The sequence below is a fragment of the Saccharicrinis sp. GN24d3 genome, assembly GCF_052400645.1.
Lineage (GTDB): Bacteria > Bacteroidota > Bacteroidia > Bacteroidales > Marinilabiliaceae > Saccharicrinis.
The window spans coordinates 115343-173013 of record NZ_JBQTGI010000004.1 but is presented as its reverse complement, the minus strand read 5'-3'; the positions used below and the strand labels follow the sequence as shown (position 1 = coordinate 173013).

Below are 57671 nucleotides of genomic sequence, written 5' to 3'. Positions count from 1 at the left end.
CCTGGTTAAATGGACTGGAGTTTAAGCGAATTAAGTGAACGCTATGAATAAACGAATCTACAGTTTGTTATGGTTAGTATTGTCTTTGCTATGGGTAACATGCACTTCAACAAACAATGAAGTTAAAACAAAAGAGAAATTAACTGCTCCATACGAAGCTAACTGGGAGTCATTACGTAAGCACCAAACCCCGGAATGGGCACTCGATGCTAAATTTGGAATTTATGCCAGTTGGGGAGCTTATACTCAAGTAGGGGCATGGAAAGATGTTAACAATATCAATTGGGGTAATTATTATATTACACCCTACCACGGTTTCTATCACTCTGATCCCGATGAGCCTCGTCGCAAGGCATTTGAAAAACGTTATGGTTCAGTTTTAGAAGGCAATGGTTATAAACGATTGTGTGAGGACTTTTCAGTAGAAGGTTTCGATCCTGTTGCTTGGGCAGCTTTGGTGAAAAAGTCGGGAGCTAAATATGCCGGTATTTGTACTATTCATCATGATGGTTATGCCATGTGGGATTCCGAAGTCACACCTCACTGCGCTGGTAAAACAGGTCCTAAACGCGATATTTTAGGTGAAATACTTGGTGAAATTAAAAAGCAAGGATTAAAGACTATTGCCACTTTTCATCATGCACGTACTTATCACCAGTTTACTAAACATCAAAACAATTTAAGAAAAGAAGGAATGAATGGTGCGGATCTATTAGATCCTAACATGGAAGATTATTATTGGTTTTTAGGAGGTAAAGAGCGTTTTATTAAAAATAGAAAGGCTCTTACAACCGAAGTAATTGATAAATATAAACCTGATATTTTATGGTTTGATGGATTTTCGGGTGGTGGAGATGACTTTGGTACAGAGGAGATTTTGGCGCATTATTTTAATATGGGTTTGAAAGAGCACAAAGATGTCTGCGTTCATAATAAAGGAAACTTCGGAACCAACTTTGGTATTTATTCCTACGAAAACGGTGCACATCGTCCAGGTTTTGTGGATTGGCCTTGGGAAGATGATACTCCAGCGGCTGTAGTGTGGTGCGATTGGCCTTGGTGGTATGGTATTGAGTATAAAAAGCCTCGTGATATTGTGGTGCGTTTGGCCGATTTGGTGGCGCGTAATGGAGGTTTGTTGTTGTCTTTGAACCCTCGTCCTGATGGTTCTTTTGATCAGGCTCAGATTGATTTATTAGAAGGAATTGGAAGCTGGCTAAACGTTAATGGTGAAGCTATTTATGGAACCCGACCTTGGGTCGTTTACGCTGAGGGGCATGTGGAACCTTTGTTTTATCAGGATGCAAACTGTCCTATCAAGCATCATACTGCATATGGCAAAGAGGCTCGACCAATTCAGCCCGATACTAAAAAGTTTGATGCTTCTGATATTCGATTTACAGCCAGAGAGAATACTTTATGTACCATTCAATTGGATATACCTAGAGGTGGCAAAACAGTCGTTAAATCTTTAGGTACTGCAACGGCTGTTTCCGATAAAAATGAAATTAAGTCTATTGAGTTAATGGGCTATGGGAGAGTTGACTTTACCAGAGAAAATAGCCAATTGGTGATTGAATTACCAAAGCAACTGCCAAACAATTGGGCTTTAGCTTTTAAAATAGAAGTAAAAGGAAAATGGAAACAGCGTGTGTTAGAGGGAAAGAATAAAATAATTCCAATGCAATCGTAAGTAACTAGAAATACAAAATTATGGAACTGGCTAAATATATATTAATTACTTTTTTGACAATTTTATTATATGGTTGCCAAACAAAAAGTGATGTTGCAGAAGAAACCAGCACTCGTTATCCCATCCTTTTTAACATGGTTCACCATAATCCCGGAGAACCAAGGTTCAATACAAAATATACCGAGCCTGCTTATATTATGGAATTAGGCTACAACGGACAAGTTCCCAAGTTTGAAATTCAGTGTGCTGTAACATACGACGGCTATGAAGACAACCTTGTTACTGATAACACGCCCGAAAAAATGTGGATTGAGCGTAAAGCTGCCGACATTAGAATTATGCTCGAAAATGCAAAACGTGCCGGAATGCCTATGTACCCATTTATGGATGTATGTGTTGTCCCTCACTCGGTAATGGAGAAGTATGGTGATGAAATGAAAAAAAATGGCCACCTGTCCATTCAAAAAGCCAAAACAAAAGAGATTTTAAAGGCACAGATAGCTGAAATATTCGCGAAGTTCCCGGAATTAGGTGGGTTAACTATACGATTTGGAGAAACCTACTTACATGATACGCCTTTCCATGTAGGTGATAGACCTGTTCGTTCTCCTGAAGACCATGTTACTATTCTAAACTTATTAAGAGAAGAAGTATGTGTGAAAAGAAACAAGAAACTGTTTTACAGAACATGGGACTGGGGAAAAATTAAAAGGAAGTTTCATCTTGATCCTGAGATATATTTACAAATAACAAACGCCATAGCGCCACATGAGAACTTGTATTTTTCTGTCAAACATGTTCACGGCGACTTCTTAAGAGGACTACCTTTTAATAAAACCTTAGGTATTGGCAAACATCAACAAATTGTAGAGGTATCCATGAACCAGGCAGGAATGTACGGTAGAAATGCACATCCATACTACATTGGTCAAGGAATAATAGAAGGCTGGCCTGAAATGGAACAGAAAAAAGGCTTACGTGATTTGTATGGTGACCTACAGGTTAAAGGTGTTTGGACATGGACATGGGGCGATGGTTGGTTTGGACCTTACTTTGGAAATGAATTCTGGATGGATCTAAACGAATATGTTATTCGCCAATATACTTTAAATCCTCAAATAACAGAAGAAGAGCTTTTTAATGAGTATGCTACTAATACCTTAAAAATGTCGTCTGAAAACATCACCAAATTACGTGAGTTATGCTTGTTGTCGGTAGATGCTGTGTTTAAAGGACAAGCAACAGCTTTGCAGCACATGGCACCCTGGTGGATTCGCGACCATTTTTTCTCGGCGCAAGATATGTCCATTTATGTAAAGAAAGGTTTAGCCGAGAAAGTATTGGCCGAGAAAAAGGAAAATCTGCTTACCTGGTATAAAATGGAGAAAATTGCGCAAAGTATTTCTCTACCAAACAAAGACGACGAAGAGTTTTTAAAGGTTTCCACTACTTATGGTCGCATAAAATACGAATTAATAGAATTGATTTTTCGCACGCAAATCATGTTTGCTCAAATGGAGTTAGAAGGTAAAGCCTTCGATAGACAGGAAGCAAAAAATATATTGGAAACTTACAGCAATAAATGGGAAGAATGGATGATGCTTAAGAAGGAAAATTCTTGCTGCCCGACACTTTATGTCGATTATGAATCAGATCATTGTCAGGGTAATGAACCGTTTAATGTTTCTATTAAGAAATTGGAGAGCTTGCTAAAAGCAAATAAAAATTAGATAATTATGAAAAGCATTATTTTGTTATGTCTTTTGATTTGCTCGGCACTTCTCTTTGCACACGAAGACAATAAAAAGCCGAATATTATTTTTATTATGTCTGATGACCATGCTGCCCATGCCATTGGTGCATATGGCGGTCGGTTTGCCAATTTAAACGTAACGCCTAATCTCGATAAGTTAGCCTCGGAAGGTATGCTTTTCGAAAATGTATTTTGTAACAATTCTATTTGTACACCAAGCCGGGCGTCAATTATCACAGGACAGTACCCGCAAACCAATGGTGTTTTAGATTTAGACCACAAGCTCGACACCGATAAGCAATACCTTCCCATGGAACTAAAAAAGTTGGGCTATAGCACTGCCATATTCGGGAAGTGGCACTTAAAAAACGAACCCCTTAATTTTGATTTTTACAAAGTTTTACCCAGTCAGGGACGCTATACCAATCCTATTTTTAATGAAAAAGGCAAAGGCAATTGGCCCCAAAATAAAGTTGAAAACGAGGGGCATTCCAGCGATATTATTACCAATTCGGTTATTGAACACATAAAAAACAGGGACAAATCGAAGCCATTTTTTGTAATGCATCATTTTAAAGCGCCACATGGTCTTTTCGAATATGCCCCACGCTACAGCAATTTTTTGGCAAATACTGAAATACCGGAACCGGCAAGCATGTATTATCAACCCAACTGGGGCTCGGAAGGCACACGTGGCATAAACGATTCATTACGAAATTATATTGGTTCTTCTGTTTCGACTAGGAACAAGTATATTAGTTACTACAATATTATTTTCGACGATGAAACTTCGTTAAATGAGTCGGCACACAAAGCCTACCAACACTACCTAAAAGGTTATTTGCGCCTGGTAAAAGGGATTGACGATAATGTGGGGCGTTTAATTGATTTCCTGAAAAAAGAAGGTTTGTACGAGAACACTATTATCGTTTATACCAGCGATCAGGGTATGATGCTTGGCGAACATGACTTTCAAGACAAAAGATGGATGTACGAAGAGTCGATGCGTATGCCGTTTATTATGTATTACCCCAAAAAGATAAAAGCGGGCGGAAAAACGGATTTGTTAGTTAACAATACCGATTTTGCTCCAACTTTAATAGACTTGGTTGGCGGGAAAGTTCCCAAATATATGCAAGGACATAACTTCGTAAAAACCCTGGAAGGTAAAGAAGAACCAAATTGGCGAACAGCAACTTATTACCGTTACTGGATGCACATTATTCACCATTATGTTCCGGCACATTTTGGTATTCGCACCACAAGTTACAAGCTAATGTTTTTTTACGGTAAGCACTATTTACCCGAATCAGAACACGAGGGGCATTATTGGAAGAAGAATTATCAAGGCGAAGAGCTTGAAACACCCCACACCTGGGAGTTTTACGATTTAAAAAACGACCCACAGGAATTACATAATCGCTACAACGACCCTGCTTGTAAAGAATTAATTGCCGAGCTGAAGATAGAACTCAAAAGGCAAAGAAAGGAACTGAATGAGACGGATGAGAACTATCCTGAGATTCAGACTATAATTGAAAAGCATTGGAATGATTAAACACTCATAGTCGGGGCGCGACATAGCGTTGCACCCCGACTGAGAAATTATAGAAATTATGAAAACTAAAATACTTTTATTAACACTGGGATTATTGTCAAACCTGATAATATACGCCCAAATAGAATACCACGTATCGCCAGATGCAGGTAAAAACGGGAAAGGTACACTCGAAGCTCCTTTTAATTCAATAGAGGCAGCTAAGCAAAAAGTTGCAAAGGTGAATAAGAATATGCAGCAGGATATTGTGGTGTATTTGCATGGTGGCACATACCAGTTAACCAGCCCAATTATGTTTAAAGAGAAAGATTCGGGAACAAATGGGCATTCAATAATGTATAAAGCTTATAAAAATGAAGTTCCCCTTATTAGTGGCGGTGAAAAAGTTACAGGCTGGGAACAGGTAAGTGGTAACATTTATAAGGCTAAGCTGAACAGGGAAAGTAAACTGCGAACCTTATTCGTTAACGGGCAACGAATGCGTATGGCTGGTACCGAAGAACCAATAAAAGGATTTGGTCAGTGGGGAAATTTTGAAGTTAAAGGAACTGAAAGCTGGGCTTTTGATGGACGCTCTTCAATGGATGGAGTTAAATTTAAAACAGAGGATGTTGCTGCATTTAAGAATGCTGAGGATGTAGAACTGGTACAGTGTAATGTTTGGACAGAGAAGATATACTGCATTAGGGAGGCACAACAGATTGGAGATACCACAATTTTAAAATTACAGCAACCCTATGGAGCAATTGCCACCACAATGGGATGGGCTGCGAAAATCAAGCCTGCTAGTAAGTTTGTGGTCAGGAATGCGCAAGAGTTACTAAACACGCCTGGTGAATTTTATTTTAATAGAAAAACCCAAACCCTTTATTTTTATAGCAATGGCGAAGACATGTCTACAGCCCAAGTAATTGCTCCCTTATCTGATGGTTTAATCCGTATTGAAGGAACATCAACCGAGTCGAGGGTAAGAAGTATTCGATTTGAAGGCATTGATTTTTCTTACGACCATTGGAACTTAATGGAGATAGAAGGCTCGCACGCATTTGCCGGTGTTCAAAGTAGTGGATTGGCTATACAATATATTTCTGATGGGAATTGGCATCGTACAGAATACAACTGTACAAGTGTACCTCGTGGAACCGTCGAAATTAAAAATGCTGAAAACATTACCTTCGATAAGAATAGTTTTGAGCGATTAAGTTCGGCCATCGCTATTAATTTGGTAAATGATGTAAAAAACTGCAAAGTCAATGGTAATTATTTTTACGACTTATTGGGGAATTCTGTCAATGTAGGTCATCCGCAGCATTATAAAATTGGCGATGGTCATTTATTTTCCCCTGATGTTGAAGGGATTTGCGAAAATATACATATCACAAATAATTACATTCGAAATGTATGTCTTGATTTCCGTCAACTTGAAGGTATAACAGCCTTTTTTGTAGCCAATGTAAAGATTGATCATAATGATATTGCAGGTATGCCTTATGGTGCTATCACGATGGGTTGGTGGTGGGGTAACTCAGGCCTTCCGCCTTCAAAAGTAGCCAAAAACAATTCTATGAGTTTTAACAAGGCTGGCGATACGCACCGTGTACTTAAGGATGGCGGTATTATCTATACATTGGGTGAACAACCTGGTAGCGTAATTGAAGGGAATTACCTTTACAAGGGGCGCCGTTGTATATACCCTGACGATGGTTCGGCGTATTGGACAATTAAACGCAATGTAATCGATAACCGTATTCCCGGTGAAAAGAACATCATTTGGTTACATATTTGGCGCGATAACTGCCACGACTTAGTGGTGCAAGACAATTTCGTAAAAAGCAATAACATAAAGGATAACGGAAAGAATACGACGATTGAAAATACGCATCATTTTATGACATCGGATTTTTCAGAAGAGGCTAAAGAAATCATGAAGTTGGCTGGAATTCAGGACGAGTACAAGAATATTGTGCCTAAAAAGGAACCTAAAAGAATTGAGCTTTATCCCAATGATTTTAAAGATACTGACCATTAAAGTAGTGAATCAATTAAAGAAACGAAATAAACCACAACACATGAAAACGATAAAAATATTATTTTTTATTCTAAGTTTTTCTTTCGCAGGAAAAGCTTTGGCACAGCAACCCAATGTACTATATATCCTTACCGACGATCACCGTTACGATGCGGTTCGCGCTTTTAACAAAATGCTCACAGGTAATGAAATGAGTGAATTAGGTTATGTAGAGTCCCCACAAATCGACAAGCTGACCGAAATGGGAACGACCTTTATCAATACCTATTGTCAAGCCCAAGGTTGCGCTCCATCTCGTGCATCCATGCACTATGGACGTTATCCTTTCCGTTCGGGGATTTACGAGTTTGAGTACCATAATAATACACTGAAACATTCCCGTCCTACCTTGCCAGAGCAAATGGTAAATTTAGGGTATCAAACCTTTCATGTAGGTAAATTGGGTGTGCGTATCAAAACGTTGGAGAATGGTAAAACAAAGTCATATCCAATTTATCAAACCGATATTGATTTTAGAACCCTGGCACGCGAAAATTTAACGGCCTGGGGCAAAGACTGGATAAGTGAAATTGACGGTAAAAAGCTGGAGAAACCACTTCAAAACGTAAATTTCTTCGTGAATGCTGAGGGTAAGCGAGAATACCTGGCTACCGAAATTGAAGATTTGGGATTCCAGGAGAAAGGAATAGCAGAAGGTGCTGTAAAAAAATATGATTTGTTGCGTAAGATTAAAGGTAAGAAAAAAGCCACCTTCGACATAGGAATGATCATTGGTGGTGTAAGTTCTCGTGAAGCGGGTAAAACCCGCGATGGTTATTATACATCGGTTTTTCAGGATTACCTGAAAAATGCAAATAAGCCATTTGAAGTTGGTTCACTAAGCTACGATGGCGTTAACTCTTCAAAACCTGTTTTTATTCATCTGGGATATGATTTTCCACATACACCAGTACTTCCTCCTGCCGATTACCGTGAGCGTTTTAAAAAGCACAGTTATAAAGTTCCTGAACTTAGTGATACAGAATATGCAGAAATGGCCAGGCAAATGAAAACAGTCGTTGACAGGAATTTTACAGATAATTATTCCGATGAGGATAAACAAACTATGATTCAGGACTACTTTGCTTTTTGTGCCTATGGCGATAAGTTAGTGGGAGATGCGGTAGATGAATTTATTAAATATAGTGAAGCGCAGAAACAAGAATGGATGGTGATTTATGTGCATGGCGACCATGGATGGAAGTTGAATGAACATGGAGCTATTTCAAAATTTACACCTTGGGATATTGATAGTCATAATCCCATTGTTGTGGTGTCATCGGATAAAAAGCTATTCCCTGCAGGCAAGGTGGTGCGCGAGTTTACTGAGTTTGTGGATGTGGCTCCAACCGCATTGGCAGCAGCTGGAGCTAAGTTAAAAAGTGACGAATACAGTTATTTGGATGGCCTGGATTTGGCAAAGGTTGTTAATGGAAAAGCACCAGTTAGAGATTATGTAATTGGCGAAAGCCACGCTGTTACTGGCCCGCGTGCTTTTATTCGTACCAAAGACTACGTTTTTTCTATACAAACCCGTCCCAACACCAAGCATGGTGGAGATATGAAGTGGGCTTTAAATGCGGATTACAAAGACCTGGATCCTGCCTTGTATGATATGAGCAAAGATCCTCAAGAAGTGAATAATGTGGCTTTTGACAAGAAATACAAGGCTATTGCCGAAGCCATAAAAAACAAACTTCTCAACATTGTTCTTGGAGATAATCGGGTAGAGGTAAACTGGGAAAAATGGGGAAGTGGAACAGAAGTTTTCTATAGCAATTTTGCTCCTGGAGCTCACGATTATAAATTGAAATTACCTAAAAAATAAAAATCACATCATGATAAAGAACTTTACAAAAGCAATTCTGGCAAGCTTAATATTAACAAGCAGTCTTGCAATTGCGCAGAAACCTGAAATTAAGGTATACGCTGTACAACTTGAAAATGGGAAAGCTAATCCATTGGTAGAAGTAGCACAAGAGAATATTGACCCTAAAATCGGGTGGAAAAACTTGATTTATCTTCAACCGGAAATGACTTTTCAGACCATTGAAGGGATTGGGGGAGCATTTAATGAAATAGGTGGAGAAGCGCTATTGAGCCTGAGCAAAAAGAAGCAAAAAGAAGTAATGGAAAACATGTTTGCTGGCGAAAAAGCAGGTTTTACTTTTTGTCGTACCGCTATTGGTGCCAGTGATTTTGGTATTGATGCTTATAGTTTTTCAGAAGTCGCTGATGATTATGAAATGAAGCATTTTTCTATAGATCGTGATAAAAAATATGTGTTGCCCTACATTAAAAGTGCATTTGCCATTAACCCGGAACTTACTTTGTTTGGTTCTCCATGGAGCCCTCCGGGATGGATGAAAGAAAGCGGTCATATGGTAGGTTTAAAAGAACCTAATAATAATTTAAAACTAGATGATAAAACCTTAAGCGCTTATGCAAAATACTTTGTAAAATATCTTCAAGCGTATGAAAAAGAAGGCGTAAGAGTTGACCGTATCTGCATCCAAAATGAAAATGATGCCAATACGAAATATCCAAGTTGTACTTTCCCTGCTAAGGACATGGTATCATTTGCAAACAAATATTTGATTCCAGCATTTGAAAAAAACAACATTAAAGCAGAGGTTTACGCCGGAACATTACGTACAGCAGAAAAAATGGATTTAATGGACTTTATGATGGCTGAAGGAAAAGAAAACCTGGCTGGTGTAGGTATTCAATACACAGATACGCGTTTCCTTGGAGATGCAAGAGCTATGATGCCTGAATTGAAACTCTTCCATACCGAAGGACATTGTTATAACGGTAAAAACTCCGTTGAGCAGGCTGAAGATAGGTTAGAAGAAATAGCAGGTTACATTAATGCTGGATGTACAGCATTCACCTATTGGAACATGATATTGAACGAAACCACTGAAAGTGGTTGGGAATGGACTCAGAACTCGTTGATTAATATCGATCGAAAAACAGGTGAAATTACCTACAATCCAGACTACAATGCCTTGTATATCATCAGTAAGTTTGTAAAACCGGGTGATGTTAGAATTGCTTGTGTACAAAGAGGTAAAGAACCTCTAATTGCCGTAAAATCTCCGGATGGCAGCATCAAAGTTATTTTCCAAAACACCCATGCGCAAGACAAAAGTTTTGAAGTGGTGCTGGGCGAAAAGAAATTAAAGGTTAAAGCTTTGGCAAAATCGATTTGTGCTTTAGTGTTAGAATAAAAAGATGGGTATATTCCTTAACCGTTAACAATCGGTTATTTAAGCAAGTTGTATTTCAAGCTTTTAAATAAAAAATATGTTACATAATATAAAAAAATACCTCTTAGTTCTTCTGCTTATTTTGCCAATATTTGCTAATGCTGAGGACTACAACATTACAGGTTACTTTACGCATGTTTATGCCCGCGAACATGTCACCGATATGCCACGTGCCTTTTTCATGCTCATTGAGGCCGATGGAACAATTACACCGATGTACTTCCATCGTTATTCGAGTAAAAACACAGGCGATTTAGGCAAGTGGAAGTTTGACCCGCGCGATTACCTGGGTAAAACGGTTAGCATGGATTTTGAGGGAACGCCAGAGAATAATAATAACGAGTACCCAATTTATGAGGGTGAAAATTTGGTTTTGATACCCAAAGTAAGTGTGGAAATTATTAACAGTTTAACGGTTGTAGCTTCAGATATTACAGTAGATGAACAATACCAATATCCGCAAACGGATACTTTATTGATTCCACACGATGTATTGATTGCTGAAGAACACTATTCTGATAAAAATCCAACAGAAGTGGTAAAGCTTACCGATTATGTTCAAGGAAACGGAACCGAAGCTTCTCCTTATACTTCTCCCGATGGATTTGCAGGTTTAAAAGCTGCTATTGCCGATTTGCCAAATGGAGGAACCATAGAAGCAGTCTCCGGAGTGTACAAGGCTACTTCCAAAAATTTAACTATCCCACGTTTCGTCTCTATTAAAGGAGTAGGCGAAACCAAGCCTTACTTTATTTTGGCAAATGAGCGGATGTGGTATTTAAAAGGCAGCAACACCCTTGATTTTATTGATGTGGATGTAACGCAAATTAATCGTACATATACCCACGAGGTAATCTCTATCCATAACAATGCACGTGATGTAACCATTAAAAACTCAAAGTTTATTGGCAATTATGCTGTTGACCCAGTCACTTATAAGGAATCGGGTAATGTAGTGATGTTTAGAATGTATAGCCACCTTAATAATATTACATTCGAGGCGGATACAATCATCGCACCTTTAAGAGGAATTGTATGTAAAGGTCAGCGTAATCAGCATAACATTACGATTAAGGATTGTGTTTTTAAAGACCAAGCCCAAATGAGTATAAGTTTCGATCAGAGTTCGAATATTAGCAATGTAGTGCTTGAAAACAACAAATTTCTTGAATTCAGCCATTTTGGGGTAGCCTTTGCCAGGATAAATGATGTGACCATTCGAAATAACACATTTTATAGCCAAAATAAACTCGCTTTTAATACTTATAACCAGGCTTTGCACATCGAAGAGCATTGCCAGAACTTTGTCATCGAAAACAACGACATTGATGTTGAATTGCGCACAGCAGGATATGACAATGACCCAAATACCAAAGAGCGTAGCCCTGGTATTCTTGTTACCGATAGCCGCCAATTTACAGTAAATAATAACCGTCTGAAAAATGCGGATATCGTGTTTATTGGTGTTCAAAGTCGACTTATCGGACACTCAAATATATTTGATAATACAGTGGACAACGGTGGATTTAAATTACGTGAATCCGTAAGTAACATGACGATTAGCAATAATGAAATTAGCAATTCTCCGGAATATGCGTTTTACCTCTATAGCACTATTCCTATGGCCTACCCTTTTGGCGAGCATAAAATTGAATCAAATACGATTACTGCTTTGGAAGATGCGCAGGCTTTTTATTTAAACGGCCAAATTAAAGGATTAAGTGTTACAAATAATACTTTTCGCGGCTGCTCGCAAAATTCAAGTTCCCTCAATATTTCCGATAACTCTCAAAATATAAGTTTTGAAGGTAATACCTTTTTCGGCCGAACCGCGTCTAATACCTTTAGTGTGAATGGTGTTTTGCCTTCCGGAATATCTCTGTCAACAATAAAAAGTGGAAATAAGTACTTTGCTGACTGTACAGACACGAGTATTGGTTTGGGAAATAGACATGACTATGCAGGTATCTTTCCTAATCCAATTAAAGCAGGGGAATTACTTTCTTTTAACAATTCAGCTCAAATCACGCAATATGAAATTTTTCGTTTAAACGGAACTTCAATCGCAAAAGGGGAAGGTGTCAACTTGGATACATCGAATTTGAAACCTAGTGTTTATTTAATACAACTGAAAAATGGAAATTCGATTTCTGCATATAAATTGGTGGTGCAGTAATTTAAGATCTAATCAGTTTCAACTATTCTAATCGCCTCAACTTTTCAAATAAAACAAAAACAATATGCCCAATTATAAGAATTACATACTGTCTCTTCTCCTTTTATTTATTACTCAGCTAATACATGCCCAAGAATTTTGGAAAGATAAACAGGTGTACACCGTGGGAACAGAGCCACATGCCTGTACGCATCATATTTATTCAGACGTTGCATCTGCCATTAAAGGAGATTATGAAGCATCTCCTTATTATAAAAGCCTGGCAGGCGATTGGAAATTTAATTGGGCCGAAACGGTAGCAGATAAACCCGAAGGTTTTCAACTGCCTACCTTTAATGTTGATGATTGGAAGACAATACCTGTTCCGGCTTGTTGGGAGCGGCATGGTTATGGGGTTCCCTCGCATCGTGGACTTGGAATGTTGGTACGAGATGAAAAAATTAAAATCCCTGCAGTACCTGAAAACGATAACCATGTGGGAAGTTACCGTACCACTTTTGAGATTCCTGGGACTTGGAAAGGCCGTCAAACTTTGCTTCATTTTAATGGTGTTTCAAGTGCTTTTTATCTTTGGATAAATGGAGCTTTGGTGGGCTACGATGAAGATGCCATGACCAGCTCAGTTTTTGATATTACACCATTTTTAAAGGAAGGTGAAAACACTATGGCTGTACAAGTCTATCGCTGGACAACGGGTAGCTATCTGGAATCGGGAGATACATGGACTTTTAGCGGAATCTTTAGAGATGTATTTTTACAAAGCCGCCCGAATGTACAAATCAAAGACTTTTTCCTGACTTCAGATTTGGATGAGAGCTACACCGATGCGGAATTTAATGCGAAGATTAAATTAAACAACTTTAGCGAGTCCGTTCCTAAGAATTACTCGGTAGCGGTTGATATATTTGATGCTTCAGGAAAGCTGGTTTCGGAATCGGGTGCTAAAAGTCCGAAAGTGGGATGGCGTATGGGTAACCTAGGTGCAGAAACCATTCTGGAATATTCTACTACATTGAAAAGTCCAAAACTCTGGTCGGCTGAGTTCCCTAACCTGTATACTGTAGTAATGACACTTAAAAATGCAAAGGGAGAAACGATAGAGGTAACTCAAAGTAAATTTGGTTTCCGCGAAATTGAAATGAAGGATTTACAAGTTCACATCAATGGAAAACCGATAAAAATCAAAGGCGCTAACCGTGGTGAATCGCATCCTGAAACAGGAAAAACCTTAAGTGAGGAATCCATGATTCAGGATATCCTCTTGATGAAGCAAAACAATTTCAATGCGGTACGTTCCAGTCATCACCCCAACGACCCAAGATGGTATGCATTATGCGACAAATACGGATTGTATGTGATGGACGAAGCATTGGAATCTCCTGATTATTTTATACGAGGAAACGGCTTGCCGGGGAGTGATATTAGTTGGATGGGAGCTGCATTGGATCGAGCTGTTGCCATGGTTGAACGTTCCAAAAATCACCCTTCCATTATTTTTTGGTCGCTCGGAAATGAATCGGGCTTTGGGCAAAATTTTGCCTTAATGAGCGATTACATCCGTCGATTCGACCCAACGCGTTTAATTTCGTACGATGGCAGAGAGACGGATTGTTGGGATGTGAAGGATTATTTTGATATGAACAGCTCGATGTATCCGTTTATTGAAGACGATCCCGAACAAAAGCATTGGAAATTGCTCAGCTTTTGGGCAGACCCCAAATACAACAAACCCTACATCATGATTGAGTATGCCCATGCCCAGGGGAATTCATTGGGTAACTTTGCCGAATACTGGAGAGTGGTGGATAGGAACCCTTCGTTTGTAGGTGGTTACATATGGGATTGGGTAAATCAAACCTACAATACCAAAATGCCCGACGGTAGGATACGTCAAAGTCATAAGTTAGATTACCATAAAGTAGATACAATGCCTGTTAACAAGAACTTTTCGAAGTTCGATTATACAGGTAACGAGTGCGCAAAGGGGGCGATATTTGCCGATCGCTCAGAGAAACCATTCATGCCTGAGATTAAGAAAGCACAGCAGTATATCTCGATTACTGCCGATGAAAGCAGGAATAGCGTTTTTCATGTGAAAAACAAATACTACTTCACAAATCTAAATGACTTTGAAGGAACCTGGGTATTGCTTAAAAACGGAAAGAATGTAAAGAATGGAATCATCCCTGTTCTAAACTTAAAACCTGATGAAACCGGTAGTTTTGAAGTCTCAATTCCCAAGATGGAAAAAGGAGCCGAATATGCCATTGATTTTAGCTATCGTTTGAAAGAAGCAAAACTCTGGGCGGAAACTGGTCATGAAGTTGCGAAAGAACAAATCGTTCTTCAAAACTGGACGCCTTCAGAAATGCAAAACAAAGGGAAAGTTACGCTGACCGATAACACAAATACCATGAAGGTGGAAGGAAAAGGATTTGTTGTAAGTTTTAACAAATCAACCGGAACAATACAATCTATTTTGGTTGCTAAAAAAGAACTGATTGCTCAAACCGGTGAAGTAACTGGACCAAGACTAAATGTCTATCGTTCACCCGTTGAGAACGACAATAAACATTACAAGATGAGCTGGCTTAAAGCTTCATTAAATGACTTAAAGGAGAAAACCAATTCGGTTAAAGCTTCGCAACTAGACGAGTCAACAGTTAGTATTACCATTATTAAGGAATTGGCTTCGGATTCGGGTAGTTTCAAACATGAATGTATATACGAGATAAGTGGCAATGGAAACATCAAAATCGACAATAAAGTAAAAACATCAGGCTTTTCTGACCTGCATGCTTTACCAAGAGTCGGTTTGAAATTAGGTTTAGCGGAAGGTTTGGAGAATGTAGAATGGTACGGACGTGGTCCTCAAGAAAACTATCCTGACAGAAACGAATCGGCTCATTTAGGAATCTATCAATCCACCGCCACCGATTTATTTGTACCTTATGTGGTACCTCAGGAATGCGGTGGACGTTCGGATACACGTTGGTTGAATCTTCGATTTAAAGACAGTAAAAAAACAGCGCTCACCATCGAATCAGACAAACCATTCCAATTTTCGGCATTGCATTACGATGCGAAGGATATGGATAATGCCAGTCGACCTGAATTCATGACTAGTCGAAAAGAAACTGTTTTAAGTATCGACTCGGAAATGTTAGGGCTTGGAAATGCAAGTTGCGGCCCACCACCCTTAAATAAGTATTTACTTCCTGTAAAAGATTATGCGTTTAGCTTTACTATAAATGTAATGGGAAAGTAGTGAGTTTAGTAAAATTATAACCTCTCATTAAATGGCTCTTCCCTTTGCTCCTGAGAGCAAGGGGAAGTACGCTGCCAAAGGCAGTGGGATGGGGATTTATAAGTTCTGCATTTTAAATGAAGGTTTTCTAATAATAATATCAATGTCTATAAAAGTTAATGTATTACTGCTTTTTCTGTTTTTGGCAAATAGCATTTTTGCACAAGATGTTGGGATATTTTACAACCATAAAATACCCCAGTTCGACTTTGCTGCTTCCGATATAAAAAAAGCGCTTAACAAACATGGACTAGCGGTCTTGTTAAAACCAATAACGGATTTATCCGAAAGCAAGCTGAGGTGCAATATCATAATTGCCCTTAAGTCAAATACCGAAGTAGTTGAATTATTGGCAGAAATAGGCGGTAGAACATCTAATATCATCAATCTTGGAGAACATGCCTACGCATTGCGAACTACTACTAAGGATTGTACCAACTATTGGGCAATTGGAGGAGATGTTTCAGGGGCTTTGTACGGTGGACTTCAAATGGCAGAAAACATTACTTTTAATGCTTTAAACGGAGTTTATAACCAAGATGATAAACCTTACCTGAAGAAAAGAGGCATCAAATTTAATATAGCTCTTGACCAAAAATCGGATAGTTTTGATAGCGACGGCGATCAGGACAAGAGTAATATTAAAGATGTGTGGGATATGAGTTTTTGGAAATCGTATCTCGATGACCTGGCACGCTATCGTTATAACACTTTATCTTTTTGGACAAAGCATCCTTTTACCTGCATGATAAAGCTGGAAGAATATCCTGATGTTGTCATAAACGATGTAACCGATGGATATGACAACTTGGTTATGAAAATGACCATTGAAGAAAAAATTGCCTTTTGGCAAGAGGTAATGACATATGCGAATGACCGCAGTATTGACATATTTTACTTCACATGGAATATTTTTCTGAGCACTGCCGAGGGAAAGTACGGTATTACGCATAAAGGAACCAATGAAAAAACAAAAGAATATTTGAGAAAAAGTGTGAAGGAGTTTTTGTTAACCTACCCACATGTGGATGGCATAGGTGTTACCGCCGGAGAACGTATGCGTGATTTGAGCTTTGGAGAGCGCGAGAAATGGCTTTGGGACACCTATGTAATGGGAATTTTAGATGCCAAAAAGGAACAAGGCAATCGGGAGATCCGTTTTATTCATAGGCATTGGAATACAGCGGTCAGCGATATTATGGGGCATTTTGAAGCGTATGAAGATCCTTTCGAATTCAGCTTTAAATATGCCAGAGCACACATGTATTCCAGTCCCAAAATTACGTTTGAGGACTTTTTACTCGAAGAAATGCCTGAAGGAACCAAATGTTGGTGGAACGTGCGTAACGATGATATTTTCCAATTACGTTGGGGCGATCCGGAATTTGCAAGAGATTTTTTATTGGGTTTCGATAAGCAAAAAACTGCCGGTTACCTTATGGGATCAGATGGTTATACCTGGGGCAGAGTTTATTCAGACAAGGACCCAAGCATTAGAGGTAAAAATGAAATAAGTAAGCATTGGTACAACTTTATGCTTTGGGGGCGTTTGGGATATAATCCTGATTTGTCGGAGGATGTTTTTAAAAATCATTTAAAACAACATTTCCCTGAAGCGCCAACTGACACCTTGTATTTGGCCTGGAAAACCGCTTCCAAAATTATACCCCAAACAACTCGCTTTGCTTGGAAAGATTGGGACGGAAACTGGTATCCTGAAGGTTGTAAAAGCGGGAGCTTTATTAATGTAAAGGGTTTTATGGTTGGTCAAACCATGGATGGAATTGGTATTATAAACATTGCCGACTATTGTGATAAAATCATCAACAAAGAAGATATTTCTGAAATCACACCATTGGATGTAGCTAATAAACTGGAAAGCTATGCCAACCAATCCTTGTTTTTGCTTACGTGCATTAAACACTCAGACAATACAGCGTTAAATCTTACCATTAATGATATATCCGCCTTTGCTCATTTGGGGAATTACTACAGCGAAAAGATAAGAGGAGCAACAGAGCTGGCCTTATTTATGAATACATCAAACATAACTCATCAAAATAAAGCAGTAAAACATCTGGAAAAAGCCTTATCGCATTGGAAAAAATACGCCAAATGTCTAGATGCTCAATATATTCCAAAAGTTCTGGCCAGAACTGGTTTATTCGATTGGAATAAGCTAATTAAAGATGTTGAAGGCGATATTGAAATGGCTAAGAACTTTGTTAAAACTGAAATAGACATAAAGTTTGAGGGAGTTACTGATGGGGCTGTTTATCCGGTAGGAACCAACTTATCAGTTAAGCTCTCCATTAAATCAACCCTTCCTCTCACAATAGTAGGCTTGGTACCAAACGGTGAATTTCTTGGATTAAAGAAAAATCCTCCCTATTTGTGGGAATCAGAAACAACTCCGTCTTTTCAAAATATGAATACCGGAATATATGAAATTAAGGCTCACGCTACAGATATTCATGGAGTTAGAGTTGAAAAGATTATAACGATTACAATAAAATAAGAACCTTATGAAATATTTAATACTTCTACTATCGATTCTGATTTGCTCTTGTAGTTCAAAACAAAGTAAAGTTGGTGTTTTTATTGAATCAACATACCCACAAACAGAATTTGCCCTCTCTAATGCCTCGGAGTTGTTTGGTACAGATTTATTGCAACGTATCCACAATAAAGCCGAAGCTGATATAATCGTTTCTGTTGTTGAAGACAATGAGTTTCCCGATCTTAAAAAGGAAGGATTTGCGTTAAAGAAAACAGCCAAAGATAAATGGGAAATACAAGCCAAAGATCCCATTGGCGCTATGTACGGCATTTTCGAAGTGGCTGAACTCTTATCTTTTGGTAAAGATATCAGCGATATTAAAGAAAAAACCATTAATCCATCTTTAAGAAACAGGTTTGTAAAGTTTAATTTGCCCTGGAGCTCCTACAGAACGGGTGAAGCATTATTGCTTCATGAAGAGACCTGTAGAGACACTGTTTATTGGAAGTCGTTTTTGGATATGATGGCCGTGAATAGGCTTAATGTTTTGTCCCTGTGGAATATGCATCCTTTTATGGATATGATTAAACCGGTAAAATATCCAGAAGCATCTTCTCTTAGCAATGAGGAATTATCGGAACGCAAGAAGTTTTGGAAAACTCTTTTTACGATGGCCAAAGAGAGGGGTATTCAGACCTATATTGTCAATTGGAATATCTTTGTTTCCAAGGAATTTGCAACAGCACATAAATTACCGGGTTATAATAAAACAGGCTCTTTTTGGGGGGATGGTTATAATTCTGAATTGATTGAGGATTATACCCGGGAATGTGTGAAACAAGTCATTAATGAATATCCCAATTTAACAGGTATTGGCCTTACGCTTGGAGAACGAATGGGAGGAATGACGAATGTGGAACGAAGAGACTGGGCTGATCGTACCATCATTGAAGGTATGCGAATGGCCAATCGAAAAGCTAAATTATTGTATCGGGCGCCATTATCGGCAGGTTTAACCAGTCACGGTACAGCGGATAAAATAACGGAGGTAATTACACGTGAGACTTTAGATACCCTAAAAACACCACTTGAAACGGTTATCAGTTTTAAATACAACTGGTCGCATGGTCATTCGTCTGATAAACTATTTATTGTACATGGCGGTAAGTTGACCGATACCTATTGGAATCCAATTCCAGACAATTATTCTATTCTTTGGACGGTAAGGAACGAAGACTTTTTTATCCACCGATGGGCAGAACCCGATTTTGTAAGGCGTTTTATTAAAAACAACCTTTCACAATCTTATATGTCAGGATGCATCATAGGTTCGGAGTGTTATATTCCGGCAAAAGATTATTTCTCGAATGATGCAGGGAAGGAACACTTTGATTATGCTTTTGAGCGTCAGTGGTTGTGGTATTCTATTTGGGGGCGGCTACTTTATGATTCCCAAACAGACGATCAATTATTTGCTCAGCAACTCAATAAAAAATTTGGTATTGATTATGGCAATAATTTGTTGAAAACCTGGAAAACAGCCAGCAGTTATTACCACCTTTTATCATCCTTTTACAAAGGTACATGGGATGCTACACTTTATTCCGAAGCTTTTACTTCTATAATGCGTGGGTCTAATATCGAAAAAAACAAAATCGATATAATTACCATGCAAGCGCTAGGCAATCGTCCTGTGCTTGATACAACCCGGTATATAAACATCACAGATTATGTCCTGAATAAAAACGCAATATCTGATAAGTTAATTACGCCAGTGAAGCTGGTTGATATTTTAAATGAAAATGCAGATACGATTTTTAGTGATCTGGAAAATTATCGAAAAGAAACACCTGGTAATGAATTAGAAGTAGAACTATGCGATTTGGAAGTATTGGCTTATTTACAGCGTTTCTTTGCAGAACGAATCAATGCAACAGTCTTTCTCGCCGAACATATTTTATTGGATAAAGAACTTGAAGAAGACAATATAAAAAGGCATCTGGGTTTATCCATTCAATATTGGGAAAAGATTATTGAACTCAAAGAACGATATAATAAACAGCAGATACCTTATGTTTTTAAAGAAAACCTGGATTATCATCAGTACTTAAAAACTTTAACAGAAGAACGAGAGAATTTTCAGAATATCGAAGAGTTCTGGATTCATGATATAAAATAAATTGAAAATAAGATGATGTTAAAAAGAATGATTATTGGTTCTCTTATTCTGGCAGCATGCCTGGTTAAGATGAACGCACAGGTTTGGAAAGACCCCAACGCTTCCTTAGACGAACGTGTTGAAGATTTATTGTCAAAAATGACATTAGATGAAAAGATAAGCTATTGTGGTTCCAGAATACCGGGCATCGAACGTCTGGGTATTCCTTCTTTTGAGTGGTACGGTGAAGCGCTTCATGGACTAAAAGCATGGAATTGTACGCAGTTTCCGCAAAATATTGCGATGGGTTCAACCTGGAACCCTGATTTAATGTTTGATGTAGCTACAGCCATTTCAAATGAATCAAGAGCTTTAAAAAATTTAGGTCAAAAAGAGGTGATGATGTTTGCTCCGACTGTAAATATGGCTCGTGATCCTCGTTGGGGAAGAAATGAAGAGTGCTACAGCGAAGACCCGCATTTGATGTCGGAAATAGCACGTATGTATGTACGTGGTATGCAAGGTAACCACCCCAAATACACCAAAACGGTAACTACCGTTAAGCATTATGTAGCAAATAATGTTGAAAAGCGCAGGGAGTTTAGTCATTCCCTGGTACGTGATGTCGACTTGTACGAATATTACTTTCCTGCCTACAAAACTTGTATTGTGGATGAAGAAGCAACAGGTATCATGACAGGTTTAAATGGTTTAAATGGAACGCCATGTTCTGCCAATAATTGGTTAGTGAACAATGTTCTTCGTAAAGATTGGGGTTTTAAAGGTTATGTAATTGCAGATTGGGCTGCTGTTCAAGGACTGGAAAAACGTATGCGCTTTACTAAGTCACAAGAGGAAGCCGCTGCTATGGCCATAAAAGCGGGTGTTGATCAGGAATGTTTTCGTCATAAAACAAAACCAGCTCCTTTTGTAACAGCACTTAAACCTGCCATTGAACAAGGGCTTCTGACCGAGGCTGAGTTAGATGTATCGGTTCGAAGATTATTGCGTCTTCGCTTTATGACGGGGGATTTTGATGATTCATCGCTCAATCCTTATTCAAAAATTCCTAAGGAAGTGCTTGAATGCGAAACCCACAAACAATTGGCACTAAAAGCAGCAGAACAAAGTATCGTTCTATTGAAAAATGATGGTGTTCTTCCGTTAAAAAAGAACATAGACAAGCTGGCAGTCATGGGGCCATTTGCCAATCGCTGTTGGTTGGGTATTTATTCGGGTAATCCTAAAAGCAAAATAACGCCATTGGCTGGGATTCAAAACAGTGCGAAAGGAAAGGTTAGTTTTGCTGAAGGTTGCTCGGTTACTGGAGCAGAAGATGATCAAAAAAAGATTGATGAGGCCGTTGAGCTTGCAAAAAAATCAGACACAGTAATTCTTATTGTTGGAAATGATGAAACTACCGCTACTGAAACACGCGATCGACTGTCGTTAAGTTTGCCAGGTAATCAACACAAACTCATCAAAGCGGTTAAAGCAGTGAATGAGAATGTGATTTTAGTATTGGTGCCAAGTGGTTCAACTTCTATTGGTTGGGAACAGACAAATATTCCAGGAATTGTTTGTGCATGGCCCAATGGTCAGGAACAAGGCACAGCGTTAGCAAATGTTCTTTTTGGAGATATAAATCCTGGTGGTAAATTAAGTACAACTTGGGTGAAATCTGAAAATGATTTACCGCACCTACACGATTACAATGTTATAACCTGGAAAGATGATTACGGACCAGAAGTAGGCAGAACGTATATGTATTCTCAGGTAGAACCTTTATATCCTTTTGGTTTTGGATTAAGTTATACGCAATTCGAAATTACAGACACAAAATTGAGCACTAAAAAGCTTAAGTGCATGAAAGACCTTGTTGTAACTACTAAAGTAACAAATGTCGGGGAAATGGATGGAGATGAAATTGTACAAGTTTATGTACGTGATTTAACATCTAAACGTGTGACTCCGGTAAAAGCATTAAAAGGTTTTAAACGTATTCATATTCCTGCGGGCGAAAGCAGAACTGTTTCCATTAGCTTGCCTTACGAAGCATTTTCTCATTATGATGTTGATGCGAAAGATTTTGTAGTAGAGGAGGGTGATTTTGAAATTATGCTTGGGCAATCGAGCGAAAGAATCGTCACTTCCAATACCTTAATGGTAAATGGTGGTTCTATACCTAAAATTAGCGTGGGGCAAAAGAGTGGATACTTTAATGCTGATGATGAAAATCGCACCAAGAAATGGGATTATTTGTATGACGGTGATGCTTTTAAAAGTACTAAGAAAGAACAGGCTGAGGATGCAGTATTTGATTGGGTAGAGTATGAAATTGTATTTGTCGATCCTGGAGTTTATGTGAGTACCTGGGATGCAGAATTGAATTTTTCTCATGCAAGTAAAGAAGCTATTGTTGTGACTTCTATGTCCGGTGTGGAAATTAAGTCTTATACTATTTTAAAAAATCAGCGTAAGCTTCCGATTAAAATTCCTATTCCACCAGAATATGGTAAGCCAGTTCGTTTGCGTATAAAAACTATACATGGAGAGGTGAAGCATGAATCAATTAAAATAATTCCTCCAGGAAATAAGCAACCATTTGTAATTCATAAAGTGGCTGCAAAGTCTAAGTAAAAGAATGAATAGGCCTAACAGGTTTTAAAAGCTGGTTAGGTTTTCTATAAAATAAAATCGAATGAAATTGAATAAAAATTTATTACTGACATTATTCTTTACTTTAGCTTTTGGAAATATAAATGCCCAAAGCTGGAACTACAACAATAACCGTATAGCTATCAGTTTTGATGGTAACAGTGCGCCCGACCATCAATATAAATGGCCTATTGGCGATCCTGATGATTGGGGGGCAACAGCAGCAAGTATGGCTATTATTGCCAGGCTCGGGCTGCAAGACAAGTTGGTGCATTGTTCTTACAATAACTTTATTGATGCCCCGGCAGGACCGGATAGTGAAAATCAAAACAAATTAAGTTGCGATGGAGCTATCATTAGGTGGCATTTTGATGCATCAAAATTTTATGATGTTACCACACAGCTCGAAGAGGCTAAAACAAACCTGGCTTCAGAAATGCTTAAGTCAACTGCCGATGACCCGCTATACTTTATACATGCCGGATTATCGGAGTTTGTTTATCAAGCCGTTAAAAAAGCTATTGATATGGGCGGACTGGAAGCGCTCTCACATGTAAAGTTGGTTTCGCACAGCGGTTTTAACGAAAACGAAACCCGCAGGGATTGGCACCACACATGGAGCGATATTCAGGAGTTGTGCGGAAACCGTATTCAATACCATAAAATAAAAGACCAGAATGCATGTACCAAACCTAATGTATTGTGGTGTTCAGGTAAGGATTTCTCGCCTTGGTACTGGATGCGCGACCATCAGGACGAAAGCATCCGCTGGTTATACAGAAGAGCACAAGCGCACGATACTGGCAAAGCAGATATCTCAGATGCCGGCATGCTGTTTTGGTTGCTAACAGGCGATGAGAACGGAAGCCCTGATAAATTCAGGAATTTTATCGGTGACGGAATTCCCGATGCAGTACAGGGAATAAGCGTGATTAAAGGATTGGACGAAAACAACAAATTCACACTTTCGGCAATGGATGATTTTCCAATACTGACTATTCCTGGTTATGCACCACCTTATAAGGATAAATACCGCAAAGCCATGGCTATTGATGCCGTGCATTACAAAAATGTATTTGCAGCAAGTAAAGTACAGCTGACAGCGCCTAAAGGTTTGTATAATATCACTATTTCAACTTTAGGCGAAATAGATGGAGAATCAACTTATCGACTAAAGGTAAATGGAGTAGAGCTAGGGCAAACGCAAAATAAGGAAACAGAGAAAGATTATAAAATCGATAACTTTACTTTTAAAAACGTTAGGCTTGAAGAGGTTAATGATATTCAAGTGGAATTTAATTCGCACTCTAACGGTAAAATTCCTGAAGATGATGCTTTTGCTTTTTCAAGGGGTAGATGGGCCCAATTGAAGTTTCACTGTGTTGAAAAAGAGGTAGAACAGGAAATAAAAGGAACCATAATTAGCATTGAAGGTGAACATTTTGATTTGCACGGTCATTGGAAATTTGCCGATGATAAAAAGGCCAGTGGTGGAAGATATATTCAATACATCGGTAAAAACCATTATCAGGAAGTGGTCAATAAAGAAATTTGTGATGCCTATTTTATGGTGGAAGAACCAGGAAGGTATACCGTAAAATGGATGATGCGTCAGCCTGATAATGCCGAAGGTGATAAATCGAATGATGCCTGGATTGATTTTCCGGGAGCTAAATGTTATGGAAACAAAGAGGAGCTATCGGGATATGTGAAGTTTCATGGCAGGGGTAAAGGCGAGTTTACCTTAAATGGTCAGCTCGATTTACACGATAAAGGTCAACCCTGGATGGCAGTGGATTTCCCGGCTGCAGGTCAGTATATGATAAAAATAGGAGGCAGGTCAGAATTCCTTCAAATTGATAAAGTGGTCTTGTATAAAGACATCACATTTGATCAATTGAAGACCTTGATGGAATAAATCAAGGAACAGGAATCGCCTGGTCGGTAAAAAAAGTACACAACTCTATTACATAGCATTATTATAACAAATTAAGTCAGTTCATCAGTTTTCCTACATACAAAGGAGGAAAACTGATTACCCTTATGTAAAATTTAATTCAGCACTAATATAATGAGTATTCAAATGCTCGACAATAATATTCTGTCCAGTAAATTATGGTTTAATCCATTTGTTGACGGTGGCTCTGCTAGTCAACTATTGTGCTCGAATTCGAATCTGGATAACAGCTGTATTTTTAAAAATCCTTTTGCTAAAAAAAAATTAAACATATTACATTGCGATTAAAAGAAATATTATGAAAATCAGAAAATTTATTTTTGTAGCCATCATTCTAAATCTTGCAGTAGCAAATAGCTTTGCACGTCCAATTTTCGATAAAAAAAAGGATATTTTAATTGCACAATTTGATAGTAAACCAGATACCGATGACATTCATGCCTAGGCAGCTTTGGGATGCATGTTGTTGCATAAAGACCTAAAAGGAGTAAATTATTATGCAGTTGCCGGGGCTATTGGAATTCAGAATGGAAAATATATTGATTCGGGCGAGTTATTTAATATGATTTTTGGCAAAAAATGGACAGATGCGCATTATAATTGGCAAGGTTCAGTGCAAAACATTGCAGATAAGGTTATGCCTATTTTACAAAAAGGTGGAAAAGTTTGGGTTTAAGAGGCAGGACAATCTAATACAACCGCCGATTGGATTGATGAAATTTTAAAGACTGTTTCTGCAGAAGTGGTGAAAACAAATGTATTGGTGGTTCAGCATAGTAATTGGAACGAAAAAAAAACAACGCAGACCGAATTAAGCTGGTTAAAAGCCAATACCGATTATATTGTAATAGAGGACGGCAATAAAAGCAATGGGACGCCTGGTTTTAAAGATGACAATACAATTTGGCTGCAAAAGGCTAAAGCATCCGATAACTCCAATGTATATGCCAGAAAAGCCTGGATGGAAGCTTCCCGCATATGTGATGAGTGGACAGCTTCCTGGGATAATGAAGTCATTACAGCCGGTGGTGTTGATTTTTCTGATGTGGTTGAGTTTTGGTGGATTTTTGAACTTGGCAAAAAAGCCAATACAATCTCGAGTTTTTGGGATAGATATGTTGTTAATCTAGACAGTTAGATTATACAAAAGACCTGAGATTGGTTTACGATATGCTTAAATTATATGGCTTGAATAGTGTTAGCTGTAGGAAACCAAATGTTTTGGAGCTGTAAATCAAAGCGGGTAAGACAGTCGAGGAGTAGAAGGCCGAAGTGGGGTTTAACCTTGTGTTTGATAAAACACCTACTTCTGTAGATATTATAAACAATTGGGAAGAGAGCGAGGGCATTCTTCTCGACTAGAGTTTTTTGCCTGTTTTTTGGGGCGATGCCAAAATGAAGTAGGGTTTTAGGGATGACATCCCTAAGTGTTTTTGAGGTTGCATAAGTGTATTTAACCCTTGGTTTGAATTAATTAAATTAATAAATAAGATGATTTTAAAAAAGATGATTACTGGTTCCCTGATCCTTGTGGCATGCTTGGTTAAGATGAATGCACAGGTATGGAAAGATCCCAGCGCTTCTGTAGATGAACGTGTTGAGGATTTATTGTCAAAAATGACATTAGATGAAAAAATTAGCTATTGCGGTTCCAGAATACCGGCCATCGATCGTTTGGGTGTCCCCTATTTTGAATGGTACGGTGAGGCTTTGCATGGTATCATCGCCTGGAACTGTACCCAGTTCCCTCAAAACATTGCTATGGGAGCTACCTGGAATCCTGAGCTGATGTTTGAAGTGGCTACAGCCATTTCAAACGAAGCACGCGCTTTAAAAAACACAGGCCAAAAAGAGGTGATGATGTTTTCGCCTACCGTTAATATGGCGCGTGATCCAAGATGGGGTAGAAATGGCGAGTGTTATAGCGAAGACCCTCATTTAATGTCGGAAATGGCTCGTATGTACATTCGCGGTATGCAAGGTAACGATCCAACGTATACCAAAACAGTTACAACGGTAAAGCACTATGTGGCTAACAATGTGGAGACCAAGCGTGAGAGGATTCACTCTAATATCAATAAAAAAGATTTGTATGAATACTATTTCCCGGCATATAAGACCTGTCTTGTGGATGAAGAGTCAACAGGAATCATGACCTCTTTAAGTGGCTTAAACGGTATACCTTGTTCTGCTCACAATTGGGCGGTGAACGGAGTATTACGCGATGAATGGGGCTTTAAAGGATATGTGATTGCCGACTGGGCCGCTGTTCAGGGACTTGAAAAAAGAATGAAATATGCTAAAACGCAACCCGAAGCTGCAGCCATGGCTATCAAAGCCGGTGTTGATCAGGAGTGCTTCCGTCATAAAGAAAGACAGGCTCCAATGGTAAATGCATTAAAACCTGCTATTGCACAAGGTTTACTTACCGAGGAAGAATTAAATGTTTCGGTACGCAGATTACTTCGCTTACGTTTTATGACTGGCGATTTGGATGATCCTGCGTTAAATCCATATTCTGAAATTCCGGCTAGTGTGTTGGAATGTAAAGCCCATAGAGAATTGGCGCTTAAAGCAGCAGAACAATCCATCGTATTATTAAAAAATGAAGGTGCTCTTCCTTTAAAGAAGAATGAAGAAAAACTGGCGGTTATAGGGCCTTTTGCTGATAGATGCTGGATGGGAATTTACTCGGGTCATCCTAAAAATAAGGTAACACCTTTGGATGGAATTAAAAAGTTAACGAATGCCGAAGTAAGTTATGCTGAAGGATGTCATGTAACTGCAGAAGATGAGGATGGTGCGAAAACTAAGGAAGCCGTTGCATTGGCGAAAAAATCAGATCGTGTGATTCTTGTAATGGGTAATGATGAAACCACATCTACTGAAAATACCGATCGTAAATCGCTTAAATTGCCAGGTAATCAGCATCAATTAATTAAAGCCGTTCAGGCAGTGAACAAGAATATAATTTTAGTGCTTGTTCCGAGCGGACCAACGGCCATAAGCTGGGAACAGGAAAATATTCCGGGAATTGTGTGTGCATGGCCTAATGGACAAGAGCAAGGAACGGCTTTAGCTAACATGTTGTTTGGAGATGTAAATCCCGGAGGAAAACTCAATTCTACCTGGTTTAAGTCGGATGATGATTTGCCTGATTTTCATGATTATAATATTCAGACCGGGCGTACTTATATGTATTATAAAGGAGATGTTTTATATCCGTTTGGTTATGGCTTAAGTTATACCAACTTTAAAATAGATGGTATAAAAGTAAACAGCAAAAAAATCAATGCTCAGGGAAATGTTGTGGTTTCTGCTAACATCACCAACACGGGCAGCATGGACGGCAATGAGGTTGTTCAGGTTTACCTCCGCGATATTAAATCTTCTGAGCGCAGTCCAATGAAAGCCCTAAAAGGGTTTAAGCGTATGCATGTGGAGGCCGGAAAAACAAAGAATGTGGATATCACACTTCCTTACGAAGCTTTTGCGCATTACGATACCATCCAAAATCAATTTGTGGTTGAGGCAGGTAAGTTTGAAATTTTAGTGGGTAATTCTAGCCAAAATATTTCAGCTAGCCAAACGGTCAATGTAAAGGGAGGTACTGTCCCTGCTATTAAGGTTGGACAAAAAAGTGGATATTTTAATGCTGATGATGAGCTACGTTCTAAAAAGTGGGATTATCTATATAAGAACAAAGGGGATATGAGTTCTTTGGATACGGGCAAAGACGATGGAAATGCCTGGGTGGAGTATGAAATTACTTTTATCGATCCTGGATTTTATGTAAACACCTGGGATGCAGAATTAAGTTTTTCATTTGCCTCTAAGGAAGCTATCATTGAAACATCAATGGCAGGAGCAAGTATTGATAGTTATACCATATTAAACAAGCAACTACATCAGTCTATTAAAATTCCAATTCCACCAGAATATGGTAAGCCTGTAAGATTGAGAATTAAAACCTTACATGGTGAGGTGAAGCATGAATCGATTAAAATAATCCCTCCTGGCGATAAAAAACCATTTGTAATTAACAAAGTGGTAGCTAAATCTAAGTAAATGAATGAATAGACCTTGTAGGTTTTAACAGCCTGTTAGGTTTTCTATAAAATAAAATCTAATTCAATGAAATTGAATAAAAATCTATTACTGACATTATTAATTACTTTAGCTTTCGGAAATATAAACGCCCAAAGCTGGGGCTACAATAACAACCGTATAGCTATCAGTTTTGATGGTAACAGTGCGCCCGACCATCAATATAAATGGCCCATTGGCGATCCTGATGATTGGGGGGCAACAGCAGCAAGTATGGCCATTATCGCTAAGCTAGGATTGCAAGATAAATTGGTGCATTGTTCTTACAATAACTTTATTGATGCACCGGCCGGTCCGGATAATGAAAATCAAAACAAATTAAGTTGCGATGGATCTATTATCAGGTGGAATTTTGATGCATCCCGCTTTTTTGATGTTACCACCCAACTCGAAGAAGCCAGGACAAACCTCGCTACTGAAATGGTAAAGTCAACAGCCGATGACCCGCTTTATTTTATGCATGCCGGATTATCGGAGTTTGTCTATCGGGCTGTTGAAAAAGCAATTGATATGGGAGGGTTGGAAGCGCTCTCACATGTAAAGCTGCTTTCGCACAGCGGCTTTAACGAAAACGAAAAACGTCGCTCATATCATCGCGATTGGAATGCTATCAAAGAATTATGTGGCAACAGAATACAATACAAAAAAATAAAGGACCAAAACGCTAAATGGGATCCGGATCTGTTATGGAATTCGGGCAAGGATTTTTCGGTTTGGTATTGGATGCGCGACCATCAAGATGAAAATATCCGCTGGATGTATACAAGAGTTCAGGCACACAACAAAGGAGTAGCAGATATTTCTGATTGTGGTATGCTGTTTTATTTATTGGTTGGAGATGAAGATGGTAACCCTGAAAAATTCAAGGAGTTTATAGATGATGGAATTCTTGTAAAGTAATTTGGGTTTGAAGTAATGTTAATGATTCATCGATTAGAATTAATATATTTCAACTCCATCGACATATTGGTGGGATCTTTTCCTTTTGCATAATATTGAATGGGTTTTAAATATGCCCGTATGCAAAGTGGTTAGGTATAATTAAAAACTGAAATAAAGTTGGCGAAATGCTCCGGGAGCTTGCTCCTGAGATAGTCAACGCTATGGATTTTCTTTATTTTATATTTAAAATAAGCTACTTTTGTTTTCTGTAATCAACTATTTATTTTATCCATAACTTTCTTGCCAAAAGAAAATAATGTGAAGCCAATATCGTTTTTATGCAAATGGAATAGTTGCTTCATCAAGAGGGAAGTAGAGCAAGAATGCGATTGATCTTGAGAGCTTATAGAATAAACGAGTAAATGAATAAAATAATTAATATGAATAAGTTTAATATTGCTTTTATATTAGTGCTTATTGGTCTTCAAGGATTAAAAGCACAAGACGTTCCAAGCTCTTTTAAAAACCCAATTCTTTCAGGTTTTTATCCAGACCCTTCTATTTGTAGGGTTGGAGATACTTACTACATGGTTAATTCTAGTTTTGAGTGGTATCCGGGATTACCCATTCATCGAAGTAAAGATTTGGTGAACTGGGAGAAAATTGGGCACGGCCTACATCGTACTGATCAAATTGTGTATAAAGATGGCTTGAAAAATTCGAACGGCATTTTTGCGCCAAGTATCCGATTTCATAAAGGTACTTTCTATATTATTACAACAATGGTTGGCCAAAAAGGGAACTTTATTATTACAGCAAAAGATGCTGCTGGCCCATGGAGCGACCCAATGTGGATTAAGGATGCTCCAGGTATTGATCCTTCGTTATTTTGGGATGATGATGGGCGTTGTTATTACACCGGAGCAGGTGTGGTAGACGGAACACAAGGAGAATGGCCTGGTAAAAACGGTATTTGGATGCAAGAGATTAACCCAGATAAGGGTGTTTTGTTGGGGGAAAAGAAACAATTAACCTATGGTCATGCGTCTAATGCTCGTTGGGCAGAAGGACCTCACCTGTATAAAATTGATGGCGAATACTTATTGTTAATTGGTGAAGGTGGCACAGGGGAATATCATGCTGTTACAGTTTTTAATAGTAAAAATCTTTGGGGACCATACATTCCTAATCATGCCAATCCGGTTATGACGCACCGTCATTTAGGAAAAACGCATCATATTGGTCAAACGGGTCATGCAGATTTGGTACAAACTCCCAATGGCGAATGGTGGAGTGTGATGCTAGCTAAAAGACAAGTGGATGGTTATGTTACGTTGGCCAGAGAAACCTTTTTGGCCAGCGTTAAAATGACGCAGCAAGAAAGTGGCGTAACGCCTATTTATAATCCAGGTGTTGGGCTTCTGCAAAGTGAGCAAAAACGTCCTGATTTAGCATGGGCTCCTGTACCGGAAATAAAAGTGCGTGATGAGTTTGACGCAAAAGAACTGGGCTTAGAATGGAATTTTCTGCGCTCACCCCATGATAAATGGTATACTCAAAAAGATGGTATAATGGAAATTCAGTTGCGACCAGAGACGGTAACCGAATTAGTAAATCCGTCGTTCATGGCACAACGCTCACGTCATTTTAACTATCAGGCAATTACAAAGCTTTCGCTAAAAACGAAAAAAGAAAACGAAAAAGCTGGGTTGGTGATTTACCGACGTCATGGCAATAATTATCAGTTACTGAAAGGGAAAAACGAAATTGTTTTAATCAAAGTGTTTCAAGAGGGAAATAAGGGGGAATTTGAAGCTCAGGTGATAAATACTGTTCCTTACAAAAGATCAGCAGTTGTATTAAGTGCAAAAGTTAATGGTTTAAAACTACAGTTTTTTTATGGTGATAATGAACAGAGTTTAAAGCCAATTGGAGATATTCAGGATTACACGGTTGTTTCAGATGAAGTGGCTCAAAAATTTAATGGAGTTTACGTAGGGATGTATGCTACCTCGTCAGGTATAGAAAGCAAAGAAATAGCAAAATTCGATTGGTTTTCGCTGAAGGGCGAGGATGATTAAACGCTTAGAATTTTAATATAGTTCCTGATGGTATAATATTTTCATTTTATAAAGCGGTAAGCAAGTGGCTCGATTTGTAAGTACAAATAAAAATAGTGTCCTGTCTAAGGGCAGGGTATTATAGAATTTTTTCAGAAAGTTTAAGGTATTTCAGATTAATCTAAAATATCCTCAAAAGAGGTGGCATAATCTTCCTCAAAGGCCGATTTATGTTGCCTGCAAAAATTCTCGAAAGTACAATGGCTGACTTAGGTTTGCCCATCTTTTTATAGAGGTTTATTTTAAACTTCAAGAAGTTATCATTAAAACCAACACTAAACTCTCTTTAGGATAAAAAGTAAAATGATTCAAATTTTTTGTGGGATGTTTAATTCCATCTTTATCCTTTCGTTTTTCCAGATAGTACTTAAACTTCTCCATAACAACTGTGTGAAAATTAATTTACACACAGTATTACACACACTTTTTGAAAAAGTAAGCGAAATATTCAGATTTTATTTAAACCCGGATTATGCATTAGAACTTCGTCGTGAACATTGAGAGTGCAATAAAACAAGTCATAGCATCGTTATGGTGAGTTGAAGTGAAGCAGCGGAGTGTCTTGTTTTGAAACAATTTCAATGTGTAATAGATTTTCTAATGCATATTGCGGGTTAAACAGCGTTTAAATGCTTAAGTCCTATTGTATAGGTGTTTAAACGCTATTTTGACATCGTTTGGAATTTAATTGAAAGTCAATTAATAGTCCTGTTTGGGGCTTCAGTTGTGTTGTTTAAGCCTGGCATTACTAATGGCTAATAGGTAGGGTTTGCTATATCACTACTTGCTTACCGTAAAATGACTTTCTAACATCGTATCGTTTCCACAGTTATCGGTAATTATCAATTTAAAATTGTATTTGCTGCCCTTTTCTATGGGGGCCTTTGATAGCGGGCAAGTTAATTGATCCGATTTGGCATCATATTCGCAAAGTGTCCATTCGTTGTTTAAAAAACATTTGTAGGAGCCTATGCCAGAGAAATTGTCTTTAATTTTAAATAGGAATTTCGAATGGGTCTTAAATACCCTGCCACGTATGTTTTGGAGCGCTCTAATAGTTGGAGCTATAGTATCAATAACCAAAGTATAATCACCAAAGCTTTTGGTAGCTAGTGTAATAGTGTTGTTATCTGTTTTTCCACCCGCATAATATTTCTTACCGGAACCATTAACGGTTGCCAGACATACTTTGTTGCCAAACTCTTTTAGCGAATTTGGAATCTGAATCGAAATATTCATGTATTTATGCAATGGAGTGTGTTTGTCTCCGATTTTATAAAGAATACTTCCTTCGGGACTCGCTTTTTTAATAAGTTCCATCTCAATATCTTCATATAAAGCGCCTTTAGGTATGGTGCACTGAATACCCTCGTGTTTTAGTATGTGTTCGGTGGTATAGGTTAATTTTGAATGAGCGGCGCTTGTATTAGTCGATTCTTTTCCTTTTTTTAACTTAAACTTTAAGTCGGCCACATTATTGGCAGCATCAAAAGCTTGAATGTGAACTGTTTTTGAAGTATCCATGGATATGATACCGTCGTTCTGTCGCGTACCATATACGCTTAACATATTGCCTGGTTGTCGAAAACACCTTTCAAATCGTTTTCCTTTTTTAGCTTTGTAGGCATAATCTATATGGCTGTTAATGTATCTCGATTCATCGAACGAAAAGCGATCCAGTTTCCAACTGTAGAACACTTGATCGTCCACTTTCATATTTAGTTGATAAACACCACATTTTTTCCATGAACCAGACATGTAATCCAACATTTCAATCCCAATACCTATCTTACCTGAAGCGTAAATTTTGGGGTTGCCTTTTAAATGGTAGGCGCCATCGTAAAATACAACAGGGTAATTTCTGGCTGAATGGCTTCCATTGATGGTGCTGTTATTTTCTAAGGTATATATTCTGATGTTCATTATTTTGGGACGAACATCATCTTTAATCTTATCCTGAAAAAAGAAAGGGTTGATCGGCTGTTCCGTTTCCGTATCTCTAATTTCGTAATGTAAATGCGGCCCGCCTGAGCTGCCGGAATTACCGGAAAACCCGATTATTTCCCCCTTTTCAATCTCTATTGTTTCTTTTGGGAAAAAGTCGATGGAGAATGATTCTATTTTATACTGTTCTGCCGTAATAATCGAATCTATTTTTGACGCGTAGTTTCTCAGGTGACCATAAACCGTCGTATACCCGTTGGGATGTTTAATATATATAGCATTTCCATATCCTACCGGCGACACCTTTATGCGTGATACGGTTCCTTTTTCCATACTTTTTACAGGTAGACCCACCTTCCCGTTGGTCGATAAATCTATCCCGGAATGAAAATGATTGGTTCTTAGCTCGGCAAAAGAACCACTCACACTCGGTGTTATGTCTATTGGAAAAAGGAAATCGTAGCGGGGCGATTGCTGAGAATAAACACAGGGAGTGATTAAAAAGAAGATAACAATATATAAATTTGTGAGCTTCATCATTTAGTTTGATGTTTATGATTTATAGTTTGTGCAAAACAACTTGATGCCAAATCTGTTTAGCTAATACATTAAACTGCAAATTAAAACAAAAGGTTCCTGAAATACACTTTTTTTTGAGATGTAAAACATTAATTTTTAGTTATTCTCTTTAATTACTTAAACAGATAATGAAAAGAAAGCAAGCCTTTGTTTTTATTTTTTATTTGCAATGTTAACTTTGTATGGCATTTTTGTAAATATGGCGAGCGAAAATATAGAAATAGTACACAATTTACAACATAAAATATCGCGGTTGGTTGAACGTTACAGGAGTGCTAAATCGGAGAACGAGATTTTAAAAGCACAAAACGATCAACTCACCACCAAATTGGAAGAATCGGTTCGGGAAATGGCCGATTTAAAGGAAAAATACAATACATTAAAATTTTCTAAAACGATTGATGCAAAAGGTGGAGACGTTCACTTTGCTAAAATCAGGATTAACCAGATGGTGCGGGAAATTGATAAATGCATTGCTCTTTTAAACAGATAATTAGTTGCCGGTGGATGATAAACTTTCAATACGTGTGAATGTAGCCGATAGGTTCTATCCTTTGAAGATAGATCGTGCGGAGGAAGAGCGTATCAGGAAAGCAGCTAAAATGATCAACGATAAAGTATTACAATATAAACAACACTATTCAGATAAAGATCCCCAGGATTTTTTAGGAATGGCTGCATTACAGTTTGTAAATAAACTGCTTGAGTTGGAAGAGAAAAGAGATGTGTCACCTATAGTTGAAAAGGCCAGAGAGCTGGATCAGTTTCTGGGTGATATTCTTGAAAGAGAGTAAAATAGACTATATATATCAATAATATCCGCATTGTTTTTACATTTAGGTAAGGGTTACCTTAAATGTGATGGCGATTGCGGTTTTGTTTTATTTAATAACAATTGAAATGGAGATAGAGATTGGAATTGTTGCCCTGTTGGTGGGAGCCCTGGGCACATGGCTAGTATATGGCAAGATATTAAAATCACAAAGCCACAAAATATTACGGGAGGCCGAAACTAAAGCCGAGGTAATTAAAAAAGATAAGATATTACAAGCCAAAGAAAAGTTTTTACAACTTAAAAGCGATCACGAAAAAGAGATAAACACCAGAAACAACAAAATTTTATCGGCAGAAAACAAACTTAAACAACGGGAATCCGTCTTCACCCAAAAACAGGAGGAATTAGCACGAAAACGAAAGGAAACGGATGTTATCCGCGAGAATCTGGAAAGCCAACTGGAAATTGTGGAAAAGAAATCGGAAGCTTTGGACCGTCAGCAAAAACAACATGTGGAACAATTGGAAGCCATTTCCGGATTGACAGCAGATGAGGCCAAAAGTCAGTTGATTGAGTCATTAAAAGCGGAAGCTAAAACCGAGGCTATGTCGTACATCAACGACATTATGGATGAGGCAAAGATTAACGCAAACAAAGAGTCAAAAAGAATTGTATTACAAACCATTCAACGTGTTGCAACGGAGAATGCCATCGAAAACTCGGTAACCATTTTCCATATCGACTCGGACGAGATTAAAGGTAGGATTATTGGACGCGAAGGGCGAAATATTCGTGCACTGGAAGCCGCTACGGGTGTTGAAATTATTGTGGATGATACGCCGGAAGCCATTGTGTTAAGCGCTTTCGATCCAATGCGACGCGAGATTGCCCGTTTGGCTTTGCATCAATTGGTAACGGATGGTCGAATTCACCCCGCGCGCATCGAGGAAATCGTGAACAAAGTGCGAAAACAAGTTGAGGAAGAGATCATTGAAACAGGAAAACGAACCACTATCGACTTGGGTATTCACGGATTACACCCTGAATTGATCAAGCTGGTAGGTAAAATGAAATACCGTTCTTCCTACGGGCAGAACTTGCTACAACACTCTCGCGAAACGGCCAATTTATGTGCGGTGATGGCCAGCGAACTTGGGTTGAATCCTAAAAAAGCGAAACGAGCCGGTCTGTTGCACGATATTGGTAAGGTATCCGATGAGGAGCCAGAATTGCCACACGCCATCCTGGGGATGAAGTTGGCGGAAAAATATAAAGAGAAGCCAGATATTTGCAATGCCATAGGTGCCCACCACGATGAAATTGAAATGACCACCATGATGGCGCCAATAGTACAAGTTTGTGATGCTATTTCTGGTGCACGTCCGGGAGCCCGTCGCGAGGTTGTAGATTCTTACATCAAAAGACTGAAAGACCTGGAGACTTTGGCGCTGAATTATCCGGGTGTTTTAAAAACCTATGCTATTCAGGCAGGTAGGGAATTGCGAGTTATTGTAGGTAGCGAAAAAGTTAGCGACAAAGATGCCGAAACACTATCCTATGAAATTGCGAAAAAGATACAAACAGAGATGACTTATCCTGGACAGGTGAAGATCACAGTGATTCGTGAAACAAGAGCGATTAATTACGCCAAATAATGGTGTGTTGGTCATAAATTGTTAGCGAAGGTGGCGAAAGATTCCTATTTTGGGGCTCGTTATTATACCTACGCAATATTCTATGAATTCTAATCTGGAGAATAAAAATGTTTTAGTTACAGGTGGAGCCGGTTTTATCGGCTCTAACCTTATAGAAAGGTTGCTAAAACAAAACAATAATGTAGTTTGTCTGGATAATTTTGCAACAGGCAAACGGGCAAACATTGAACCTTTTCTTATAGATTCTTCCTTTAAGCTGGTCGAAGGTGATATCCGAAATCGGGAAGACTGTGATACAGCGGTCGCGGGGTGTGATGTTGTCCTTCATCAGGCGGCCTTAGGCTCGGTTCCCAGATCAATCAACGATCCGAAGACATCCAACGATGTTAATATTTCAGGCTTTGTGAACGTAATTCTTGCCGCCAGGGATGCAGGAATCAGGCGGGTTGTGTATGCAGCCAGTTCCTCAACCTATGGCGATAGTGAATCGTTGCCAAAAGTGGAAGATGTTATCGGTCGTCCCTTGTCGCCATATGCGGTTACCAAGTTTGTGAACGAGTTGTATGCGGATGTATTTGCCAAACTGTACGATTTGGAGTTGGTAGGTCTACGCTATTTTAATGTTTTCGGTAAGCGCCAGGATCCGGATGGAGCATATGCCGCGGTCATACCCAAATTTGTGAAATCATTGATTAATCACGAATCGCCGACGATAAATGGTGACGGTTCGTTTTCCCGGGATTTCACTTTTATCGATAATGTGGTTCAGGCAAATCAACTTGCCGCCACTGTTAACAATAGTAAGGCTGTAAACACAGTTTACAACGTGGCCTTTGGTGAAAGAACTTCTTTAAACGAGCTGATCGAATATCTAAAGGAATATCTTTCGCCATATGATGTGGCGATTAAAGATGTGAAAATCAAATATGGACCTGAAAGGCCAGGTGATGTGCCTCATTCTCTGGCTTCTATCGAAAAAGCCGGAAAACTCTTGGGATACTCTCCTGGATATAGTGTTAAAGAAGGATTAAAAAAGGCCATTGATTGGTATTGGAATAATCTATCTAAGTAAATAATAAAATTAAAACCATTATAATCAGAAACAATATGGCGAAAGTTGCTTTAATTACCGGAGTTACCGGACAAGATGGAGCTTATCTGTCTGAATTTTTATTGAAAAAAGGATATATTGTACATGGTATTAAACGCCGTTCTTCACTCTTTAATACAGACAGGATTGATCATTTATATCAGGATCCTCATGTGGACAATAAAAACTTTTTTCTTCACTACGGGGATCTGACAGATTCGACCAACTTAATACGAATTATCCAGGAAACCCAACCGGATGAGATTTACAACCTGGCGGCTATGTCGCATGTTGCCGTAAGTTTTGACACGCCCGAGTATACAGCAAATGCAGATGGTATAGGTACGCTTCGTATCCTTGAGGCCATTAGACTGTTGGGTTTAACTAAAAAGACTAAATTCTATCAGGCATCTACCAGCGAGTTATATGGTCTGGTACAGGAGGTTCCTCAGTCTGAGACAACACCTTTTTATCCTCGTTCGCCATACGCCGTTGCCAAAATGTATGGATATTGGATTACGGTAAACTATAGAGAAGCCTATGATATATACGCCTGTAACGGGATATTATTTAACCACGAATCGCCCATAAGAGGGGAGACGTTTGTAACACGTAAAATTACAAGAGCGGTTGCTCGAATCGGTTTAGGGTTGCAGGATAAACTGTTTTTAGGAAACTTGTCGGCCAAACGTGACTGGGGACACGCAAAAGATTATGTGGAAGCGATGTATCTAATGTTACAACAGGATGCGGCGGAAGATTTTGTGGTAGCCACCGGCATTACAACCGAGGTTCGTGAATTTGTTCGTATGGCATTTAAAAACATTGGAGTAACTGTGGAGTTCAGAGGTGAAGGAGTGGATGAAAAAGGATATGTGGTATCTTGTGCGAACACTGAATATAATTTGCAAGATGGAACTTGTGTGGTAGAGGTTGACCCTCGATATTTCCGACCAACAGAAGTAGATTTGTTAATTGGTGATCCTAAAAAAGCCCATGATAAATTAGGCTGGAAACCTAAGTATGACCTAAAAATGTTGGTTGACGATATGATGCAAAGCGACATTAAACTGATGAAGAAGGACAAGTACCTGAAGGATGGAGGTTATAAGACCATGAATTATTTCGAGTGAAAACTAGAGATGAGATATGAGAATGGAGAGATGAGATAAATGATTAAGTTATGGCACAGATAAATAGTTTTAGAGATTTAATCGTATAGCAAAAAGCTTATAAATCTTCAGTGGAAATATTCCTTTTGACGAAAAGTTTTCCAAAAGAAGAAAAGTATTCTTTAGTTGATCAAATTAGGCGATCATCTCGTTTAATTTGTGCCAATCTTTCAGAGGCTCGGGCCAGAAGGAGGTATGAAAAGGTATTTGTTAATAAATTAACAGACTGTTTAGGTGAGGAGTATGAGACAGAAACTTGGTTGCAATATTCATTAGATTGCAAATATATTGAAGAAAATGTATTTGTAGATTTAATGGACAAGTACGAAGAAGTAAGAAAAATGTTGATTTCAATGATTAATAATTCTGGCAAATTTTGCAAGTAATGATTATCCGATTAGAATTTTCCTCACCTCTCACCCCTCACCTCTTTTAATCTTCAAACATATAGTCTTATATAAAAGATATGGAAATAAATTCAAAAGTGTATGTTGCCGGCCACGGAGGACTTGTTGGTTCGGCTATAGTTCGCTCACTTCAGAAAAAGGGCTTTGGCAATATAATTGTAAAAACACGCAGCGAACTGGATCTGTTGGACGCAAAAGCTGTCGAGGCTTTTTTTGCTGAAGAAAAGCCGGATTATGTGTTTCTGGCTGCTGCCAAAGTGGGAGGTATTGTAGCCAATAATACGTACAGGGCCGACTTTATATACGAAAACATACAGATACAAAACAACGTTATTCATCATGCTTATAAATCGGGCGTGAAGAAGCTGTTGTTTTTAGGGAGTTCATGTATTTATCCAAAGGCTTGTCCTCAGCCCATGAAAGAAGACTACTTGTTGACGGATATACTGGAATACACCAACGAGCCCTATGCGATTGCTAAAATAGCTGGCATCAAAATGTGTGAATCGTACAACCTGCAATATGGCACCAATTTTATTTCGGTGATGCCGACCAATTTGTACGGACCCAACGATAACTACGATCTGGAAAAATCACATGTGTTGCCCGCATTAATTCGTAAGATGTATTTGGGCAAATCTTTGATGGAAAATAATTGGGTAAGCATAAACACAGACCTGGATAAAAAGCCTATTGAAGGAATTTCCGGTACACACGCAAAGGCTGATAAATTGGCTGTTCTGGAAAAATATGGCGTGGTAAAATCGGAGAGTGATGTATCGGTAAATCTTTGGGGTACAGGTAATCCACGGCGCGAGTTTTTACATTCCGATGATATGGCGGATGCTTGTGTCTACGTAATGGAAAAAGTAGATTTCGAGGATTTAAGGCAACCCAATAACAAAGAAATACGTAACACCCATATTAATATAGGTGTCGGTGAGGATCAGTCTATCAAGGAACTAGCGGAGCTGATTAAAGGGATTGTTGGCTTTGAAGGTCAATTGCTTTGGGACAGTGACAAGCCGGATGGTACCTACCAGAAATTATTGAATGTGGACAAGTTGATCCATCTGGGTTGGAAGGCAAGCATCGACCTTACGGAAGGAATTGAACGTGTTTTTACACAATATAAACAAGCCTGATGCGTTCATGTTGGAAACAAATTTATAAATATTATATTTGTCAATTAATTCTTACTAACAAAAACAAGTTGAAAATGAAAATCTATTTCCCAAAAATGATTTCTTGCTTCGCTATCGCAACTGCACTCATGCTATCGGCATGTGGAGGAGACGGAGGTGGCGATGAACCAGAACCAGAACCAACAGATTCGGCAAATCCAGTTATAACGGTTACTACACCAACAGCTACTGGTCAAACTTATCCTTTAGGTGGCACTTTCCAATTTACAGGAACGTTTACCGATGATTTGGATTTAAAAGAAGTGGAGTTTATTTTAGAAGACAATAAACCACCTTCAGCTGCATCTTTGAAAGCCGCAACAGGAGTTGAAGATGAGCCATGGGAGCCTGAAGCAGAAACGGTTGCATTATCAGGTAAAACTGGAGAAGTGAATAAAGGACTTTTTGGCGGTATTCCTGCGTCAGATATTTGGACTGGTTCTTATACCTTAACAATAACCTGTACGGATGCTGTTGGAAAAACTGCAACAAAAACGATTGATGTAACTCTTGAGTAGTTAAAAAATTATAAGGTTCATATACCTTAACTTAAAACATCCGATACATTTGTATCGGATGTTTTTGTTTTATGCCTATCTTATAAGTATGACTAATGATCATAAAATGGTTTGAATGTCGGATCTATTTGTTTTTTTTGTAAATCCGAAAACACTAATCTTTAATTTGGGTTATAGGATGAGTAACCTCGAAAATAAATCAAAATATTGATGTTTAAGAGACCGAACACCATTTTACATATATACTGATTGCGGAACACTGGTTTCCCGCCAAAGTGTAAACTTTTTTTTGTGCCGGAATGTCCCTTTGTTCAAACTGATAACTGAATACGAAATATGGAATACAATTTTAATGAAATAGTTCCTCGTAAAGGAACAGATGCCTTTAAACTAGAGCTGAGAGAGATGTTTTTTGGGGCCAACGATGTATTGCCTTTGTGGGTTGCCGATATGGATTTTAAAGCTCCTCCGGCGGTTGTAAAAGCTATGCAGGACAGGGCCTCGCATGAGATTTATGGTTATACGGTACGCGACAAAAAATTTACGGGAGCTATATGCAGTTGGTTAAGGAATCAACATCAATGGAATATTGAAGCAGAATGGATTGAATTTTCCCCCGGTGTATTACCTTCCATTATGGTGGCTATTTATGAGTTTAGTGAGCCTGGGGATAAGGTAATCATCCAGACACCGGTATATCCTCCATTTTATTCTATTGTAAGCGAAAATGGAAGAGAGCTGGTTAAAAACAGTCTTATTGAAACAGCGGGTTACTATACCATGGATTTTGAGGCCCTGGAGGAACAGGCCAGTGATCCCAAAACAAAAATCTTTGTTTTCTCCAACCCACACAATCCTGTTGGCAGAGCTTGGAAACGCGATGAACTAAAACGCATTGCAGATATTTGCATCAAACATGATGTGTTAATCGTTTCCGACGAAATTCACAGCGATCTATGTTTGTTTGGCAACAAGCATCTGGTGATGGCCGACCTGTTTCCCGGGCTTGGCAATCGCATAATAACTTGCATGGCGCCCAGTAAAACTTTCAATGTAGCAGGATTATCAACTGCTTATGCTGTTATCTCGGACAAGAAATTAAAAGATCGTTTTCATAAAAGGCTTTGGGCAATGCAACAGCATATGGGTAACCTTTTTGGTGGTATTGCCCTGGAAGCAGCATACAACGATGGCGCAGAGTGGCTGGAAGCACTAAAAAAGTACTTAGAGGAAAATGCTTTAATGGTGCGTGATTTTATTCAGCAGAATATGCCGGAAGTAGGGTTTGTGGTTCCTGAAGCAACTTATCTGTTATGGTTCGATTTTAGGAAGTGGGGCTTATCTCCGTCTAAACTACGTAATGCCATGATTGAGATTGGTAAAGTAGCCATGAACGACGGCGTTTCATTTGGTGCCGAAGGAGCCGGTTTTCAACGTATGAATATTGGCTCTCCAAAAACAACTATAAAAGATGGCCTTCAGAGAATTTTAAAAGTCAGAAATGCGGTGTATAGCAGATAAATTTTCATATTCTTATGGCTCTTCCCTTAAGCCCTTAGGCTTGGGGGAAGTACCGCACCAATGGTGTGGGGATGGGGGTAACTTTGGGTAATCTAAAAACGCTTCCCTATATGTTGGTTTTTCTTAGTTAATTTCTCCCTTCTGCGCTTTATAACCGGAAACAAAAACACCGAAGCTAGTATGATTATTGTACCTGCATAAAAACCGCCTGTCATATGTTCCGATTGGCCGAAGATAAAAAAGGCCAAAATAATGCCATAGACGGGTTCCATATTAAGGGATAGAATCACCGTATAGGCTGAAAGTTCTTTCATAACATCCACACTAACCGCAAAGGCAAAGGCAGTACATATTAAGCCTAAAATTAATAAATAGGAACTATCTGAAAGACTAGGTGAAAAAAATGATGCCGAAAAACCATTAACGACCAACAGATAAACGGATATTCCCATAACCCCCCCAACCATCTCGTAAAAACTAATGAGTGTGGGATGAAATCGGGTGGTGTACTTTTTATTGAGAATCGTAAATATGGTAGCCAATACAGTGGCTATCAGTGCCACTGTGATTCCCATTTTGTAATTTACCTCATAGCTAAAAATCAAATAGATTCCCAGAACGATAAATATACCAATTAGAAATTCCAGCCAATCAATTTTCTTTTTAAAGAACATGGGTTCCAGTATACTGGCAAACATGGCCCCGGAGGACGTAACTCCTAAAGTTACTGAGATATTTGATATTTTAATGGCATGAAAAAAGGCGATCCAGTGAGCCGCAACCACCAATCCGATGCCAACTAGTTTTATCGCCTGGCTGCCCGGAATTAAAATCTGTTCTTTTTTATATAATAAATATGCAAACAGTCCTGCTGCGGCAATCAACATCCTGTACCAAACCATTTGTATAGCCGGCATTTCAATCAGTTTGCCCAATATGGCAGTAAATCCATAAATTAATACAATCAGGTGCATCCATATCAAGGATGATGAATGGGAACGTTTCAATTGGCAAACGGTTTAAAATAAATGGCAAAGTTAGTATTTAAGCAAACAAACAATACCGATTTGTTACACTTAATTTTTCAAGGTTGATAATTAAATCTTGCCCATAAAAAAGTTTAAGGTATTGTAATTTTTATATTATCTTTAAGCTTTGGAATGAGTAATGAAATAATAATATCCAAAAACTGTCATCGAACCTGCACTTCATCTTTAAAACTAGATGATTACACAAGAGGTTTTTCTTTTTTCTTATTCCTGATATTTAATGGGCTGACATTTTATGGTCGGTCTTTTTTTTGCTTTTTCGTCAACGAGTTTAGAAATTTCCTGTCGTTTTTGTTTTGTCAGAAAATAAATAATGAAATATCTAAAAGTAATTGGAGATTCCGACGTTGGGAATATCCCGTTTCCATGTGCAATCGCAACTTTGTAATCTCATTAAATAGTACAGATGCATGAAGAATAGAAGTTTAGTATCCATTAACGATTTTACCAAAGAGGAGATCCTGAAAATTGTAGAGTTGGCTGCGAAATTTGAAGCCAATCCAAACCAAGATTTGTTGAAGCACAAAGTGGTGGCCAGTTTGTTTTTTGAGCCTTCAACGCGTACCCGCCTGAGTTTTGAGACTGCCATCAACCGTTTGGGAGGAAGGGTAGTAGGTTTTACGGATGCGTCCTCGTCATCTACAACCAAGGGGGAGACCCTAAAGGATACCATAAAAATGGTGAGCAATTATGCCGACCTGATTGTGATGCGCCACCCACTTGAGGGGAGTGCGCGCTATGCATCGGAACAATCGAGGGTTCCCATCGTAAATGCGGGAGACGGCGCCAATCAGCATCCTACCCAAACCTTGCTCGACCTGTATTCTATTCAGAAAACGCAAGGTACGCTTGAAAACCTGAATATTTTTATGGTGGGCGACCTAAAGTATGGACGAACGGTTCATTCCCTATTGCAAGCCATGAGCCACTTTAATCCGGTGTTTAATTTTATCTCTCCCGAAGAACTTAGAATGCCCGACGAATATAAATTCTGGTTGGATTCAAAAGGTATTAAGTACTATGAACACGACGAGTTTACCGATATTGTTTCCAGGGCTGACATATTGTATATGACGCGGGTTCAGCAGGAACGATTCGTTGATCCAATAGAGTACGAAAAAGTGAAAAACGTTTATATATTAAAGAATGCGATGCTGGATAACACAAAGGACAATTTGCGTATCCTGCATCCGCTGCCGAGGGTAAACGAAATAGATACCGATGTGGATAGCAATCCAAAGGCATATTATTTTGAACAGGCCGAAAATGGTGTTTATGCCCGGATGGCTATTATGTGTTCCATTCTGGGATTAGCGTAGATTTAGTAATTATCAAGTATCTTCCTGCAATCCGGCGGGGCTGCCTGTTCCGAACCAGGTAAGGAAGGTCATCTAATCATCTATTAAGTAATGAGTAAAAAGAAAGAATTAAGTGTTAGTGCCATCAGAGAAGGTACTGTGATCGATCATATTCCAGCGGATTGTTTGTTTAAGGTAATCAGTATTTTAGGGCTCGACCAATGCAAGAATCTTATTACCTTTGGGACTAACCTGGGCAGTCACCGTTACGGAAAAAAAGCAATTATTAAAGTAGCCGATAAATTTTTCGCGAACGAAGACCTGAACCGTATTGCCTTGGTAGCACCCGATGCTCGTTTAAATATTATCAAGGAATACGAGGTGGTAGAAAAGAAATTTGTTACCGTCCCAAAGGAAATTGTGGGTATTGCGAAGTGTTTTAACCCCAAATGCATTACCAATAACGAAAATATCACCACTAATTTTTCGTTGGTAAACTCCAATGTTTTGGCATTAAAATGTCATTATTGCGAAAAGATTACCACTGAGGAACATCTTGAAATACTGTAAAATATGTCGAAAGTAGATTGGAAACCGGGGAACATGGTTTACCCTTTGCCTGCCGTGATGGTAACTGTTGGTAATTCGCCCGAAAACTATAATATCATCACCATAGCCTGGACCGGGACAATTTGTTCCGATCCGCCCATGTGTTACATCTCAGTTCGTAAAGGGCGACATTCCTATCCTATTTTAAAGGAAACGGGCGAGTTTGTCATTAATCTTACCACCAAAGATTTATCTTATGCCACGGATTGGTGCGGGGTGAGATCGGGCAGGCAGTATGATAAGTTTAAGGAAATGCACCTTACCCCAGGAAAAGCCAGTGTGGTGAGCGCCCCTATTATTGAAGAATCGCCTGTTAATATCGAGTGCAAGGTAACTCAGGTGGTGGAATTAGGTACGCACGATATGTTTATGGCTGAGGTGGTCAATGTTAAAGCAGATGAAAAATTTATCGACGAGCGAAGTGGGGCGTTTTCGTTGTTTAAAGCAAAACTATTATGTTATTCGCACGGTAACTATTATGAGGTGGGTAAACGAATCGGTAAATTTGGCTATGCTGTGGAAAAGAAAAAACGTAAAAAAAACGTCAGAAAATAGTCATTGGTCCATGAGCATTGGCTATTGACCGCTGACTTATTTATATATCTTTGCCTCTCAATATTGTTAAGACAAAAAGAAAATGAGTGTAGAAAAAGAATTAATAGCACGAAGTGGTTCAGTTTGTGAGTTGTGTGGTGCTTCGGACGACTTATCGGTTTATGAGGTACCATCATCTCCTGCAAACGAAAATATCTATATTTGTGCTACATGTAAAGAGCAAATAGAAGAACCGGATAAAGTTGATGTCAACCATTGGCGTTGCCTGAACGATAGCATGTGGAGTACCGTTCCAGCTGTACAGGTGATGGCTTGGAGAATGCTTAGTCGACTGCGGGCTGAAGGCTGGCCGCAGGATTTATTGGATATGCTTTATCTGGATGAAGAAACATTAGCTTGGGCACAGGCAGCGGGTGATGGAGAAGAGGATGAGGATGCCGTTAAACATATCGATAGTAATGGCGTTCAATTGCAGGCAGGTGATACTGTTGTGCTAATCAAGGATTTGAATGTTAAAGGAGGTGGTTTTACTGCCAAAAGGGGAACTGCAGTAAGAGGTATTGGTTTGGTGCACGATAACCCGGAACATATTGAAGGCAGGGTGAATGGTCAGCAAATTGTTATACTTACACAATATGTGAAAAAGACAAATTAAAAAGGTATTCTGCAAAATAAACAGAAGGGAGTAACACAGAATGTTATTCCCTTTTTTTATTAGGATACCTGTTGGATTTTAGCACAAATAAAGGGCTCCATGTAACACGAAGCCCTAATTTATGCTCGGATTACGAAAATTGTTTACTACAATAAGTTTCCTATTTTTACTCCAACGTAAATGCTCCTAGGTAAACCAGGGCCGTAAATATAGCCGGGGTCTCTATTTATTCCAGAATCAAAGTCATCCTGGTAAGAGTTAAAGATATTCCTTAAGCCGGCATTCAGGCTAATATCAAATCCTTTGGCAGCCTTAATAATATATTCTCCTTTGATACCCACGTCAAAGAAGTCTTTGGAATCCCTAAATTCTCCCTGAAGAATTACATCCCCATTGTTGTCTTCAACATAAGCAGCATCGGGCCCAAAATACTCAAGTTTCATCGAGCCGCAATAAGTGCCGTTTAGAGAAAGCGTAAAGTTGTTAAACGGATCTGCATTAAACGTAAAGTAACCATACTGGTTTGGTGTTCTCAGAAATTTTTTGGTAAAGTTACCGACACCCGATTCCTGGGCTTCGTCGTATTCGCTGGTCTGAATGGTATAGCCCAGATCGATATTCCATTTGGTGGAGGGATAATATCTGGCTTCTAAATTAATTCCTTTAACTACTGCATCTCCACCGTTAACCCTTGTATAAGTAACCACCCCTTGCTCGTCCGGTTCGCTTTGCTCATTGGCAAAGGCGTCTGTCAAATGCGTATAGAACCCTTCTGCCATAAATTCAAATTCTGCCGACCCTATTTGAGTTTGGTAGTCTAAAGAAGCCATTAAACTATTGCTGGTTTCCTGTTTTAGGTTATCTCCGTTCTCATGAACAACCTTTCTGTTTCCTGCAATTTCAATATGTAAATCTTCATCAAATATCTGTGGTGCTCTGTATCCGTTGGAATAGCTCCCCCTTAACTGCAAATGCCCGGTTGGTTTATACAAAAGGTTCAAACGAGGGCTGACAACAGTGTTAGATAAGTCTGCATGACCGTCTTCCTCGTTGTTCTTTATATTGTAGTGGTCAACCCTTACACCTGCCGATAAAGTCACTTTCAACATTTCATAATCATATTGACCAAAGGCTCCCCAGGTATTTACGTTTTGATCCGAAATTGTTACTTCATTATAAAAAGTACCATCATGATCGGTATAAGCCAATTTTTTATCTTTTAAGTTGCTTCCTACGTTTTCAATACCTGTAATATAACTGTGTCTGCCTACGCCTCCTTTAAATTGAGCCCCGTAGGAGTATGAAAAGTCTTCCGTCTCCCCATATGCGCTTAAGTCAGGTGTTCCATCCAGAAGTTGGTCGGGATCGTCCATTGGACGTGTAAAAATGTAACCATCCTCATAAGAACGAGCCCCGTAATAAGTCCATCTATCCACATGCTGAGCAGATCCATAAACGGACAGTTGTCCGCTGTTCTCACCAACAAAGCGTGTGAAATTAATGCCCCCGGTATTGATGTTGTGTTCGACAGATTCGGCTATGTTGGCCAAATGTTCAGGTACATCCAGCATATCTCCGCCGCGACGGTCCTCTTCAATGTGGAAATAATCCAGCGTAATCTTGTTTCTGTAACCAAATCGTTGATAGATGCTGGTTCCGATGGTATAGTTATTAATTTCCGCTAGCTCGGTGAATGTGTCGTCGTTGGCATCGTAAGCCTCTCTATTTCTATGGGTAGCATAAATGTTGGCCCCTGTATTTTTACTTTTGGAAACGAGTGAAGCATTCAGATTGATATTTAAATCATGGCTTGGGTTTTCGTCAATACCAATTATTCCGCTGTTGATACTCGCTTCATAGGAGTTGCTGACAGCCTCTTTGGTGATGAGGTTGATGGTTCCCGCAATGGCGTTACTTCCATAGAGTGCTGAACCTCCACCTTTCACCACCTCAATTTGTTGAATCATATTGGCAGGGATCATCTCTAATCCGTAAACACTGGCCAATCCGCTAAAAATGGGGCGACCATTAACGAGTATTTGCGAGTATGAACCCTCCATTCCATTCATGCGCACTTGATTGGCTCCGCAATTCTGGCAGTTGTTCTCCATCCTTAGACCAGTCGTGTAATTAAGCCCTTCGCTTAAGGTAACGGCCTGTACTTGGGCAAGTTGCTTTGGTGTCATGGTATTTACGATCATCGAAGCATCTATTCTTTTCTTTTGGGTTTTGTCCGCAGTAACTACTACCTGTTCCAACCCTAATACATCCTCCTCAAGATTAATGTCAATATTTAGTGGGATCGCTTCGGAAAAATGAATAGTTACCTCTTTTGTTTTATGTCCAACTGATTTAATAACCAATGTATGTTCTCCTTCGGGTAACTCTTCAAAGAAGAATCTGCCATCAAGATTCGAGGCTGATCCTATGGTACTTGATTTTAACTGAACCGTTGCAAATGGAACAGGCTCTCCGGAGGCAGTGATTTCTCCTTGTAAAGGAGGTGTTTTGTCGCTGGCAAATAGATTTAAGCTGATTAGGAAAAGGGCAAGTGTTATTGTGTATTTTACTTTTAGCATGGCTTGTTGAGAATATATATGCAAATGAACAGATAAACAGACATACCCTGAGGGATGCCACCTTGATTTTAAAGTGGTACACCTTATATGTCGATCTATCCGAAGATTAAAAAGAATGGTAAAATGTCCCTAAATAGAATTGAAAGAAGTTATCGGTTAGGGACAAACAGAAGCATTTTATGCCATTGGTGGGCCGCGCCAGGGAGAATGGTTGTAAAACTTAGCCTGATAACTGCCCTTTGAAAGAACAGATGTTTTTCTGTCTATAATCCTGCATAGGGACTTGAGTGTTATTCCCTCGAAGTTATTTAAATACGTAAGTGTGGTTGAAAATACATAGTTGGTGGAGCTCCCGCAATCTGAACTGCTGTGTGAATGTTCTCCTCCCTGTGAATGATGAAAATGAATAAGGATTTGGTTATTGCCAAGGAAGTGGGCGTGCAGTCCGTTTCCTAAATTGAGCGTCAGCCCAATGTTTAGGAACAGCACCAAGGCCAAAAATCCCGTCGACAATATTTGATGTATCCGTTTCATTTTTATTGTACGGTACAAAAATGGTTGTTTCCACACTTACGTCCAATCCCTATTAATGGGGGTTTTGTTTTTAAACCAGATTTTACCTTACGATCATTTTTATGAAATGATTTATGTTTTGATGAGATTATAATCCGAAAGATATTGGTTACTCGGCGATAAGTTTTAAAAAACTATTGACAGAAGACTGACGACTGATTCACCCTCCGGCTTTCTTGGCTTTATAACCCGCTTTAATCAATAAGTCCATCACCTTGTCCCTAAAGTCGCCCTGGATAAGTATTTCGCCATCTTTTACCGTTCCACCAACACCACACTTTGATTTAAGCTCCTTGCCCAAATCTTTTAAATCGGCATCATCTCCAACAAATCCAGTAATTAGCGTTACGGCTTTTCCCTTGCGTTGTTTCTTATCCAGCATTACCCTTAGGTTCTGCTGCTGGGGCGGAAGTGTTTCTTCATTTTGTTCTTCATGATAATCGTATTCAAAATCGTTATTGGTTGAAAATACGATGCCCTCTCTACTGTTTTTATTCTTCTTAGCCATATTTTGGTATTTATAAGGCAAAAATAAAATTTAAAATTGTATTAAGTCATGTTATATGTTGATTCGGTTGAATAAATTGCAGTTTTAATTCAGTAATTTCCGTAAAAACTCTGAATTTTGTCATACTTTTGTACCGTTTTTCCAGGAGCTATGCGAATAACAAGTGATAATCTTTCATGGTGTTTGGGAAAACTTAATACAAATAGGAATTAAGCATTACCTTTTAAACTCAATGTATAAAGTTGTTGATAAAACGTTTTTTTCGGATAACGTTGTAAAAATTGAAGTAGAGGCCCCCAGGATAGCCAAGGCAAGAAGGGCGGGGCATTTCGTGATTGTAAAGATTGGCAAAAAAGGCGAGCGTTTCCCGTTGACCATTGCAGGAGCGGACAGAGATAAAGGCACAATCACTTTGGTGGTGCAGACTGTTGGTGTTTCCTCGCGAAAATTAGCGGCGCTTAAGGTGGGGGAGTATATTACCGATTTGGTAGGGCCGTTAGGGCAAGCTACACATATCGAAAATAAAGGTACCATATTAGCTTGTGGTGGCGGGGTAGGTGTCGCACCGCTTTTGCCTATTGTGGAAGCCTACAAAAAAGCCGGTAACCGGGTGATTACGGTTATTGCTGCCAGAACCAAGGATTTAATTATCCTGGAAGATCAAATAAAAGAATTCTCGGATGAGTTGATTGTGATGACCGATGACGGTTCATATGGACGAAAAGGATTGGTAACCGAAGGGATGGAAGCAGCAATAAGTAAAGAAAAAATTGATGAAGCCATGATAATTGGTCCGGCCATTATGATGAAGTATGCTGCTTTGACCACAAAGAAATACCATATTCCAACTTTGGTAAGCCTGAACACAATTATGGTTGATGGTACAGGTATGTGTGGTGCCTGTAGGATTACCATTGGGGGTAAAACAAAATTTGTATGTGTTGATGGACCGGAGTTTGATGCGCATCAGGTAGATTTTGATGAGATGTTGTTGCGCTTGAATGGCTATAAAGAGATTGAAAAGTCAGCGGAAAGCACATACCTAAAAGAAAACAAAGACGACTTTCAGATTTAACCGCCGGGGTTAGGTTCAATAATAAAGAGTAAGATTCCAATATGGAAGATAGAGATAGCTACTTGAAATCGGAACGTGCCCAGCAATGGCGCGAAGATTTAAGAAAAAAGTTAAAAAATAAAGAACGTACTCAGCTAGCAAGGGTTAAAATGAACGAGGTGGATGCCCATGAGCGCATTCAATCGTATGTAGAGGTAAATTCGGGTTTAAACGTGGAACAGGCGCAGAAGGAAGCCAGTCGTTGTATCGATTGTGCTAATCCAACTTGTATTACCGGCTGTCCTGTCGAAATTAATATTCCAAAGTTTATTAAGCGAATAGAACAGGGCGAGTTTCTTGAAGCTGCCAAAGTGTTGAAAGAAACCAGCACGTTGCCAGCCGTATGTGGTCGCGTTTGCCCGCAGGAGAAGCAATGTGAGGCCCAGTGTTTTTATACCCAAAAACTGAAGAAAGAACCGGTGGCCATTGGTCATTTGGAGCGTTTTGCTGCAGATTATGAACGTGAGTCAGGCCAGATATCTATTCCTGAAACCAAGGAGAAGAATGGTATTCAAGTGGCGTGTATTGGTTCCGGGCCGGCAGGGTTGACGTTTGCCGGGGAGATGGCCAAAAAAGGGTATGACGTAACGGTATTTGAAGCCTTGCACGAAATAGGGGGGGTATTGAAATATGGAATCCCTGAATTCAGGTTGCCCAATAATATTGTAGATGTTGAAATCGATGCCCTAAAAAAGATGGGTGTAAAGTTCGAAACCAATTTTATAGTAGGGAAGACTGCTACGATCGAAGATTTGAAAGAAGAAGGATTTCGGGCGTTCTTTACGGGAAGTGGAGCGGGACTGCCCCGTTTCATGGGGATTCCGGGGGAGAACTATATCGGGATATTAAGTTCCAACGAATATCTCACCCGAATCAATCTGATGCACGCGGCCGAACAAGATACGGATACCCCTGTGGTAAGCGGCAAAAAAGTGATGGTGATCGGTGGCGGAAACACAGCCATGGATTCGGTGCGCACAGCAAAAAGGTTGGGGGCAGAAAGGGCTATGATCGTGTACCGTAGAAGCATGGCCGAAATGCCGGCCAGGGTGGAGGAGATTGAGCATGCCAAAGAGGAAGGTATTGAATTTATGACCTTGACGAATCCAATAGAGTATTTTGCTGATGACAATGGGCGTGTCAACAAGGTAAGGGTTCAGAAGATGGAATTGAGAGAGCCTGATGCCAGCGGACGAAGAAGACCGATACCAATTGAAGGTTCGGAGGAGATAATTGAGGTAGAAACGGTGGTGGTGAGTGTAGGGGTTTCACCTAACCCCATTATACCCGACTCGTTACCGGAGTTAAAGACCACCAAATGGGGAACCATTGAAGTAGATCAAGATAAGTTGCAATCATCCATTCCTGAAATGTTTGCGGGAGGAGATATTGTTAGAGGAGGTGCAACGGTGATTTTAGCCATGGGCGATGGTCGCAGGGCCGCTCAATCGATGGACGAATACCTTAAAAACAAATAAAAAGTTTATTTTTGATTTCTGTTATGAAGATACTCGAGACAAAATATATGGGGCTTCGCCTCAAGAATCCAATTATTGCAGGAAGCTGTGGGTTGACATCTACCGTTGAAGGAATAAAAAGATTGGCAGATAGCGGTGTTGCGGCGGTAGTGCTTAAATCCGTATTTGAAGAAGAAATCATTAAAGAGCACGAAGAAACCTTGAAAAATGATTTGGGCGCCTTCGAAAATAATATGGAATTTCTGGATTATTTCGATTATCAGCTGAAAGATGATGTGCTCAAGAAAATGGCCTTGGTCATAGAAGAAGCCAAAAAAGTAGTGGACATCCCTATTATTGGTAGTTTGAATTGCGCCACTTCCGGCGAATGGTTCTCCTATGCCAGACAACTGGAAAAAGCAGGGGTGGACGCCTTGGAATTAAATGTGTTTAAACTTCCTTTCGATATGGGGATGCAAGCCGATGAGCAGGAAAAACTTTATCTTTCGATCCTTGAAAAGGTTAAGCAATATGTAAAAATTCCGGTAGCTATTAAAATAGCACCATATTCGTCGAACCTGGCTGCTATGGTAAAAAAGCTGGAGGAAGGTGGTGCAGATGCCGTTACCATGTTCAACCGTTTTTACAATGTCGATTTTGATATTATGACGGATGAGGTAAAAGCAGGTAATCCTTATTCCTCTGGTCAGGATTACTACAATACATTGCGCTGGGTTTCTATTCTGTCGGGCAAGGTGAATTGTGATTTATCTGCCAGCACTGGGATCCATTCGGCCGAAACGGCCATAAAAATGTTGATGGCCGGAGCCACAACGGTTCAGTTGGTTTCAAAGCTTTACAAAGATGGCGCTGGTTCAGTAGCCGGTATCCTTAAAAACATGGAGCTATGGATGGACAAAAGAGGTTATTTAAGTATTGATGAATTTCGGGGTAGTGTTCATCATGAACCCAAAGAAAATTCTGAACGTTTCGAACGTGTTCAGTTTATGAAATACTTTTCCGGGCATAATCCGCAGCAGATTCTTTAGTCATAAGGTTTGAAGCAACATCCCGGCGCATGCCATTTAATTCTTACCGGAGGTCATTTGTAATGTTTTCTGTGCGGGATAAGTCGGAAAATTCCGAGTACAAGCTATCGGCATTGTACCCAGCGCTAATTTCATAGCCATAATGGTATAATATAAATATTACCGAAGCATGACTCAACAACTTAAGTGATTTAGAAGTAAGATTAGATTACTATAAATGTGAATAGCCGGGAGAATATTTCCGGCTTTTTTGTTTGCATAGGTTTAAGAATGGTTTTTTTGATGATGACTAAGTGTTTCGATGCGTAACTTTTTGAGCATACCGTTCCCACTCGGATGCCCCTTACATTTTAATTATATCATTAATTACATCAGGCAGGATATGATATATCCTGTCGGACCCGATGTGTCTGCCTGCCTTTTTTTATGGCGTTGCCGGTGTGTATGCCCAGACAAATCCATAGTATCTCATAGTACTTGGTCCATGCACCTATGCGATTTAAGCGATAGTGTTACTTGTCTTTTCCAAAGCTTCCTTCCAACCTGGTTGCCCGTTCCTTTGTGATTGTTTTTGCGATCTGTTTACGTACGGCCATGTGCTTTCCGGGTCTTTCTTTTATGGCAAAATCGCTTTTGATGTTGTTTTACGCGGCAAACGTCCGGTTTTTGTTGGTGGCAATTATGGCATCGGCACCGGCAATCCCGGTCTTGGTTTTTGGGAAGCATACTTAGCCCGCAATATGCATTAGAAAATCTATTACACATTGAAATTGTTTCAAAACAAGACACTTCGCTGCATCACTTCAACTCACCAGAGCGGTGCTCCCGAAAGTAATCGGTACAAGTTATGCCTCGTTTCAGCAACTCTTTGTTTTATCGTTTTTTAAATACTCATTACGTACCTCTAATACATAATCCAGGCTTAATCACTATTCGGAAAATATGAAATCCCGTTTTATATATATAGTTATATTGAAATATTATCAAGGAGATAATGTGCTTATGGCTATGCCTTGAATTAGCGTCGTGCTCATTGATCTCTCCGAATCTCCGGGGTAAAAACTACTTGTATTCGGAAGGATTGGAGCCAAAATACGCTTTAAATTTGGTGCGAAAATGCGCCGTACTCTGAAATCCTACTTCAAGTGCTATTTGCTGAATGTTGAGCTCCTTTTTTTGCAGGAGTTCTGCCGCTTTGTGCAACCTGATTTTCCGAACATAATCAGCAGCGTTTTCTCCACTTAAACCTTTAAACTTTCTATAAAAAGTAGAGCGGCTCATATTCATTTTTTCGCTTAAAACCTCAGTGGTAAAATTAGGGTTGCCAATATTTTTGTTGATAAGAGTATTGGTTTTTTTCCAAAACTGAACATCGTTTTTACTAAACGCCGATTTATCGACTTTTGCCATTGTTTTCGTTTCGATAGGAGCCTGCTGCCATTTTTCCCTATTGCTCATTAGCGCTTGTACACGTGCTTTTAAAACCTGTTTTTCAAATGGCTTTTCTATATAGTCATCTATTCCTAACTGGAATCCCTCCACACGAGTCAGTGCATCTGTTTTAGCGCTAAGAAGAATAAAAGGGATTTTAGCTGTCACAACATTGGTTTTTACTTTTTTACAAAAAGTAATTCCATCCATTTGGGGCATGGTTATATCAGAAATAATTAGATCCGGAATTATGTCTTCCAGTTTTTGCAGGGCATGCACTCCATTTTCGGCGCACGACACCAAATAATCCTCGGATAATATCTGTTGTAAAAATCCGCTAAGTTCAGCATCATCCTCAACCAAAAGGATTCTTTTGTCCGAAATATTCATTGAAACGGGCAATGGAGTTACTACCTCGGTATTTTCTGTTAGGGGCAATGGGGCTGGTAAGCGGTTCGATATATCTAGTTGGTCGAAGTGCTCTTTGCCTTTGTTAAACTGAGCCGTAAATACCGATCCCTTTCCTTTTTCTGAGGTAACAGAAAGTATTCCCAACTGCATCTCGGTAAGCCCTTTGGCCAAAGTCAGACCAATACCATGACCTGATTCATGGCTGTTCTTGCTTCGGAAGAAACGGTTAAACACTTGAGATAACTCGTCTTTAGAAATGCCAATGCCAAAATCAGTAACCTTAATCTCAAAGTGTTGCTCACTTTCATGTGTTGATATAATAATCGGATTGTTTTCGGGTGTATATTTAATGGCATTTGAAATCAGGTTAAACAGAATTTTTTCTGTTTTATCAACATCAAGCCAAACAGAGATACGGTTTACATTCGGTTCATACCTTAAATCGATATTTTTTTGTTGGGCTAGTTTCTGGAACGATTCAACAATATCACCGACAAAAGCATTTAATTCAAAATTTGACACCTCGAGTTTTAATTGATCTTGATCCAGTTTTCTGAATTCGATAAGCTGGTTCACTAAACGGAGCAAGCGTAACGCATTATTTCTAATTACTTTTTTTACGGTAACCGATTTCGAATCCTCCAATTCTTCGAGATGTCCCAGGATAAGCGTTAATGGGGTTCGGAACTCGTGAGAGATATTTGTAAAGAACCTCAGTTTTGCCTCGTCTGCTTCGTGCAGTTTTTGCGACATCTTTTGTATCTCGCTGCTTTTTCTGACTATATCCTTGGTTTGCTCATCTACCTTTTGTTTAAGTAATTTGTTGCGTTGGTGAATACGGTAAACACGCCATCTGTATAAGGTAAGCAGCAATAAAAAGATAATGCCGAGAATAGTTAATCGAAACCAGTTTTTTTGCCAAAACGGAGGCTTGATAACAATAATTATTTCTTTGGGGGCAGACCAGTTTTCGTCAGAACCTGTAACAGATAAAACAAACTTGTATTTTCCGGGCAACACATTGGTGAATGAAGCCATTCGGTTTTTTCCATCCTCCCAATTATCCTGCCAATTCACTAATTTATATCTGAATTTATTGGAGTTTGGCAGGTCAAAAGGTACAGCATTAAAATCGAAGGAAAATGTATTCTCGAAATGATTTAATAAAATGGTATTGGTTTGATTGATATGCTCAGATAAAAGCTCTCTTTTATTGATAATCTCATTGGTTTTTACGATGGTATTGTTCAAGCTGAAATTTTTAATAACGGGGCTAACAGCCTCGTTATTGGATTGAATCATTTTGGGGTCAAAATATATTACCCCGTT

40 protein-coding genes and 1 pseudogene (2 of these 41 running past the window's edge) are annotated in these 57671 nt (G+C 39.1%); 35 read left to right on the top strand and 6 right to left on the bottom strand.

Annotated features, from left to right (window positions below):
- The 19 genes from ACT29I_RS06935 to ACT29I_RS06845 form a co-directional block, all read left to right on the top strand.
- Positions 1 to 38, top strand: partial view of a glycoside hydrolase family 2 protein gene (locus ACT29I_RS06935; RefSeq protein WP_444793047.1) — the end only. It extends 2821 nt beyond the left edge of the window; the window shows 38 of its 2859 coding nt (coding positions 2822–2859); the start codon falls outside the window, past its left edge; its stop codon occupies positions 36 to 38.
- Positions 39 to 43: 5 nt separating this feature from the next.
- Positions 44 to 1693 carry an alpha-L-fucosidase gene (locus ACT29I_RS06930; protein ID WP_444793046.1) on the top strand — a complete coding sequence of 550 codons (1650 nt, stop codon included), beginning with the start codon at positions 44 to 46 and terminating at the stop codon, positions 1691 to 1693.
- Between the two features lie 20 nt (positions 1694 to 1713).
- The gene (locus ACT29I_RS06925; RefSeq protein WP_444793045.1) at positions 1714 to 3423 is read left to right on the top strand and encodes a hypothetical protein; all 1710 of its coding nucleotides are present in this window, start codon (positions 1714 to 1716) and stop codon (positions 3421 to 3423) included.
- A gap of 6 nt (positions 3424 to 3429) precedes the next feature.
- On the top strand, positions 3430 to 5004 hold the full coding sequence (locus ACT29I_RS06920; protein WP_444793044.1) for a sulfatase family protein: 1575 nt from the start codon (positions 3430 to 3432) through the stop codon (positions 5002 to 5004).
- A 58-nt stretch (positions 5005 to 5062) separates the two neighbouring features.
- Complete coding sequence (locus ACT29I_RS06915) at positions 5063 to 7033, top strand: hypothetical protein (protein WP_444793043.1); 1971 nt, start codon at positions 5063 to 5065, stop codon at positions 7031 to 7033.
- Positions 7034 to 7073: 40 nt separating this feature from the next.
- Positions 7074 to 8900, top strand: a complete 1827-nt coding sequence (locus tag ACT29I_RS06910) for a sulfatase-like hydrolase/transferase (RefSeq protein WP_444793042.1) — start codon at positions 7074 to 7076, stop codon at positions 8898 to 8900.
- Positions 8901 to 8910: 10 nt separating this feature from the next.
- Positions 8911 to 10305 carry a glycoside hydrolase family 30 protein gene (locus ACT29I_RS06905; RefSeq protein WP_430936012.1) on the top strand — a complete coding sequence of 465 codons (1395 nt, stop codon included), beginning with the start codon at positions 8911 to 8913 and terminating at the stop codon, positions 10303 to 10305.
- 76 nt (positions 10306 to 10381) lie between these two features.
- Positions 10382 to 12520 (top strand): right-handed parallel beta-helix repeat-containing protein, encoded by a 2139-nt coding sequence (locus tag ACT29I_RS06900; RefSeq protein WP_430936014.1) that lies wholly within the window; start codon positions 10382 to 10384, stop codon positions 12518 to 12520.
- Positions 12521 to 12584: 64 nt separating this feature from the next.
- Positions 12585 to 15788: a glycoside hydrolase family 2 TIM barrel-domain containing protein gene (locus ACT29I_RS06895; protein ID WP_444793041.1), complete on the top strand. Its 3204-nt coding sequence runs from the start codon at positions 12585 to 12587 to the stop codon at positions 15786 to 15788.
- Positions 15789 to 15930: 142 nt separating this feature from the next.
- On the top strand, positions 15931 to 18345 hold the full coding sequence (locus tag ACT29I_RS06890) for a hypothetical protein (RefSeq protein WP_444793040.1): 2415 nt from the start codon (positions 15931 to 15933) through the stop codon (positions 18343 to 18345).
- A 7-nt stretch (positions 18346 to 18352) separates the two neighbouring features.
- Positions 18353 to 20506 carry a hypothetical protein gene (locus tag ACT29I_RS06885; RefSeq protein ID WP_444793039.1) on the top strand — a complete coding sequence of 718 codons (2154 nt, stop codon included), beginning with the start codon at positions 18353 to 18355 and terminating at the stop codon, positions 20504 to 20506.
- A 12-nt stretch (positions 20507 to 20518) separates the two neighbouring features.
- Positions 20519 to 23125, top strand: coding sequence for a glycoside hydrolase family 3 C-terminal domain-containing protein (locus ACT29I_RS06880; protein WP_444793038.1), 2607 nt, complete (start codon positions 20519 to 20521; stop codon positions 23123 to 23125).
- A 61-nt stretch (positions 23126 to 23186) separates the two neighbouring features.
- Entirely contained in the window at positions 23187 to 25061 is a 1875-nt protein-coding gene (locus tag ACT29I_RS06875) for a hypothetical protein (RefSeq protein ID WP_444793037.1), read from the top strand.
- Between the two features lie 337 nt (positions 25062 to 25398).
- A complete protein-coding gene (locus ACT29I_RS06870; protein WP_444793036.1) occupies positions 25399 to 25545 on the top strand; it encodes a hypothetical protein in 147 nt (48 codons plus the stop codon).
- Positions 25546 to 25560: 15 nt separating this feature from the next.
- Positions 25561 to 25776, top strand: coding sequence for a hypothetical protein (locus tag ACT29I_RS06865; protein ID WP_444793035.1), 216 nt, complete (start codon positions 25561 to 25563; stop codon positions 25774 to 25776).
- A gap of 69 nt (positions 25777 to 25845) precedes the next feature.
- Complete coding sequence (locus ACT29I_RS06860; RefSeq protein ID WP_444793034.1) at positions 25846 to 26238, top strand: hypothetical protein; 393 nt, start codon at positions 25846 to 25848, stop codon at positions 26236 to 26238.
- A 353-nt stretch (positions 26239 to 26591) separates the two neighbouring features.
- Positions 26592 to 29168 carry a glycoside hydrolase family 3 C-terminal domain-containing protein gene (locus ACT29I_RS06855; protein ID WP_444793033.1) on the top strand — a complete coding sequence of 859 codons (2577 nt, stop codon included), beginning with the start codon at positions 26592 to 26594 and terminating at the stop codon, positions 29166 to 29168.
- Between the two features lie 66 nt (positions 29169 to 29234).
- Positions 29235 to 30107 (top strand): hypothetical protein, encoded by an 873-nt coding sequence (locus ACT29I_RS06850; RefSeq protein ID WP_430936032.1) that lies wholly within the window; start codon positions 29235 to 29237, stop codon positions 30105 to 30107.
- A gap of 422 nt (positions 30108 to 30529) precedes the next feature.
- Positions 30530 to 32170, top strand: a complete 1641-nt coding sequence (locus ACT29I_RS06845; protein ID WP_430936034.1) for a glycoside hydrolase family 43 protein — start codon at positions 30530 to 30532, stop codon at positions 32168 to 32170.
- A gap of 819 nt (positions 32171 to 32989) precedes the next feature.
- On the opposite strand, the gene ACT29I_RS06840 is transcribed toward ACT29I_RS06845, so the two are convergent.
- Positions 32990 to 34693 (bottom strand): M23 family metallopeptidase, encoded by a 1704-nt coding sequence (locus tag ACT29I_RS06840; RefSeq protein ID WP_444793032.1) that lies wholly within the window; start codon positions 34691 to 34693, stop codon positions 32990 to 32992.
- Between the two features lie 238 nt (positions 34694 to 34931).
- Between ACT29I_RS06840 and ACT29I_RS06835 the strand changes: the two genes are divergently transcribed.
- From ACT29I_RS06835 to ACT29I_RS06795, 9 genes and pseudogenes are all read left to right on the top strand, one after another.
- Positions 34932 to 35225 (top strand): hypothetical protein, encoded by a 294-nt coding sequence (locus ACT29I_RS06835; protein ID WP_430937150.1) that lies wholly within the window; start codon positions 34932 to 34934, stop codon positions 35223 to 35225.
- A gap of 10 nt (positions 35226 to 35235) precedes the next feature.
- A complete protein-coding gene (locus ACT29I_RS06830) occupies positions 35236 to 35526 on the top strand; it encodes a cell division protein ZapA (protein WP_430937148.1) in 291 nt (96 codons plus the stop codon).
- A gap of 106 nt (positions 35527 to 35632) precedes the next feature.
- A complete protein-coding gene (rny, locus tag ACT29I_RS06825) occupies positions 35633 to 37162 on the top strand; it encodes a ribonuclease Y (RefSeq protein ID WP_430937146.1) in 1530 nt (509 codons plus the stop codon).
- 82 nt (positions 37163 to 37244) lie between these two features.
- Complete coding sequence (locus tag ACT29I_RS06820) at positions 37245 to 38234, top strand: SDR family oxidoreductase (protein ID WP_444793031.1); 990 nt, start codon at positions 37245 to 37247, stop codon at positions 38232 to 38234.
- 35 nt (positions 38235 to 38269) lie between these two features.
- Complete coding sequence (gene gmd, locus ACT29I_RS06815) at positions 38270 to 39385, top strand: GDP-mannose 4,6-dehydratase (RefSeq protein ID WP_444793030.1); 1116 nt, start codon at positions 38270 to 38272, stop codon at positions 39383 to 39385.
- A 101-nt stretch (positions 39386 to 39486) separates the two neighbouring features.
- Positions 39487 to 39810, top strand: a pseudogene (locus ACT29I_RS06810) (four helix bundle protein); the annotation flags it as partial.
- Between the two features lie 80 nt (positions 39811 to 39890).
- Positions 39891 to 40976, top strand: coding sequence for a GDP-L-fucose synthase family protein (locus ACT29I_RS06805; protein ID WP_430937140.1), 1086 nt, complete (start codon positions 39891 to 39893; stop codon positions 40974 to 40976).
- Between the two features lie 74 nt (positions 40977 to 41050).
- Positions 41051 to 41533 (top strand): DUF4625 domain-containing protein, encoded by a 483-nt coding sequence (locus ACT29I_RS06800; RefSeq protein ID WP_444793029.1) that lies wholly within the window; start codon positions 41051 to 41053, stop codon positions 41531 to 41533.
- A gap of 336 nt (positions 41534 to 41869) precedes the next feature.
- Complete coding sequence (locus ACT29I_RS06795; protein WP_444793028.1) at positions 41870 to 43054, top strand: MalY/PatB family protein; 1185 nt, start codon at positions 41870 to 41872, stop codon at positions 43052 to 43054.
- Positions 43055 to 43146: 92 nt separating this feature from the next.
- On the opposite strand, the gene ACT29I_RS06790 is transcribed toward ACT29I_RS06795, so the two are convergent.
- Entirely contained in the window at positions 43147 to 44061 is a 915-nt protein-coding gene (locus ACT29I_RS06790; RefSeq protein ID WP_444793027.1) for a DMT family transporter, read from the bottom strand.
- Between the two features lie 452 nt (positions 44062 to 44513).
- Between ACT29I_RS06790 and pyrB the strand changes: the two genes are divergently transcribed.
- The 4 genes from pyrB to ACT29I_RS06770 all read left to right on the top strand — a co-directional run bounded on the left by pyrB (position 44514) and on the right by ACT29I_RS06770 (position 47220).
- The gene (pyrB, locus tag ACT29I_RS06785; RefSeq protein WP_430937132.1) at positions 44514 to 45422 is read left to right on the top strand and encodes an aspartate carbamoyltransferase; all 909 of its coding nucleotides are present in this window, start codon (positions 44514 to 44516) and stop codon (positions 45420 to 45422) included.
- A 90-nt stretch (positions 45423 to 45512) separates the two neighbouring features.
- Positions 45513 to 45971: an aspartate carbamoyltransferase regulatory subunit gene (pyrI, locus tag ACT29I_RS06780; protein ID WP_430937130.1), complete on the top strand. Its 459-nt coding sequence runs from the start codon at positions 45513 to 45515 to the stop codon at positions 45969 to 45971.
- A 3-nt stretch (positions 45972 to 45974) separates the two neighbouring features.
- Entirely contained in the window at positions 45975 to 46565 is a 591-nt protein-coding gene (locus ACT29I_RS06775; RefSeq protein ID WP_444793026.1) for a flavin reductase family protein, read from the top strand.
- 82 nt (positions 46566 to 46647) lie between these two features.
- On the top strand, positions 46648 to 47220 hold the full coding sequence (locus ACT29I_RS06770) for a PhnA domain-containing protein (RefSeq protein ID WP_430937126.1): 573 nt from the start codon (positions 46648 to 46650) through the stop codon (positions 47218 to 47220).
- Between the two features lie 146 nt (positions 47221 to 47366).
- On the opposite strand, the gene ACT29I_RS06765 is transcribed toward ACT29I_RS06770, so the two are convergent.
- From ACT29I_RS06765 to ACT29I_RS06755, 3 genes are all read right to left on the bottom strand, one after another.
- Positions 47367 to 49799 (bottom strand): TonB-dependent receptor, encoded by a 2433-nt coding sequence (locus ACT29I_RS06765; protein WP_444793025.1) that lies wholly within the window; start codon positions 49797 to 49799, stop codon positions 47367 to 47369.
- 177 nt (positions 49800 to 49976) lie between these two features.
- Entirely contained in the window at positions 49977 to 50333 is a 357-nt protein-coding gene (locus ACT29I_RS06760) for a hypothetical protein (RefSeq protein WP_430936454.1), read from the bottom strand.
- 199 nt (positions 50334 to 50532) lie between these two features.
- Positions 50533 to 50880: a translation initiation factor gene (locus ACT29I_RS06755; RefSeq protein ID WP_444793024.1), complete on the bottom strand. Its 348-nt coding sequence runs from the start codon at positions 50878 to 50880 to the stop codon at positions 50533 to 50535.
- A gap of 232 nt (positions 50881 to 51112) precedes the next feature.
- Between ACT29I_RS06755 and ACT29I_RS06750 the strand changes: the two genes are divergently transcribed.
- Genes ACT29I_RS06750 through ACT29I_RS06740 form a run of 3 tightly spaced genes read left to right on the top strand, consistent with a single transcriptional unit; the run spans position 51113 to position 54500 of the window.
- The gene (locus tag ACT29I_RS06750; protein ID WP_444793023.1) at positions 51113 to 51955 is read left to right on the top strand and encodes a sulfide/dihydroorotate dehydrogenase-like FAD/NAD-binding protein; all 843 of its coding nucleotides are present in this window, start codon (positions 51113 to 51115) and stop codon (positions 51953 to 51955) included.
- A gap of 41 nt (positions 51956 to 51996) precedes the next feature.
- Positions 51997 to 53472 carry an NADPH-dependent glutamate synthase gene (gene gltA, locus ACT29I_RS06745; RefSeq protein WP_444793022.1) on the top strand — a complete coding sequence of 492 codons (1476 nt, stop codon included), beginning with the start codon at positions 51997 to 51999 and terminating at the stop codon, positions 53470 to 53472.
- Between the two features lie 23 nt (positions 53473 to 53495).
- Positions 53496 to 54500, top strand: a complete 1005-nt coding sequence (locus ACT29I_RS06740) for a dihydroorotate dehydrogenase-like protein (RefSeq protein WP_430936462.1) — start codon at positions 53496 to 53498, stop codon at positions 54498 to 54500.
- Between the two features lie 1062 nt (positions 54501 to 55562).
- Here the strand turns inward: ACT29I_RS06740 and ACT29I_RS06735 are convergent.
- Positions 55563 to 57671, bottom strand: partial view of a response regulator gene (locus tag ACT29I_RS06735; RefSeq protein ID WP_444793021.1) — the 3' portion only. The gene runs 1890 nt beyond the window's last position; the window shows 2109 of its 3999 coding nt (coding positions 1891–3999); its start codon lies beyond the right edge, outside the window — the gene reads right to left on this strand; its stop codon occupies positions 55563 to 55565.

What these genes read in the sequence shown, in the direction of transcription:
- pyrB (WP_430937132.1), top strand. Translation starts at nt 44,514, where the DNA reads ATGAAGAATAGAAGTTTAGTATCCATTAACGATTTTACCAAAGAGGAG.
- ACT29I_RS06905 (WP_430936012.1), top strand. Translation starts at nt 8,911, where the DNA reads ATGATAAAGAACTTTACAAAAGCAATTCTGGCAAGCTTAATATTAACA.
- ACT29I_RS06875 (WP_444793037.1), top strand. Translation starts at nt 23,187, where the DNA reads ATGAAATTGAATAAAAATTTATTACTGACATTATTCTTTACTTTAGCT.
- ACT29I_RS06885 (WP_444793039.1), top strand. Translation starts at nt 18,353, where the DNA reads ATGAAATATTTAATACTTCTACTATCGATTCTGATTTGCTCTTGTAGT.
- ACT29I_RS06880 (WP_444793038.1), top strand. Translation starts at nt 20,519, where the DNA reads ATGATGTTAAAAAGAATGATTATTGGTTCTCTTATTCTGGCAGCATGC.
- ACT29I_RS06840 (WP_444793032.1), bottom strand. Translation starts at nt 34,693, where the DNA reads ATGATGAAGCTCACAAATTTATATATTGTTATCTTCTTTTTAATCACT.
- ACT29I_RS06925 (WP_444793045.1), top strand. Translation starts at nt 1,714, where the DNA reads ATGGAACTGGCTAAATATATATTAATTACTTTTTTGACAATTTTATTA.
- ACT29I_RS06820 (WP_444793031.1), top strand. Translation starts at nt 37,245, where the DNA reads ATGAATTCTAATCTGGAGAATAAAAATGTTTTAGTTACAGGTGGAGCC.
- pyrI (WP_430937130.1), top strand. Translation starts at nt 45,513, where the DNA reads ATGAGTAAAAAGAAAGAATTAAGTGTTAGTGCCATCAGAGAAGGTACT.
- ACT29I_RS06835 (WP_430937150.1), top strand. Translation starts at nt 34,932, where the DNA reads ATGGCGAGCGAAAATATAGAAATAGTACACAATTTACAACATAAAATA.
- ACT29I_RS06915 (WP_444793043.1), top strand. Translation starts at nt 5,063, where the DNA reads ATGAAAACTAAAATACTTTTATTAACACTGGGATTATTGTCAAACCTG.
- gmd (WP_444793030.1), top strand. Translation starts at nt 38,270, where the DNA reads ATGGCGAAAGTTGCTTTAATTACCGGAGTTACCGGACAAGATGGAGCT.
- ACT29I_RS06855 (WP_444793033.1), top strand. Translation starts at nt 26,592, where the DNA reads ATGATTTTAAAAAAGATGATTACTGGTTCCCTGATCCTTGTGGCATGC.
- ACT29I_RS06755 (WP_444793024.1), bottom strand. Translation starts at nt 50,880, where the DNA reads ATGGCTAAGAAGAATAAAAACAGTAGAGAGGGCATCGTATTTTCAACC.
- ACT29I_RS06800 (WP_444793029.1), top strand. Translation starts at nt 41,051, where the DNA reads ATGAAAATCTATTTCCCAAAAATGATTTCTTGCTTCGCTATCGCAACT.
- ACT29I_RS06775 (WP_444793026.1), top strand. Translation starts at nt 45,975, where the DNA reads ATGTCGAAAGTAGATTGGAAACCGGGGAACATGGTTTACCCTTTGCCT.
- ACT29I_RS06765 (WP_444793025.1), bottom strand. Translation starts at nt 49,799, where the DNA reads ATGCTAAAAGTAAAATACACAATAACACTTGCCCTTTTCCTAATCAGC.
- ACT29I_RS06750 (WP_444793023.1), top strand. Translation starts at nt 51,113, where the DNA reads ATGTATAAAGTTGTTGATAAAACGTTTTTTTCGGATAACGTTGTAAAA.
- ACT29I_RS06795 (WP_444793028.1), top strand. Translation starts at nt 41,870, where the DNA reads ATGGAATACAATTTTAATGAAATAGTTCCTCGTAAAGGAACAGATGCC.
- ACT29I_RS06770 (WP_430937126.1), top strand. Translation starts at nt 46,648, where the DNA reads ATGAGTGTAGAAAAAGAATTAATAGCACGAAGTGGTTCAGTTTGTGAG.
- ACT29I_RS06805 (WP_430937140.1), top strand. Translation starts at nt 39,891, where the DNA reads ATGGAAATAAATTCAAAAGTGTATGTTGCCGGCCACGGAGGACTTGTT.
- ACT29I_RS06865 (WP_444793035.1), top strand. Translation starts at nt 25,561, where the DNA reads ATGTTGTTGCATAAAGACCTAAAAGGAGTAAATTATTATGCAGTTGCC.
- ACT29I_RS06870 (WP_444793036.1), top strand. Translation starts at nt 25,399, where the DNA reads ATGAAAATCAGAAAATTTATTTTTGTAGCCATCATTCTAAATCTTGCA.
- ACT29I_RS06760 (WP_430936454.1), bottom strand. Translation starts at nt 50,333, where the DNA reads ATGAAACGGATACATCAAATATTGTCGACGGGATTTTTGGCCTTGGTG.
- rny (WP_430937146.1), top strand. Translation starts at nt 35,633, where the DNA reads ATGGAGATAGAGATTGGAATTGTTGCCCTGTTGGTGGGAGCCCTGGGC.
- ACT29I_RS06910 (WP_444793042.1), top strand. Translation starts at nt 7,074, where the DNA reads ATGAAAACGATAAAAATATTATTTTTTATTCTAAGTTTTTCTTTCGCA.
- ACT29I_RS06845 (WP_430936034.1), top strand. Translation starts at nt 30,530, where the DNA reads ATGAATAAGTTTAATATTGCTTTTATATTAGTGCTTATTGGTCTTCAA.
- ACT29I_RS06850 (WP_430936032.1), top strand. Translation starts at nt 29,235, where the DNA reads ATGAAATTGAATAAAAATCTATTACTGACATTATTAATTACTTTAGCT.
- ACT29I_RS06920 (WP_444793044.1), top strand. Translation starts at nt 3,430, where the DNA reads ATGAAAAGCATTATTTTGTTATGTCTTTTGATTTGCTCGGCACTTCTC.
- ACT29I_RS06900 (WP_430936014.1), top strand. Translation starts at nt 10,382, where the DNA reads ATGTTACATAATATAAAAAAATACCTCTTAGTTCTTCTGCTTATTTTG.
- ACT29I_RS06740 (WP_430936462.1), top strand. Translation starts at nt 53,496, where the DNA reads ATGAAGATACTCGAGACAAAATATATGGGGCTTCGCCTCAAGAATCCA.
- ACT29I_RS06930 (WP_444793046.1), top strand. Translation starts at nt 44, where the DNA reads ATGAATAAACGAATCTACAGTTTGTTATGGTTAGTATTGTCTTTGCTA.
- ACT29I_RS06890 (WP_444793040.1), top strand. Translation starts at nt 15,931, where the DNA reads ATGTCTATAAAAGTTAATGTATTACTGCTTTTTCTGTTTTTGGCAAAT.
- ACT29I_RS06895 (WP_444793041.1), top strand. Translation starts at nt 12,585, where the DNA reads ATGCCCAATTATAAGAATTACATACTGTCTCTTCTCCTTTTATTTATT.
- gltA (WP_444793022.1), top strand. Translation starts at nt 51,997, where the DNA reads ATGGAAGATAGAGATAGCTACTTGAAATCGGAACGTGCCCAGCAATGG.